Origin of the sequence: Flavihumibacter sp. ZG627 (genome assembly GCF_000814325.1) — a bacterium.
Classification (GTDB): domain Bacteria; phylum Bacteroidota; class Bacteroidia; order Chitinophagales; family Chitinophagaceae; genus Flavihumibacter.
Genome location: NZ_JPHF01000002.1, coordinates 519045 through 576715, shown reverse-complemented (window position 1 = coordinate 576715; position 57671 = coordinate 519045). Strand labels below are relative to the sequence as shown.

The 57671-nt window shown below is 43.8% G+C and carries 49 protein-coding genes (2 of these 49 cut by a window edge); 24 read left to right on the top strand and 25 right to left on the bottom strand.

Translation table 11 applies throughout. The features are described 5' to 3' along the window. From HY58_RS05990 to HY58_RS05975, 4 genes are all read right to left on the bottom strand, one after another. Positions 1 to 2204, bottom strand: partial view of an outer membrane beta-barrel family protein gene (locus tag HY58_RS05990; RefSeq protein WP_039129222.1) — the 5' portion only. Its footprint begins 256 nt before the window's first position; 2204 of the gene's 2460 nt are visible here — the first part of the coding sequence; its start codon is at positions 2202 to 2204; its stop codon lies beyond the left edge, outside the window. 223 nt (positions 2205 to 2427) lie between these two features. Next, on the bottom strand, positions 2428 to 4887 hold the full coding sequence (locus HY58_RS05985) for a TonB-dependent receptor (RefSeq protein ID WP_039129220.1): 2460 nt from the start codon (positions 4885 to 4887) through the stop codon (positions 2428 to 2430). A 261-nt stretch (positions 4888 to 5148) separates the two neighbouring features. Then, entirely contained in the window at positions 5149 to 6309 is a 1161-nt protein-coding gene (locus tag HY58_RS05980; protein WP_039129218.1) for a prolipoprotein diacylglyceryl transferase, read from the bottom strand. Between the two features lie 19 nt (positions 6310 to 6328). Further along, entirely contained in the window at positions 6329 to 6742 is a 414-nt protein-coding gene (locus HY58_RS05975) for a BrxA/BrxB family bacilliredoxin (RefSeq protein WP_039129215.1), read from the bottom strand. Positions 6743 to 6965: 223 nt separating this feature from the next. Here HY58_RS05975 and HY58_RS05970 point away from each other — a divergent pair, with 223 nt between their 5' ends. Both HY58_RS05970 and HY58_RS05965 read left to right on the top strand, forming a co-directional pair. Beyond that, positions 6966 to 7394, top strand: coding sequence for an Hsp20/alpha crystallin family protein (locus tag HY58_RS05970; protein WP_172644607.1), 429 nt, complete (start codon positions 6966 to 6968; stop codon positions 7392 to 7394). Between the two features lie 168 nt (positions 7395 to 7562). Then, positions 7563 to 8885 carry a hypothetical protein gene (locus tag HY58_RS05965; protein ID WP_052323877.1) on the top strand — a complete coding sequence of 441 codons (1323 nt, stop codon included), beginning with the start codon at positions 7563 to 7565 and terminating at the stop codon, positions 8883 to 8885. Between the two features lie 33 nt (positions 8886 to 8918). On the opposite strand, the gene HY58_RS05960 is transcribed toward HY58_RS05965, so the two are convergent. Both HY58_RS05960 and HY58_RS05955 read right to left on the bottom strand, forming a co-directional pair. Further along, positions 8919 to 9371 (bottom strand): nuclear transport factor 2 family protein, encoded by a 453-nt coding sequence (locus HY58_RS05960; protein ID WP_052323876.1) that lies wholly within the window; start codon positions 9369 to 9371, stop codon positions 8919 to 8921. 157 nt (positions 9372 to 9528) lie between these two features. Further along, a complete protein-coding gene (locus HY58_RS05955; RefSeq protein WP_039129207.1) occupies positions 9529 to 10599 on the bottom strand; it encodes a DUF4407 domain-containing protein in 1071 nt (356 codons plus the stop codon). Between the two features lie 184 nt (positions 10600 to 10783). On the opposite strand from HY58_RS05955, the gene topA reads away from it, so the two are divergent. From topA to HY58_RS05940, 3 genes are all read left to right on the top strand, one after another. After that, positions 10784 to 13369: a type I DNA topoisomerase gene (topA, locus tag HY58_RS05950; protein ID WP_039129205.1), complete on the top strand. Its 2586-nt coding sequence runs from the start codon at positions 10784 to 10786 to the stop codon at positions 13367 to 13369. Between the two features lie 201 nt (positions 13370 to 13570). Then, positions 13571 to 14446, top strand: coding sequence for a transglutaminase family protein (locus HY58_RS05945; protein ID WP_039129202.1), 876 nt, complete (start codon positions 13571 to 13573; stop codon positions 14444 to 14446). A 16-nt stretch (positions 14447 to 14462) separates the two neighbouring features. Further along, positions 14463 to 14930, top strand: a complete 468-nt coding sequence (locus tag HY58_RS05940) for a Dps family protein (protein ID WP_039129200.1) — start codon at positions 14463 to 14465, stop codon at positions 14928 to 14930. A 122-nt stretch (positions 14931 to 15052) separates the two neighbouring features. Here HY58_RS05940 and HY58_RS05935 read toward each other — a convergent pair whose 3' ends face one another. Continuing rightward, positions 15053 to 16477, bottom strand: a complete 1425-nt coding sequence (locus HY58_RS05935) for a Gfo/Idh/MocA family protein (protein ID WP_039129198.1) — start codon at positions 16475 to 16477, stop codon at positions 15053 to 15055. A gap of 107 nt (positions 16478 to 16584) precedes the next feature. On the opposite strand from HY58_RS05935, the gene HY58_RS05930 reads away from it, so the two are divergent. Then, positions 16585 to 16920: a tRNA-binding protein gene (locus tag HY58_RS05930; protein ID WP_371197893.1), complete on the top strand. Its 336-nt coding sequence runs from the start codon at positions 16585 to 16587 to the stop codon at positions 16918 to 16920. Positions 16921 to 16925: 5 nt separating this feature from the next. Beyond that, the gene (locus HY58_RS05925; protein ID WP_039129193.1) at positions 16926 to 17417 is read left to right on the top strand and encodes a methylated-DNA--[protein]-cysteine S-methyltransferase; all 492 of its coding nucleotides are present in this window, start codon (positions 16926 to 16928) and stop codon (positions 17415 to 17417) included. 1 nt (position 17418) lies between these two features. Here HY58_RS05925 and HY58_RS05920 read toward each other — a convergent pair whose 3' ends face one another. Both HY58_RS05920 and HY58_RS05915 read right to left on the bottom strand, forming a co-directional pair. Then, positions 17419 to 17907, bottom strand: coding sequence for a cytidine deaminase (locus HY58_RS05920; protein ID WP_039129190.1), 489 nt, complete (start codon positions 17905 to 17907; stop codon positions 17419 to 17421). Positions 17908 to 17940: 33 nt separating this feature from the next. Beyond that, positions 17941 to 19497, bottom strand: coding sequence for a S26 family signal peptidase (locus HY58_RS05915; protein WP_039129187.1), 1557 nt, complete (start codon positions 19495 to 19497; stop codon positions 17941 to 17943). 151 nt (positions 19498 to 19648) lie between these two features. Here HY58_RS05915 and HY58_RS05910 point away from each other — a divergent pair, with 151 nt between their 5' ends. Continuing rightward, positions 19649 to 20527: a MerR family transcriptional regulator gene (locus tag HY58_RS05910; RefSeq protein ID WP_039129185.1), complete on the top strand. Its 879-nt coding sequence runs from the start codon at positions 19649 to 19651 to the stop codon at positions 20525 to 20527. Here the strand turns inward: HY58_RS05910 and HY58_RS05905 are convergent, their stop codons facing one another. Further along, the gene (locus tag HY58_RS05905; RefSeq protein ID WP_039129182.1) at positions 20528 to 21691 is read right to left on the bottom strand and encodes a sigma-54 dependent transcriptional regulator; all 1164 of its coding nucleotides are present in this window, start codon (positions 21689 to 21691) and stop codon (positions 20528 to 20530) included. A gap of 174 nt (positions 21692 to 21865) precedes the next feature. Here HY58_RS05905 and HY58_RS19415 point away from each other — a divergent pair, with 174 nt between their 5' ends. Continuing rightward, positions 21866 to 22006, top strand: coding sequence for a hypothetical protein (locus tag HY58_RS19415; protein ID WP_156123587.1), 141 nt, complete (start codon positions 21866 to 21868; stop codon positions 22004 to 22006). A gap of 93 nt (positions 22007 to 22099) precedes the next feature. Here the strand turns inward: HY58_RS19415 and HY58_RS05900 are convergent, their stop codons facing one another. The 7 genes from HY58_RS05900 to HY58_RS05870 all read right to left on the bottom strand — a co-directional run bounded on the left by HY58_RS05900 (position 22100) and on the right by HY58_RS05870 (position 30401). Then, positions 22100 to 23089: a pyruvate dehydrogenase complex E1 component subunit beta gene (locus HY58_RS05900; RefSeq protein ID WP_039129180.1), complete on the bottom strand. Its 990-nt coding sequence runs from the start codon at positions 23087 to 23089 to the stop codon at positions 22100 to 22102. 120 nt (positions 23090 to 23209) lie between these two features. Further along, positions 23210 to 24586, bottom strand: coding sequence for a S41 family peptidase (locus HY58_RS05895; protein WP_039129174.1), 1377 nt, complete (start codon positions 24584 to 24586; stop codon positions 23210 to 23212). A gap of 93 nt (positions 24587 to 24679) precedes the next feature. After that, positions 24680 to 25201: a GNAT family N-acetyltransferase gene (locus HY58_RS05890; RefSeq protein WP_039129172.1), complete on the bottom strand. Its 522-nt coding sequence runs from the start codon at positions 25199 to 25201 to the stop codon at positions 24680 to 24682. Positions 25202 to 25205: 4 nt separating this feature from the next. Then, positions 25206 to 26387, bottom strand: coding sequence for an acetyl-CoA C-acyltransferase (locus HY58_RS05885; protein ID WP_039129170.1), 1182 nt, complete (start codon positions 26385 to 26387; stop codon positions 25206 to 25208). A 70-nt stretch (positions 26388 to 26457) separates the two neighbouring features. Next, the gene (locus HY58_RS05880; protein WP_052323875.1) at positions 26458 to 27486 is read right to left on the bottom strand and encodes an AI-2E family transporter; all 1029 of its coding nucleotides are present in this window, start codon (positions 27484 to 27486) and stop codon (positions 26458 to 26460) included. Positions 27487 to 27512: 26 nt separating this feature from the next. Continuing rightward, positions 27513 to 30113 carry a cation-translocating P-type ATPase gene (locus HY58_RS05875; RefSeq protein WP_039129167.1) on the bottom strand — a complete coding sequence of 867 codons (2601 nt, stop codon included), beginning with the start codon at positions 30111 to 30113 and terminating at the stop codon, positions 27513 to 27515. A gap of 42 nt (positions 30114 to 30155) precedes the next feature. Then, complete coding sequence (locus HY58_RS05870; protein WP_156123586.1) at positions 30156 to 30401, bottom strand: hypothetical protein; 246 nt, start codon at positions 30399 to 30401, stop codon at positions 30156 to 30158. 166 nt (positions 30402 to 30567) lie between these two features. Here HY58_RS05870 and HY58_RS05865 point away from each other — a divergent pair, with 166 nt between their 5' ends. After that, on the top strand, positions 30568 to 31131 hold the full coding sequence (locus HY58_RS05865) for a hypothetical protein (RefSeq protein WP_039129162.1): 564 nt from the start codon (positions 30568 to 30570) through the stop codon (positions 31129 to 31131). 135 nt (positions 31132 to 31266) lie between these two features. Here the strand turns inward: HY58_RS05865 and HY58_RS05860 are convergent, their stop codons facing one another. Together HY58_RS05860 and HY58_RS05855 are read right to left on the bottom strand one after the other, a co-directional pair. Beyond that, complete coding sequence (locus HY58_RS05860) at positions 31267 to 33405, bottom strand: translation factor GTPase family protein (protein WP_039129161.1); 2139 nt, start codon at positions 33403 to 33405, stop codon at positions 31267 to 31269. A 136-nt stretch (positions 33406 to 33541) separates the two neighbouring features. After that, a complete protein-coding gene (locus HY58_RS05855) occupies positions 33542 to 33919 on the bottom strand; it encodes a hypothetical protein (protein ID WP_039129160.1) in 378 nt (125 codons plus the stop codon). Between the two features lie 121 nt (positions 33920 to 34040). On the opposite strand from HY58_RS05855, the gene HY58_RS05850 reads away from it, so the two are divergent. Genes HY58_RS05850 through HY58_RS05835 form a run of 4 tightly spaced genes read left to right on the top strand, consistent with a single transcriptional unit; the run spans position 34041 to position 38651 of the window. Further along, a complete protein-coding gene (locus tag HY58_RS05850) occupies positions 34041 to 35282 on the top strand; it encodes an ABC transporter permease (protein ID WP_039129159.1) in 1242 nt (413 codons plus the stop codon). Positions 35283 to 35293: 11 nt separating this feature from the next. Further along, positions 35294 to 36295, top strand: a complete 1002-nt coding sequence (gene tsaD / locus HY58_RS05845; protein WP_082022058.1) for a tRNA (adenosine(37)-N6)-threonylcarbamoyltransferase complex transferase subunit TsaD — start codon at positions 35294 to 35296, stop codon at positions 36293 to 36295. A 12-nt stretch (positions 36296 to 36307) separates the two neighbouring features. Next, positions 36308 to 37069 carry a tRNA1(Val) (adenine(37)-N6)-methyltransferase gene (locus HY58_RS05840; RefSeq protein ID WP_039129158.1) on the top strand — a complete coding sequence of 254 codons (762 nt, stop codon included), beginning with the start codon at positions 36308 to 36310 and terminating at the stop codon, positions 37067 to 37069. Positions 37070 to 37115: 46 nt separating this feature from the next. After that, the gene (locus HY58_RS05835; RefSeq protein WP_039129156.1) at positions 37116 to 38651 is read left to right on the top strand and encodes a S10 family peptidase; all 1536 of its coding nucleotides are present in this window, start codon (positions 37116 to 37118) and stop codon (positions 38649 to 38651) included. Positions 38652 to 38865: 214 nt separating this feature from the next. Here HY58_RS05835 and smc read toward each other — a convergent pair whose 3' ends face one another. Continuing rightward, positions 38866 to 42384 (bottom strand): chromosome segregation protein SMC, encoded by a 3519-nt coding sequence (smc, locus tag HY58_RS05830; RefSeq protein WP_039129784.1) that lies wholly within the window; start codon positions 42382 to 42384, stop codon positions 38866 to 38868. 339 nt (positions 42385 to 42723) lie between these two features. Here smc and HY58_RS05825 point away from each other — a divergent pair, with 339 nt between their 5' ends. The 5 genes from HY58_RS05825 (at position 42724) to HY58_RS05805 (ending at position 47923) form a co-directional block, all read left to right on the top strand. Further along, complete coding sequence (locus tag HY58_RS05825; protein WP_039129154.1) at positions 42724 to 43740, top strand: low specificity L-threonine aldolase; 1017 nt, start codon at positions 42724 to 42726, stop codon at positions 43738 to 43740. Positions 43741 to 43775: 35 nt separating this feature from the next. Then, positions 43776 to 45434 carry a glucose-6-phosphate isomerase gene (gene pgi / locus HY58_RS05820; protein WP_039129151.1) on the top strand — a complete coding sequence of 553 codons (1659 nt, stop codon included), beginning with the start codon at positions 43776 to 43778 and terminating at the stop codon, positions 45432 to 45434. A 42-nt stretch (positions 45435 to 45476) separates the two neighbouring features. Then, complete coding sequence (gene accD, locus HY58_RS05815) at positions 45477 to 46391, top strand: acetyl-CoA carboxylase, carboxyltransferase subunit beta (RefSeq protein ID WP_082022057.1); 915 nt, start codon at positions 45477 to 45479, stop codon at positions 46389 to 46391. A gap of 48 nt (positions 46392 to 46439) precedes the next feature. Then, entirely contained in the window at positions 46440 to 46874 is a 435-nt protein-coding gene (gene smpB / locus HY58_RS05810; protein WP_039129148.1) for an SsrA-binding protein SmpB, read from the top strand. Between the two features lie 68 nt (positions 46875 to 46942). Further along, positions 46943 to 47923, top strand: a complete 981-nt coding sequence (locus HY58_RS05805; RefSeq protein WP_039129144.1) for a hypothetical protein — start codon at positions 46943 to 46945, stop codon at positions 47921 to 47923. Between the two features lie 337 nt (positions 47924 to 48260). Here the strand turns inward: HY58_RS05805 and HY58_RS05800 are convergent, their stop codons facing one another. From HY58_RS05800 to HY58_RS05785, 4 genes are read right to left on the bottom strand one after another with little or no spacing between them, the layout of a single operon-like run. Next, positions 48261 to 50777, bottom strand: coding sequence for a DNA gyrase/topoisomerase IV subunit A (locus HY58_RS05800; RefSeq protein WP_039129141.1), 2517 nt, complete (start codon positions 50775 to 50777; stop codon positions 48261 to 48263). Between the two features lie 14 nt (positions 50778 to 50791). Further along, complete coding sequence (locus tag HY58_RS05795; protein ID WP_039129140.1) at positions 50792 to 51175, bottom strand: VOC family protein; 384 nt, start codon at positions 51173 to 51175, stop codon at positions 50792 to 50794. 4 nt (positions 51176 to 51179) lie between these two features. Next, positions 51180 to 52013 (bottom strand): DUF1835 domain-containing protein, encoded by an 834-nt coding sequence (locus HY58_RS05790; protein ID WP_039129139.1) that lies wholly within the window; start codon positions 52011 to 52013, stop codon positions 51180 to 51182. Between the two features lie 31 nt (positions 52014 to 52044). Beyond that, on the bottom strand, positions 52045 to 53949 hold the full coding sequence (locus tag HY58_RS05785; RefSeq protein ID WP_039129138.1) for a DNA topoisomerase IV subunit B: 1905 nt from the start codon (positions 53947 to 53949) through the stop codon (positions 52045 to 52047). 349 nt (positions 53950 to 54298) lie between these two features. On the opposite strand from HY58_RS05785, the gene HY58_RS05780 reads away from it, so the two are divergent. Genes HY58_RS05780 through HY58_RS05765 form a run of 4 tightly spaced genes read left to right on the top strand, consistent with a single transcriptional unit; the run spans position 54299 to position 56093 of the window. After that, on the top strand, positions 54299 to 54562 hold the full coding sequence (locus tag HY58_RS05780) for a hypothetical protein (RefSeq protein ID WP_039129137.1): 264 nt from the start codon (positions 54299 to 54301) through the stop codon (positions 54560 to 54562). 25 nt (positions 54563 to 54587) lie between these two features. Continuing rightward, positions 54588 to 54878: a hypothetical protein gene (locus HY58_RS05775; RefSeq protein WP_039129135.1), complete on the top strand. Its 291-nt coding sequence runs from the start codon at positions 54588 to 54590 to the stop codon at positions 54876 to 54878. Next, the gene (locus HY58_RS18740) at positions 54871 to 55404 is read left to right on the top strand and encodes a YkgJ family cysteine cluster protein (RefSeq protein WP_052323874.1); all 534 of its coding nucleotides are present in this window, start codon (positions 54871 to 54873) and stop codon (positions 55402 to 55404) included. The genes HY58_RS05775 and HY58_RS18740 overlap by 8 nt, the downstream gene beginning before the upstream one ends. Beyond that, entirely contained in the window at positions 55401 to 56093 is a 693-nt protein-coding gene (locus HY58_RS05765; protein WP_039129131.1) for a thioredoxin domain-containing protein, read from the top strand. The genes HY58_RS18740 and HY58_RS05765 overlap by 4 nt, the downstream gene beginning before the upstream one ends. Here HY58_RS05765 and HY58_RS05760 read toward each other — a convergent pair. Beyond that, the gene (locus tag HY58_RS05760; RefSeq protein ID WP_052323873.1) at positions 56059 to 56868 is read right to left on the bottom strand and encodes a ThiF family adenylyltransferase; all 810 of its coding nucleotides are present in this window, start codon (positions 56866 to 56868) and stop codon (positions 56059 to 56061) included. The two genes, HY58_RS05765 and HY58_RS05760, sit on opposite strands and share 35 nt — an antisense overlap. A gap of 24 nt (positions 56869 to 56892) precedes the next feature. On the opposite strand from HY58_RS05760, the gene dnaG reads away from it, so the two are divergent. Further along, positions 56893 to 57671: the start of a DNA primase gene (gene dnaG / locus HY58_RS05755; RefSeq protein WP_039129128.1), read on the top strand. The gene runs 1165 nt beyond the window's last position; the window shows 779 of its 1944 coding nt (coding positions 1-779); the start codon lies at positions 56893 to 56895; the stop codon falls past the right edge of the window.

The window sequence follows — 57671 nt, the reverse complement described above, 5'->3', positions numbered from 1 at the left end:
CCAAAGTTTATTACACCCATAGGCAATGCAACTATCAATCCGCCTTCCTGCATTTTACTGCGATAGAATCCACTGATTTCACCTCCCCAGGTCTTGGCAAACTTGAACTGGTTGTTCATATTTGCCATGAATGCGGTAAAGCCTGCATCAAGGGGCATTCCATTCACAAAACCCGTAAACTGGTTGTTGAATACATTTCCATACAGGGATACAGTCCACCATTTTGTTATGGGTTGGTTGTAACTTATCGCAATGCCCACATTCCTTCTCCTGGCGATATTTTCTTTGGTCTGGAAGGTTACTTTCGTACTATCATTCTGCTTTAGAATATCATTGATTATATCTGTAGTTACTGAATAGTTAAGTGTTGTATTCAATACACCTTTATAGTTGTGTGATACTTCAATATTATGGCTGAATTGTGGCTGGAGATATGGATTACCCATGCGGAATGTATACTGGTCAAGGAAATACTGGAATGGGTTCATATCCTGGTAATTTGGCCTTTCTATTCTACGGCCATAGTTTGCACTGAGCTGGTTCTTTTCATTTAATTTATAACTAAGAAATGCTGTAGGAAATAATTGGGCATAATCTCTTTTAAAGCTTTCATTATTTGAAAGCTGCCTACCCTTCGCATTGGTATGTTCCATGCGGAGGCCGGTCTGGAACGCCCATTTTTTCAATTCCCTGCTGTAATTGATATAAGCTGCATTAATATTTTCTTCATACAGAAAATGGTTACTGCGGGTAAGATCATCAGCCCAATCTTTTGCATCAGCGTCCCAGAGATAGTAACGTGCATCATTATCTGTTTTTACCAGGCTGGTTTTCAATCCTGCTTCCAGTTTGCCCAGCTTTCCCAGCGGATGCACATAATCTACTTTCACACTGTAAATTTTAATATCTGATGGAAGATTTCCCTTCAGCAGAAAAGAATCTGCCAACTGGTTTCCGGGCTGGTAGAATGTGTAGTTGTCGGATGTCTGCACAGCATTAGATCCATACCATATATGATCAAGATCAGCGGTTATTTCCCGGCCCGTTGTGTCGAGGCGTGTCCTGAAATTGAGGTTGGCTCCAAAATTCTTCCATTTGTCGGTATTCCTGCTACTTGCCACATTGGTTGAATCAAGCAATCTTTCACCATCATATATTGCGGCAATACCTTCAGATAAAAAAGTACGAGGATTATAGGTTCCATTAACCTGAAGTCCTATCGAAGTGTTTTTATTAATAGCATATTCTGCACCGGTCCTGATACCCATATTTTTGCTTGAGAAATGGCCGTTCGACTCCTGGTCAAAAATGGCAGAAAGAGGTTCTCCACTTTTGCCCTGGAACTTACGAAGGAGTTTTAATTCATTGAAGCCTTCCCAGTAAGAATAATTCAAGGCTGTAAAGAGGGTCCATTTGTTTTTTTTATAATTCAGGTTAAGACTATTTGGTGATTTTGGATACAATGCCTGGATATAGCTTAAGTTGACAGATCCGTTGAATCCATTCTGCCGGCCCTTCTTTGTGCGGATATTTATGATTCCGCTGTTACCTGATGCATCGTATTTTGCCGAAGGCTGGGTCATGATCTCTACAGTTTCAAGTTGATTGGATGCAGTATTACGAAGCAGATTCGCCAGATCCTGTCCCCCAAGAAAAGTCTGTTTACCATCAATCAAAACAATCACTCCCTGTTTTCCTTTAAGACTGATATTGCCATCCCTGTCAACAGTGATGCCAGGAGATTTATCCAGCACATCCAAAGCGGTACCCCCGGCGTTGGAAATAAAAGATTCTACATTAACTATAGTCTTATCAGCTTTAACTTCAACCATAGGTTTCCTGGCAACCACAGTAACATTCTCCAATGATTTGGTTGCAGCTTCCAATGAGACTGAACCGATGTTTACTGGTTCAGTACCCTTAATATCAATATTTTGTTTTTCCAAGGGTTTGAATCCTACCAGTGACGCAGTAAGCTTGTAACTGCCATCTCCCAGATTGATAATTTCAAACTCCCCTTTTTTTGTGGTGGTTGAAATCTTTATCAGTTTACCACTTGCTTGCTGGTATAGTGAAATTGTAACAGCTTCCAATGGTGTACCTGTTGCATCAGTTATAATTCCTTTGACTGTTGCTGTTGATTGCGCAATTGCCATGCCGGAAGCAGCAAAAGCAATTAACAGAAGAAGTAGATATTTTTTCATTGATGAGGTTTTTGGTATTCTATGGGTAAAATTCATTAAGAAGATCTGATATCAATCGTTAATTGGTTCGGATGGTTGTTGCTGTCTTTTACAGGTCAGAAAAAATGACCAATATATGAGCGGTCCAAATCAGATAGGAATTAATTAGGGGAAACTTATCTTGGAGGGATGGAGGGATGGAGGGATCCCTCCATCTCTCCAATAGGTTTAATGGTTATGATATTTAATTATTGCCTCCCATTTTTACCCGGTTCAGTTCATCACTTGCACCGCCTGTTTTCCTTTTTGATGGGCCCTGAATCGGCTTGCCAAAACGATACACAAAGGATAAATTAACTACCCTTGAATCACGGCTGTTACGGAACCATGCTTCGGTTGACTGGAATTTGATATCACCTTGTGCCACCTGGGTATAGAACATATCGCGAACATTCAATTTTACCGTTCCTTTTGATTTGATCACCTGCTTGGAAACACCAGCTGAAGCAGCACCCATCGGGTTGATCATTATCTGGCCTTCAATTCCCTTTGTTCTGTACCATCCACTTAGTTCAGCGCTCCAACCTTTATTGAATTTGAACTGGTTATTTATATTTATCATCAGGTTGCCCGCTTCTACATTGATTGATTCGCCATAAAGCGTTCCTTCAAATTTGCTGTAGTTATAATTTGAATAAAGGATGGCTGTCCACCATTTCTGAACCGGCACCTGGGCACTAATGGAAATCCCTGCATTCTGACGTTTTCCTATATTACCCTGTCTCACAATTGTTGCATATCCATCCTGGTCAAAAGTTTCACTAAAGAGATTTTTAGTGTTGCTGTAATTCACAGTTGTTGTAAGGAAACTATTGAAAGTATGTGTGAGCTCTACATTCCTGGTAAATTGTGGCTGGAGATATGGATTTCCTGCCTCGTAAGTGAACTTATCGATAAAGAACAGGAATGGATTGAGGTTCTGGTATGCCGGACGATCAATTCTCCTGCCAAATGAAAGCGAGAACTGGTTTTTGGCATTGGCTGCATAACTGATAAAAACGGTTGGGAAAAGACTGCCATATTTCCTACTGAAGGATGAATCCTGCTTAGTTGGGTTATCGAATTGCTTTCCTTCATAATTTGTATGCTCATAGCGCAGACCCGTTTGAATTCCCCATTTTTTTATCTGCCTGTTAATATTAATGTAACCCGCCATTATATTTTCTTTATACTGGAAACGGTTGGATTTATTGAAATCTGTTTCCCAGTTTTCATCAACAAGATTGGAATAACTGGCAATGTTATCGGTTGTAACAAAGCTGGTTTTTAAGCCTGTTTCAAGTTTCATATCCTTGCTGAGTGGTTGAGCATAATCAACTTTTGCAGAATAGATATCAACATTAACAGGTAGCCCACCTTTCATGCTCTCATTGTATTTCAGATTCCAGTCAGGATCATAAGTACTGTTCAGGAAATTCTGTTTGTTATTTGATCTGTAGGTTACATAATCAAGGTCGGCAGTTAGTTCCTTTCCTGTTGAATCAAACTGATGCCTGAAATTCAGGTTTGCCGTTCCATTCTTCCAGAGATCTTTTATATGATTATCTGCATTGATGATGCTGTCCAATCCGCGTTGGCTATCCATAAGGTAACTTATGCCATTGGCAGTCCAGTCTTCAGGAGATATATTACCATTGAGAACAATACCCAAGGTTGTTTTCTTTGTTACAAAAAAATCAGCACCAATCTTAAGGTTGTAATTATCATTGTTGTTGCGCATGAAAGTACTCTGTTCAAAAATATCAGTCACTTCCTTTGAATTGGGATCCTTATATTTTCTTTTTATATCCAAAACCTGGAAACTGTTCCATTTACTGTAACCACCATTGGCAAACAGATTGAATTTCCCGTTACGATAATTGGTATTGAAACTGTTATTCGTTCTCCAGTATTTTCCTTGTGAATAATTGGCGGTTACACTACCGTTAAATCCTTTTTTCTTTTCCTTTTTCGTTTTAATATTCACGATTCCTGAATTGCCTGCTGCATCATATTTTGCTGAAGGGTTAGTCATGATCTCGATCTGCTCTATTGAACTTGCTGGCATTGACTTGAGCAGGCTGGCAAGCTGCTCGGCACTCAGGTAAGTAGGTCTTCCATCCATCATCACCATCACTCCCTGTTTTCCTTTGAGACTGATATTGCCATCTTTATCTACGCTTACCCCCGGGGCTTTTTCGAGAACCTCCAAAGCGGTGGATCCTGCATTGGTTACAGCCGCATCAACATTGATCACCATTTTATCAATCTTCTGTTCGATAAATGGCTTTCTCGCTGTTACAGTCACTGCTCCCAGTTCTTTAGAATCGGCAATCATCTTAATCGAAGGAATTGTTAGAGCCGAGGCCTCACCATTAATTTGTAACGGTGCAGAGAAACTCTTCTGATGGCCTACCGCAGAAACCATGATTAAATAATGACCAGTTCCAATGGTTTCGAAATTGAACTTTCCAGTTTTATCAGTAGACAGAATTTTAGCTACTGAAGAATCTTTCGCGTGGAGCAGGCTAACTGTCACTGCTTCCAGGGGCTGTTGTTTCTGGTCAAGTACAATTCCCTGTACGCTGGCTGATTTTGATTGGGCCTGGCTGATGGAGATTAAGGTTGTTAAGGCGAGGGTCAGCAGAGTAAGAAACTTTTTCATGATAGGTTCTTTAATTAGTTTGGTACCGTTTAAGGTCTATTACAAGTCAAAGGTAGGTACTTGGTAATGCAATGTACATTGTTTTGTGGCGAATGGCTATTAGCATTGATTTTCGGTAAATACTTTGACGAACTATTGGACGTGTAACTTTGCAGGAGGTTACAGGTTTGGCTATTTACTGGATAAATGGTGAAGGAACTGGATGGGCGGAAATAAGAAAGCCACCCTGCTGAGGATGGCTTTAGATTAAATGTGGTCAGGTTATCTGGTACTTGGAATGGGACGATTTTTATCGGCCATTTTGCCCATCCAGATCCAGAGTGCGATTCCTGTCAATACTAACAATGAAGAGATCAGTTCAGCCTGGGTTGGATGGAATCCAAAAATATCATACTGGGTATTAACCCTGATCTTCTCAATAAAAAAGCGCTCAATACCATTAAGAACGAGGTATAATGCGAAAAGTCGCCCGGGTATATCAATCTTTTTCCTGAAATACCACAATACACCGAAGAGCAGCATACAGGCTATAGTTTCAAAAAATGCAGTAGGGTAAACTGCCTCAGGTAACTGGTTGCAGTACTGTCCCTCGCAACCTGGAATGGGCACCCCGGCGCTAATAACATTATTGGGATAAGTATAAGCCCAGGCCCAATCAGGAAGAAAAGATGGTTTTGGCGATTTATTGGGAATTCCCCAGTCACCATCGCCGGAAATATGACACCCAATCCGGCCTATGGCATAAGCCAGCATTAAAGCTGGTGCCGCGGCGTCGCAGAGATGGCGGAGTGAAATCTTATGCTTGCGGGCATACCAGAAAATCGCCAGGGAGGCACAGATTAAACCGCCGTAAAAAGTGAGGCCACTAAAAGATAGCAGTGATCCTATAGGATCAGCTACAAATTCATTCCAGTTCTCCAGGTTATGAAACACCTTGGCGCCAGCAAATCCAAATACAGCAGCAAAAACTACAATATCCCCTACCCTGTCCTGGGGCCAAACCCGGATTGTCCTCTCCTCAGGTTTGGAAAGCTTTTGCTTGTTTTTTTCATACCATTTTAGTCCAGCGAAAAAAAGGCCGGTTATTATTCCAACAGGCCAGCTGCCATCAGTCGAAAATATAAAGGCCTGTGGGTCGGCCGGACCAACTACAAAAGCACCTATGATCTTATACCCTAACAAAAAACCCAACAGGAAATTTGTTATTAACTCAGTAGAACTGGCAGGCTCACCTATTTTGATTTTGGTGTCTTCATACTGAAGAAGCCCTGCCTGGCTTTTACGGCGCAGTTCCATGGTTAGCACCCAGGCTGAAAACAGGAATGCGAGCGCTACAAAAAAACCAAACGAATTCACAAACCGGAGGCCAGTGATCTCAATGCCGAAAAGGTCCCTGAAGGCATAATAGAGGTTGGGGTACATGCTGGTTATTTAGTATGGCTTAACAGTATTGCTCAAATGCTGAGATAAGGTTATGGGCGATCATCTGTGCAGACCTGCCTTCAATTTGGTGTCTTTCAATAAAATGCACTAATTGTCCATCTTTAAATAATGCAATTGACGGAGATGATGGCGGATAAGGCAAAAGATGTTCTCTAAGCTTTTTTACAGCGTCGATATCAAAACCGGCAAAACTGGTTGTGAGATAATCGGGCTTTTTTGGACTATTGGCCACTGCCATCAGTACTCCCGGACGCGCTGTTCCTGCAGAGCATCCACAAACTGAATTCAGCACTACAAGGGTAGTTCCTTCCTGCTTCATCTGGTTTTCAACGGCATCTGCATTTAAAAGTTCAACGAAACCTTCTTCCGTTAACTCTTCTTTCATGGGCATCACTATTTCTGCTGGATACATAGTATTTGATTTTAAGATTGCAAAACTACTGGAAAAAACATTCGGGCAACTGGTTTGGTTTAAATGCGCCAAAACGGCGGTATAATTTTAATGTGCACGACAATATGGCTGGCTTTTTACACCTTTTCCGTGTTAAAATATCATAATGGCATGTAAAAAGCAACTGGTATAGGCTTTGTTGAAACAATTCATATTAAAACAATAAACTCAAATCTATATGACCATGGTAAAGTTAAATCAGCCCGCACGTCCTTTCGGTCCTCTGCTTGACGAGTGGTTTCAGGAATTTCCTTCTTTCATTGGCCGGGAAGTATCACAAGCACTACCACATGCCCCGGTTAACATTGTTGAAACAAATGAAGCCTATCACCTGGAGATGATCGCTCCCGGTCGCTCAAAGGAAGACTTCAAAGTAACGCTTGAAAATGGCCTCCTGACCATCGCTTTCAATAAAAAGCCGGATGAAAAGAATCCTGATCTGAAAATGATCCGCAAAGAATTTAACCTCGCTTCTTTTAAAAGAACATTCACCGTTGACGAGAAAATTGACGGTGCTAATATTCAGGCAAAATATGAAGCAGGATTATTAAAATTACTTCTTCCCAAAAAGAATGTGGAAAAGCCACACCCCAGGGAAATTACTATTCAATAATTTTTCTCACAAGCAGTTGGTTTTGGTTATACCCCGTTGTTTCCACAACGGGGTTCTTTATATTCAAACAAATTATCATGCACATTCTAACAAATTGTTTAACAGGCGTCTGTCGAAAATATGCTAATATTGCTACACTTTTCAACCCTTGCAAATAACGAACAGAGAATGGCTAAATTTCGTTTTCGGCTTCATTGGTTATGTATATTGGTATTGTTGATTACAACATCCGTACAGGCCCAGACTGATACCATTCCTAAACGGGATACTACATTATCTCTGGATACTGTTCCTGCGGCAACGCATCCTGATTCAATTCAAATAGTTGCCCCTGACACTACACTGAGGATATTAAATCTAAATCCTTATATCACACTACATGTTGACTCGGCAATCTTATATAACCTGGACATCAACCGGGTTGACAGTGCCCGTTATTTCTGGTTTTTGAAGAATGCTCCGGTTGGATTAAAGATCAATAAGGATGAGGGGATCTTAACCTTTAAAGCTGAAAAATCATTGTTCCTGTCTGGCCGGCTTAAATATGACCAGGAATACCGGGTTCACCTCGGCGTTCAGAATCTATCTGATCCGAAAGAGCGGGTGGATACTTTCTTCACCCTGCTTTTTTATAATACTGAAATTACTCTTTCACAGATCAAACCAACTATCAGCAGCACCGTTATCATTGAAGAGGGTGATACCCTTTCTTTCAATATCCAATGCGAGAATGGCAATTTCCCCATAGAATCGATTACAACCTTAACCAATATGCCCATTAAGGGATATACAGCCATCCAGAAATGCAATGACAAGTTTGTATGGCCTATTCCTTATGACTTTGTTAGAGATACTGATTCTGCAAAAGTCAGGGTTTTTAATATCACATTGATAGGTTCCGATAAGTTCTACAATCGCGACACCTCGGTTATTCGTGTAGTGGTAAGAGATGCACTCAACTATCCATTCCGCTTACAGGAATATCAAAAACTTACTAAAGACATTTCACTCTATATTTTACAGCTGAAATTTACATTCAAGGAACTCGATAAAAAGGTACGAGGTACAAAAAAGACCCGTACCTCATTTGACCTGCTTTCGGGCACATCTGCTCTTAGCGGCACCATATTATCAACAAGTACTTCCGAAAGTTCAAAAAATGCGGGAAAGGTAATGCCAAGCGTTGGTGTTGCCCTGGTGCCGGTTAAAGAAGCTGTTTCACCAGTTAAGACCTATGAGCAGAATTCTGCAGCCCAGGTTCGAACCAGCATTAAACGCCTTGAATATTCTCTTCAGGACAATGCTCTTAGTGGTGAACTTGATCTAGAAATTCTTAACAAGATCAATAAGCTTCGTGGCGAATTGAAACAGGTTCAGGTTTCATTAATTGATGTACCCATGGTAGATACCGGCAATCTAAGTGAAGAGGATTTGAATAAATATTTCAATAATCCAAAGGTCAATAAGAAATATAAACTGTCGAAAAATTAAACCTGGACTTTTACATCCTGCAATCAACAGTTCTTATAAACAACCATCTTTTCTTCTTGTATCTATAAGGTATTGAATTTTCCATTTGCCTTCAAGTTTTACCAGCTGAAAAGAATTTACGCCGCAATGGCTGAAAGTGGTTCCTACAAAGAATTGATAAGGCGTCCACACAGCAGCCAGATTCGCATCAATTTCTATGTTGCCATAGCTAATGCGTTCATCATAAACTTCTTTGTGCGCCTTGCCAATTGAACTAATAAATGCGGATACTTCATCTGTCCTCACAACTGTACTACCATCTTTTTTCTGCATTATTGTCTGCAGGATGGCTCCGGGTGCAAATGCCCCCGCCAAAAGCGCTGTATCGGATGACCTCATGCCGGTAAAAAGCTGATCAATTACTTTTTTTATTTCTATTTCCTCAGCCAACTGAGCAGATGCAGTCCATGTGAAAAACATTAACAGAAAGCTAAAAAATAACTTCATACTTATATATGTTTAAACGGAAGACCTATCTTATGGTCTGCTAAACTAAAGCGTATCATGAAAACTACTCTCAAATTTTTATCAGCGGTAATTAAATGGTTGTCTGAACAGATCGGAAATAGTTCAGAATCTCAACCACAATTGGTTCCTGTACCTGTTAAACAGCCTCCATATTCGAATTCCTGATCCGCTCCTGTTCCAGTACCAGCTTGCGTTCTATGGCTGTCATCGGAATAAGTTCTTCTTTTGCCAGAGCCAGGTCATAAGGTCCTACCGGAAGTAATAATTTGGCAAGTATCGGAGCTGTTTCCAGTATTATGATCAGCAGGCTGATCAGCAGGTTGGCGAGCCAAACACTATCCTCTTTTTCTGATAAATCATGCAGTGCCTTGTTTCTTTCCAGGAAGCCGATATTATTTCGGGCACTCTGGGCAAACGCGGTTTTGGTAGCGTTAAGGCTGTCGTTGCCCGTGGAGAGCAGTTTTTGCTGAACGGCAAGCAGTGAGTCAATATTTCCAAATTCTGCTGCGTATTGCTGGGCCGTTTGCTGGTAAGCCCCCATTTTGAGCCTTGTAATCGTTTCAACACCCCTCTTGCCCGATCCGCCAGTGCCATCCGCTTCTTTTACATATGAAAGCTGTAGCCCCAGCAATGTATCTTCCATTGCCTTACGCCTTGTTGATAGGAGGTTACGCTCTGCGGCAGCTGATGCCATTCGCACCTGGTGAAGAGAATCCTGGGTATTATTATATTGTTTGATCTTTTCTACCAGGTTCATTTCTACCTGCTGGTTGATCTCTTTTTCAAATAATTTCAACTCAAGGGGACGGGCTATCGTGATGCCAATCATCACAGCAAGCACGATCCTGGGGAAAGCAACTCTAATTTGCCGACCCTGCGACATTCCATACTTCCTGATACTTGCTACCATGAACCTGTCAAAATTAAAAATGATCAGTCCCCAGATTATAGCAAATGCCACCGCCCAGCCAACATTTTCAAATATGGTGTAAAATGCATAGCCGGAAGAAAGTGCTGCGAGAACAAAAGTGGCGAGCAAAACGCCACCCAGTGTATTATACTTAGGATGTTCAGTGGAGAATTGTTTGAGGGTGGGTCCATGGGCACCGGCGCACCACCATAAAAATGATCCGCTTTCCCCTTTACTACCTGTAAACGAATCGTAGCCGGCAATATCATTGCCCGGGCTATCCGTGGAATTAGCCATAGTGTTGATTGTAAGGTGAAAAAATTTGTTAGGTAGAAGTTGGGATACTGCAATTAACGGTGATTCGGCGGGATTATTTCTTAAAAGAATGGTAAGGTGTGCAAAAGGACGGAATTGGTATTTTCGCCCTTATACACTAAACTTGCAGGTTCCATCTTTCATTTTATAATTGATTTTGAACTACATGGCTAAGAATTTATTGATAGTGGAGTCGCCCGCAAAGGCCAAAACCATCGAAAAGATCCTGGGTAAGGATTTTGAGGTGAAAAGCTGCTACGGGCATATCCGCGACTTGGAAAAAGACGAGATGGGCATCGATATTAAGGACCACTATAAGCCCCGTTATATAGTTCCGGATGATAAGGAGAAGGTAGTACGGGAATTGAAGCAGCTGGCAAAGAAAAGTGAGGAGGTTTGGCTTGCAACGGATGAGGACCGTGAAGGGGAAGCTATCAGCTGGCATCTTTGTGAGGTTCTGGGATTAGATCCTAAAACTACCAAGCGGATCGTGTTCCATGAAATCACCAAGCCCGCTATTCAAAAGGCTGTGCAGAACCCTCGGACAGTTAATATGGATCTGGTTAATGCCCAGCAGGCTCGGCGGGTACTTGATCGGATAGTTGGATTTGAACTAAGCCCGGTTCTCTGGCGCAAAATGAGCATGGGAAGTTCCCTTAGTGCCGGTCGGGTGCAGAGTGTGGCGGTACGCCTGATAGCAGAACGTGAGCGTGAGATCAATGCCTTTAACACCGTCAGCCATTTTAAAGTGGAGGCCTGGTTTACTGCCCAGGATTCTGGAAATAAACCTGTGGGTTTTAAAGCTGAGGGACAGCGTTATTCCAACGAAGACGGGGCCGAAAAGTTTTTACAATCCTGTATAGGGGCTAGTTATTCCGTTTCTGATATCCAGATAAGACCAGGAAAGAAATCGCCTGCTGCTCCATTTACCACTTCCACCCTGCAACAGGAAGCCAGCCGAAAACTTGGCTATTCAGTGAGTAAAACAATGCTGCTGGCACAGAAGCTCTATGAAAGCGGAAGGATCACCTATATGCGTACCGACAGTGTAAACCTCGGCGAGACGGCCATGGAAGGCATCAGCCAGCAGATTAATGCACAATATGGAAAACGATACTTCCAGGCAAGGAAGTATAAGAATAAGAATGAATCAGCACAGGAGGCGCATGAAGCAATCAGGCCAACCTATATGGACACCATTTCAGTTGATGACCCTGATACACGCAGGTTATATGAATTGATCTGGAAGCGAACCATGGCTTCCCAGATGGCGGATGCCGAACTGGAAAAGACAACCGCAAAGATCCTCATATCAACCAATAAGGAAGAACTGACTGCAAGTGGTGAAGTACTCAAGTTTGATGGCTTTCTGAAAGTTTACAGAGAAGATCGTGATGAAGAAGATATGACCGAAGAGGAAGGCAGTGAAAGCATGTTGCCACCATTATCATTAAAGCAGGTTCTCCCATTGCGCGAAATGCGTGCAACCGAAAGGTTCAATCGCCCTGCGCCTCGATATACAGAAGCATCATTGGTAAAAAAGCTGGAAGAATTGGGTATAGGTAGGCCTTCTACCTATGCTCCTACCATCACTACTATCCTTAAAAGAGGATATGTTGAAAAGCGTGATAAAGATGGAACGCGTCGTGATTTCAGAATACTAAAGCTGGATGAAAAAAATGTCATAAAGCAGATGGATCATGAGACCACCGGAGCCGAAAAGTCGAAACTGTTTCCAACTGATCTTGGATTGGTGGTTACCGATTTCCTGAATCAGAACTTTAATGATGTGATGGATTATGGTTTCACCGCTAAAATTGAAAATGAATTTGATGAAGTAGCAAATGGTAAACGCGTATGGCATAAAATGATCGATGAATTTTACAATCCCTTTAAAAAGGATGTTGATAATACTATCGAGCATGCAGAACGTATCCGCGGAGAACGTGATCTTGGTGTTGATAAGGAGAGCGGAAAAAAAGTTGTGGCCAGGATGGGCAGGTATGGCCCTATGGTGCAGATCGGCGATGTAAATGATGAAGAGAAACCACGTTTCGCCAAATTAAAATCAGGGCAAAGCATTGAAACCATATCATACGACGAAGCCATGGACCTTTTCAAGCTTCCAATGACCATTGGTGAGTATGAAGGACAAGAAGTATCCGTTAACATAGGAAGGTTTGGGCCCTATGTTAAGTGGGGGGAAGAGTTTGTTTCTATTCCTAAAGGTGAGGACCCTGTTACGCTCGATATTGACAGGGCTGTTGCACTGATCAATGAAAAGAAACATGCTGATGCTCCTATAGCCACCTACGAGGGTATTCCAGTTACCAAGGGAAAAGGCAGGTTCGGTCCTTTTATCAAGTGGAACGATCTGTATATCAATATTCCCAGAGCGTATGATTTTGACAGGTTGGGACAGAAAGAAGTAGACGAACTTGTTTCTAAGAAAATCGAAAAAGAAGCGAACCGTTATATTCATCAATGGCCTGCAGAGAAGATTTCTATTGAGAATGGCCGTTGGGGTCCCTTTATCCGCTTTGGTAAGAAAATGCTTAAACTCTCGCGTAAGGGGGATGGGGGAAAATATACAGAAGAAGATCTCGCAGGCATCACATTAGAAGAAGTTAAGAAAATGATTGAAGCCGGAATGCCTGGAGCATTTGACAAAAAAACAAAAGCAGCCCCAGCAAAAAAAACAGCCCCAGCAAAAAAAGCAGCAACAAAAAAAGCCCTGAAAGGTAAGAAGTAAGAATTAAGAGGTAAGATTTACTTTGGAGCTATACCTCTTACATCTTACCTCTTCCCTCTTACCTGAGTTTGTTCACACTCGTGGATAATTATCCTTCCAATTCTATCCTGTTCACCCGATATTTATTTGCAAATCGCTAACAATAAATTACGGCCTTCATGCGTCATAATAATGTTGCTGATCACAATCAATTTTGTGTGAATGGAAGAAACCCGTGAAATATCAGCCCTTTTTCATCTCATCGATGACCCCGATGATGAAGTATTCACTACAGTGAGCGACAGGATCATCTCCATGGGGGCCAACATTATTCCGAATCTGGAACATCTATGGGAGATAACCCCTGATGAGTCGGTCCAGGAAAGGATTGAGCTCCTTATACATCGGCTGCATTACTGTGATCTAACGGTGGAATTCCAGCGATGGAAGAATTTAAAGGAACCCGATCTCTTATCAGGAGCACTATTAATGGCTAAGTTTCAATATCCCGAATTGAATGTGAACACTGTCCTGCAGGAGATCGAAAAGATGCGGCGTAATATATGGCTGGAGTTAAATAATTATCTCACACCTCTTGAACAAACAAATGTTCTCACCACCATCCTTTATAATTATTATCTTTTAAAAGGATCGGAGCTTAATTATGGCGAACCGAATGATTTTCTGCTCAATAAAGTGATTGAAATAAAGAAAGGTAATTCTATCAGTAACGGTATTCTTTACCTGGTTATGTCTGACTTACTTGATATTCCAATCCGTGCTGTGAATATCCCTCGTCAGTTTATTTTATCCTATTATGATGTTCAACCCGGACAATGGGATCAATTACCCAACAATCCTGTTCAACGTATCCAGTTTTATATTGATCCCATGAGTGGGCAGGTTTTTACACAAAAAGATGTGGAGGCTTATTTCCGCAGGATATCTGTACCTCCCACTGCCTCCTACTTCAGGCCAATGACCAATATTAGGATTATTCAAATGTTACTGGAGGAATTTGCAAAGTGTTTTGATAACGATAAGCAATACTACAAAAAAGAAGAACTGCTGAAACTTTCAGTTATATTAGGAGAGTAAATCAAACTCTTTTAGCATGAAAGCAGATATTGGCATTACTTCTAAAAATGCTCAGGCAGTTTCCATTAAACTGAATACACTCCTTGCAGATGAACATGTGCTTTATATGAAGCTGAGAAATTATCACTGGAATTATGAAGGAGATAATTTTTCAGAAATGCATGCTTTTTATGAGGCTCAGTACGAGCAACTTGCAGGCAGTATTGATGAGATAGCTGAGAGGGTTCGTATGCTTGGAAATTTTGCCACAGGTAGATTAAAGGATATGCTGGCACTGGCCCGGCTTGAAGAGCCGGACTATACTACTGACCAGAAAGATCAACTAAAGAATTTATTGAATGACCACGAAACATTGATAAAACGGCTTCGCGCTGACATTGATGCAGTGGATGAAAAACATAAGGATGCAGGTACATCTGACCTATTGACCGGCCTCATGCGTGAACATGAAAAAATGGCCTGGATGGTCCGCAGCTACCTATGACAGGTTAGATGTAAGATTTAAGAGGTAAGACTTGGCATTTAAGATGTAAGAAGTAAGATTTACATTGGAGTACTTTCTCCCAAATCTTACCTCTTACCTCTTACCTCTTTCTTCTTACTTCCTTACAGGTCCCATCCCTTTCTCCTCTCTCTTTTTACAAACTGGTTTGCGTCTTCGAAATTGGTGATGCGCATATTCTTTGCATCCCAGAGAAGGGTTTTTCTTCCGAGATATTTATCACCCCATCCTTTCAGGTTCGGATTCTTCAGCATCCAGCTGCGAATGGCCAGGTTTCCTATTAATATGCTTTCTGTAAACGGACCTGCAAACTCAAATGGAGAGCTGGTTTCAGCCTTCCCGTGACCTGCAATACAGGCATTCACCCACTGAATATAATGGCCTTCCGGTACACGCTTCAATGTTGGTGCCGGCAGGTTGCTTTCCTTCATTTTCGCTGTTGGTAAAAGTCTCGGATTTTCTCCATAACAATCCATCAATAATTTACCCTTGTCACCAATAAACAATGCGCCACCATCCCAGTTGCCGAATGCTTCTTCCGGTAATAATTCATCAGGGCGGGCGGGTAATAATCCTCCATCATGCCAGGAGACTTTAATTTTTCCTTTGCCGTCTTTCCTTGGATAGCTCAGGTGTATGATTGATGATGGTGGACAGCCATCAACATAATTTCCTTCAACCCACATATCCTTCCAGATATTGGCAACACTGCATTCAACCGATTCAGGATAATCAATAGGAAGTATGCGATAAACTGGATCCATAATATGGCATGCCATATCACCCAAAGCTCCTGTACCGAAAGCCCACCAGCCCCTCCAGTTGAATGGAATATAGGCAGGGTTGTAATCTATATGCTGGGCGGGACCAAGCCATAGATCCCAATCAAGTTCTTTCGGGATATCATGTTTGCCAGAAGGTGTTGGAATACCCTGTGGCCACACGGGCCGGTTGGTCCAGCAATGAACTGTATGTACTTCACCAATAAGTCCTGCATCTACCAGTTCTTTAGATCGGCGAACTCCTTCACCGCTTCCTCCCTGGTTACCCATCTGCGTAACCACTTTGTAGCGTTTAGCCGCCTCCGTTAGCAGTCGTGCCTCATAGATATCATGTGTAAGTGGTTTCTGAGTATATACATGCTTACCCAGCTGCATAGCCGCTAGGGTTGCATTGGCATGCGTATGATCAGGGGTGGAAATAGATACAGCATCTATATTTTTATTTTCTTTAGAGAGCATCTCCCGGAAGTCGCGGTAATAGGGTGCTTTGGGAAACGCTTTACGGGAAGCTGCTGCTGCCCTGTCATCTACGTCACAAAGCCCTACTATATTTACCTTCTTTGATTTGAAGAATTCAGCCAGGTCACTTTGACCCTTTCCTCCTACTCCAATTCCTGCTACATTGAGCGTATCACTTGGAGCAATATGTCCTTTCCCAAGAACATGCCGGGGAACAATAAAAAAACCTGCAGCTGCCAGGGATGAGTTTCGAATGAATTTTCTGCGTGATGCTGATTTGCTGGGCATAATTACAATCGGTTTGCTTGTTAAATGGAAATCCAATTTACACTGTAGATGGTTAAAATCAAAAGTATTATTTGATTCAAATTCACAGAACTCATTGTACTTTGGAAATAAAAATGATCGAATGGTCTGATTTTGAGAAAATCGATATGCGCGTGGGTACTATAATTGCTGCCAGTTCCTTTCCGGAAGCCCGTAAACCAGCCTACCAGCTAATCATTGATTTCGGTTCAATGGGAATAAAAAAAACATCTGCCCAGATCACTGTACTATATTCAACAGAATCTTTGGTGGGTATGCAGGTCATTGCTGTAGTGAACTTCCCACCCAAACGGATTGCGGGATTCACCAGTGATTGCCTCGTTCTTGGAATATATAATGAAAACAATGATGTAGTTTTATTGAAACCTGAACGACCCGTTTCAAACGGTCATAAAATAGGTTGATAACTATGCCTCAAACGTGGTACCACTCTCCCATTGGCATTATTCGCATAACTGTTACTGAAAGTTATGTGGAAGAAGTTCATTTTTGTGAGAAAGAGGAATTAAGTGATATGTCGCAGGAGATTAGCTGGAATGCTCTTTTACAGAATTGTACCGACCAGCTTATTGAATATTTTTCTGGTCATCGAAGGCAGTTCGACCTGCCCGTGAGCCAGACCGGAACCGGATTTCAGCAGCAGGTATGGGGTGAACTTACTGCCATCTCCTTTGGACGTACAATATCATATATGGACCTAGCAAGAAAACTGGGTGATCCAAAAGTTATACGCGCTGCTGCTTCTGCAAATGGCAAAAATAATATCGCCATAATCGTTCCCTGCCACCGGGTAATAGGAACTAACCGCGAAATGGTAGGTTATGCAGGGGGTATCGGTAGAAAGAAATGGTTACTGGATCATGAAAGAAAGATCGCCCATGGTGTTCAAACTCTTTTCTGATTCAGGTGCCCATATCACCCCCCGAAAAGGATAGTGGCAACAACATGCTCGCGCTGGAGATAATGTATACAGGCCCTTCCATTCCACCAAGGATCAGCCGTATAGGATGCTTAACCCGGTCTTCATATTCCTGCAGCGATTGCCTGCAAATTCCGCATGGTGTGATGGGATGATTACTTTCCACCTGGCTGCTCCGGTAACTTAATGCAATAGTGTCTATCGGGATCTTGGGGAAAAGAGAAGAAACGGAAGCCAGTAAAACCCTTTCTGCGCATAACCCTACAGGAAAGGATGCATTTTCCTGGTTGGAACCAGCAAGGATCTCCCCATTGGCAAGTTTTGCTACCGCCCCCACAAAGAAATTTGAATAGGGGGCATATGCATGGGTTGTAACTTCCCTTGCTTCGGCCAGAAGCCAGGCATCCTCTTCTGTCAGTTCATCGAGGGATTGGTATACATCATAATCAAAATGGAATGCTTTTCTGGTCATGGTTATGATAAGTTATATCCCTAAGAAGGTACGCTATTTTATGCTCCTGAACAACCTGTTCCAGCGGATACCATTATTCATGCTCATCCAGATGATCCAGGCTTCTCCTACTACATGATCTTCAGGCACAAAACCCCAGAAACGACTATCCTGTGAGTAATGTCGGTTATCTCCCATCATCCAGTAATAATTCATTTTAAAAGTGTACTGGTTGGTCTCCTTGCCATTGAGTATGAATTTTCCGTTCTGCTGCTCAAAACTATTTCCCTCATATACACGAATGGCCCTTTCATAAATGGAATAATTTTCAGGAGTGATGGTAAGAGTTGCACCTTTGGCAGGTATCCAAACCGGACCAAAATAGTCAACGGTCCATTTGTGTAATGTATCATTTGGAAAAGTAAGCTTTCCCCATAATCTGGGGTCTACCTGGTCTTTACTGGTAAGCTGTGCTGTCAGTGTTTTGGCAAAGCCGGATGACTTCATTTTTTCTGCTGCTTCATGCGTAAGTAAAACCATGAACTTATTATTTCCCATAGATCCAAACTCTTCCGGATTCTCAATATCAATATTGAAATTTTCCAGCATGGATGCCTGGTCGAGTGGCTGGCCATTTGTTTCCAGTTCATAGGGCAATTGTGAATGGGGGGGATTGAAGCCGGGCTGGCTATTGATATACACCTGTCCCCCGCGAACCTCAAGGGTATCACCCGCTATGGCCACACAACGCTTAATATAATTTTCACGCTTATCAACCGGGCGTATCACCAATGGATATGTGTCGGGATCATTTAAAATGTATTGGCGACCTATATTCATATCACCATTTCCAATGCGCCTGGCCTCCTGGTAAAAGGGAACAAGTGATTGGTAAGCGGGTGTATTGATAACAGTATCACCTTCAGGAAAATTAAAAACGACCACATCATTGCGTTTTACCGGGCTTGCAAACCAACGACTATAGGGAAGCTTGATCATTTCAGTATAAGACCGGGAAGAGGTGCCGGGAATAGTATGATGCATGAACGGGATGGCTAGCGGGGTATTAGGGATACGCGGACCATAGCTGAGCTTGCTTACGAACAGAAAATCATTCACCAGCAAAGTCTTCTCCATCGAACCGGTTGGAATCGTATATGCCTCAAAAATAAATGTGCGGATCAGGGTTGCGGCCACTACCGCGAAAATACCTGCATCAACCCACTCACGTACTGTTGATTTCTGGTAGTGTTTTACTCCCGCCGGGCCGATGAACCTGGTATTCTTATCCATCCCCACATAGGGAAAATACATAAAGGGTACCAGGCAGGTAAGGGCATGCTCCCAAAAGCTGAATTTGGCAAAGCATTTGACCCATTCTATAAAAATTCCCATAGTCACAAACCATCCTGCAACCGGAATGAACTGCCAGAAGAACCAATGTTTGGGTCTTTGTGCAACATCCAACATAACCCAGGTGTTATAGAAGGGAATCCAAGCTTTCCAGGAAGGAACGCCTGCTTTATCGAACATCTTGGAAAGTCCGAAAGCCGGGAGAAATACCAACAGTAATGAGATAAGGGTTATGATCAGGATTTGATTCAGTGACATTCAGTGAATTTTAGATTCCGGCAAAAATACCATTCTGGAGGCAAAATGGTGTTTATTCAATCTATTTGTGTCGGATTTATTATAATTGTGACAAACAGCGATTAAAAAGATTTGTTAAGGAGGGCTAAGTTAGCATCATTAGTAGCAAAAAATGAATCATTTTACCATCAGCGATATTGAAAACCTTACCGGTATAAAGGCGCATACTCTTCGTATTTGGGAGCATCGTTATGGTGTTTGTAATGGAAAACGAAAAGATAGTGGCCACCGCTATTATGATGACGAGGACCTTAAGAAAATGCTTCGCCTTTCAATTCTTTATAAAAATGGATTTAAGATCTCCAAACTGGCCAGCCTAAGTGATCTGGAACTTCGTAAACTAGCCTCAGTTTACGATAAAGGCTGTTTTCATGAGAATTATATCGAACAGTTAATGCTTGCTGCACAGGCTTTCGACTTTGCACATTTTGAAAAGCTATTAAGAATATATATTGAACAACTGGGCTTCGAAAAATCTGTTATCGAAGTTTTTTATCCTTTCCTCGAAAAGATGGGAATGTATTGGTTAACCGATAAAGCCATACCAGCCCAGGAACATTTCAGTAGTAACCTTATTCAGAAATCCATGATGGTTGCTATAGATGAACTGCGTGTTCCGGTAATTCGTGCCGATAAAAAAATTCTCCTGTTTACACCTAAGGGGGAAGCTCATGAGATTCCCTTATTGTTCATGCAATACCTATTCAAGCAACAAGGGAAGGCAACGGTTTATATGGGTGCCGAAGTTGAACTAAGCAGCATTGAATTTTATTGCCGTCATAAGAAAGTAACTCATCTATATTTTCACCTGATCACCCATCTGAACAATATTGATATGAAGACATATCTGGCAGAGTTATCGGATAAAGCACCGGGTGCAAAAGTTATAGCATCCGGACCGGCATTAAAAGATGTAGCCGACCAGTTACCCCATGGTATCAGATACCTGCGCTCGCTGCAGGATCTGTTAACATTTGCCAAAGCGAATTAATCAGCGCTTGGGAGATACATTGTTGATCACATCCTCTTTGAGAATTGACTTGCCTGACAGAATAACCAATCTTTCAACAACATTTTTCAACTCGCGTATATTACCCGTCCACTCATATTCTTTGAGTGCTTCCATGGCAGGTTTTTCTATTTCTTTTTTGGCGATTCCATATTCCGCACAAATGTTCTCGAGGAATTTATCTACCAACTGCGGAATATCATCTCTCCTCTCATTCAGTGATGGTACATGAATGAGGATCACACTAAGGCGGTGGTATAAGTCGAGCCTGAAATTCTTTTCTTCCACTTCTTTAAGAAGATCTTTATTTGTAGCTGCCACCACCCTAACATCAACAGAAATTTCTTTATCTCCTCCTACCCTTGTGATCTTTCCTTCCTGCAGTGCGCGCAATACCTTAGCCTGAGCACTGAGACTCATATCTCCGATCTCATCCAGGAATAAGGTTCCACCATTTGCCTGTTCAAATTTTCCAATGCGTTGTTTGATAGCTGAAGTGAATGATCCCTTTTCATGACCGAACAATTCACTCTCGATCAATTCCCCCGGAATAGCCGCACAGTTAACTTCAACCAGTGGTCCGCTGGCCCTGTTGCTTTTCTCATGCAGCCATCTTGCCACCAGTTCTTTACCTACGCCATTTTCTCCTGTTATCATTACCCTCGCCTCAGTAGGTGCTACTTTCTCTATGGTATCCTTGATTCTTTGGATGGCGGGTGAATTACCAATCATGTCCTGCACCCTGCTCACTTTTCTCTTAAGCACTTTTGCTTCTGATACCAGCGATGTTTTATCCATTGCATTTCGCAATGTAATAAGAAGCCTGTTGAGATCCGGTGGTTTGGAGATATAATCAAATGCGCCTTTTTTTACCGCCTCTACTGCAGTTTCTATGGTTCCGTGACCAGAAATCATAATGATGGGAACGTCAGGGTTTGCTTCCCTAGCTTTGTCGAGGAATTCAATGCCATCAAGTTTAGGCATCTTGATATCACAGAGCACCACATCAAATGTGGATTCCCTGAATTTTTTCAATCCCTCTTCTCCATCAGAAGCCTCTTCAATTTTATAGCCTTCGTATGATAAAATTTCTCCTAATGTTTTCCGTATTGCTCTTTCATCGTCTATGATGAGGATATTTGACATATGCTTTTATTGATGCGTTCAAATGTAGTATAAATGATTTTCAAAAAGCAACCTTAGTATTCATGATGTATACTATCGTAATTCTACGAAAAAAATCGGGTAAAAGCGGCCTTGACAAGGCATAGAAGGCGTTGTATTTTTGTTATATCCTATTGAAAGCAAAAATATCCTACTATGACTACCCTGAAACATCCTTTAAAAACAACCAAAGAAGTAAGCGTATGGCAAATGACTGCAAAACTGGTGGTACTTGCCGGCATCCTGATGGCTTATAGTTATTGCTTCCTTCTTACCGTTGGAAGTGTACTTCGTTAAGCGTTCTTTTCTCAGAATTTTATAATGGTTAATGCAAAGAGGTGTCTGAATTTCAGACACCTCTTTGTTTATAAGTAATGCAATGAATCGAAGTTATTTTTTCATGTACATCACTTCCTTCACAAGTTTCACTGTACGCTCTACATCAGGCAGGGCAAGTGCCACAAGGTTGGGCGCATAATGCAGAGGAGCATCAGCTGCGGTGATACGGCGAATGGGTGCATCCAGGTAATCAAATCCTTCCTTCTGTATGCGGTAAGCGATCTCGGAAGAGATAGAAGCGAAAGGCCACTGCTCTTCCACTATTACCAGCCTGTTTGTTTTCTTCACGCTTTCCAGGATAGTCATCCAGTCGAGCGGACGTATTGAACGCAGGTCAATAACTTCTGCATTCACTCCTTCCTTCTCCAATTCTGAAGCAGCACCCAGTGCCACTTTCATCATTTTATTGAAAGAAACGATTGTTACATCACTACCTGCTTTTTTAACATCAGCTTTTCCAATAGGGATATAATATTCTTCTTCCGGTACCTCAGATTTTTCACCATACATCACTTCACTTTCCATGAAAATGATAGGGTCTTCTTCATAACGGATAGCTTGTTTCAAAAGTCCTTTCGCATCATATCCGTTACTTGGAGATACAACTTTCAAACCTGGTATATTGGCATAATAACTTTCGAATGCGGTAGAGTGCTGAGCACCAAGCTGACCGGCAGAACCATTGGGGCCGCGGAAAACAATGGGGCATGACAACTGACCACCACTCATAGCAAGCATTTTGGATGCCGTGTTGAGGATCTGGTCGAGGGCCAGAACGGCAAAATTCCAGGTCATGAATTCAACGATCGGACGGAGGCCGTTCTGTGCAGCACCAACGGCTACTGCTGCAAAACCCAGCTCAGAGATCGGTGTATCAATAACACGCTTGTCGCCAAACTCATCCAGCATACCCTGGCTCACTTTATAGGCGCCATTGTATTCTGCTACTTCTTCACCCATCAGGAAAACACGGTCATCGCGACGGAACTCTTCATTCATCGCTTCGCGGAGCGCTTCTCTAAATGCGATTGATCTTGCCATGCTATTGCTTTATTTTGGAGTGGCAAATTTATTGGTTCAACCTCAAATGCGCAAAAATTAGAGTCCTTAAGCGCAAAAAGTCCCGATAATCGGGACTTTTGCTAAACATTTGCCTTTATATCAGTTCAAAATTGCCTTTCTTATTTCAGAATAAGTGCGCGAATCATCCACCAATACCTTACGCTTGTTCATCGGCAGCTTCTCATAGTTGCGAAGATCCTCCATATTCATAGACTCTCCTCCTGCTGCACGAAGTGTTCCTGTAACAATATAATTGACTGCTGCCGCCAGCATAGATTCCTGAAGATCACCCCATGGCTTATCCAGTCCATCAGCTACAATTTTATCAGGGGTGAAACCATTGAAATAGCTTCCTTCGTTGGCGCTGTTAACAAGCCTTGAAGAAACAGGGAATACATACCAGTTGCCAACCGGAATCGGGAAATATCCGACCGGCTTACCATTGGTAGTATTTGGTCCAACTGTTTTCACTTCCATATGTGGTTTCATGAGGTTGATAAGCGCTTCACTGGCCGATGCTGTATTCCTTGAAATAAGCATTACCATTTTTGGAACATTCACTGTTCCTTTTTTGGAAAAGGTTACAGTACGATTAAACTCCTGAAGTATATCATTATATACTTGCTTGTACATTACCTTTCCATTAGATGCATTTGGAACGATATAATTGGCAAGCTCTTCCTGTAACGCAACATATCCACCTCCGTTATAGCGAACATCAACCACGAGGTCGGTAATACCTGCTGCTGCAAACTCACTGAAAGTTTGCTGGAACCTGTTCTTCATTGTGGTCTGGTCGCCCAGGAATGAATTCAGAACCATATAACCTATTTTCTTTCCACCTGTATTATAAACTGTGTCAAGTACAAGAGGTTGCTCCTGGTAAGAGGTTGCTGCTATAGTAAGATCAACTGTGCTTCCATCGGGCTTCTGAAAATTGATATCTGCAGAAGTACTGTAGTAGATCGCATTAACAACAAAATCAATAGTGGGCTGGTCAGCAACTGTTATATTGCGGCCATTGATCTTCATGATACGCCATGCACGCTGAATCCCAGCTTTGCCTGCAGAAGATGCAGGTTCCACATAAGTTACACGAAGATCATTTTCTGTACGGAAGAAAATACCAATACCAAAATCACCACTGATACCACTGCTGATATCATCCCACTCAGATTGCAGGATTCCGAAGCTCCACCTGTCAACCGGATTGGTAAACCCTGGTTCCTTGCTATATGGACGGATACCTGTCATTACCCCATCAGGATCGGCAAACTGCCTGGGATTAAAATTGGCAGGGATCTGCTTGTACCATAGGTAGGCCTCACGGGCTATCATGAGCGAAGTATCTTTCACTTTGTCGGCAGCAGAGACTGGCGGAGGAGGAGGTGGTGTTGTGTCATCTGTTCCCTTATCCTTTTTACAGGAGCTTACGAACAGGCCAAGTAAGAGCGATAGTGTCAGTATGCGTTTCATTAGGTAATTTTTGCTTTTCAATATACGCGTTTGTTTTTTTTATAGATGTTTTGTTGGTCCGAATGGTGGCAATACTGGCAAAATATTAACCAATTAAGGTAATTCCCTTGTCATCAGCCAATCAGTTTGAAGGTCGCGCCCCAACATAAAAGGATGACTGCCAACTTTTTCAAATCCCCATTTCTGGTAAAAACCGATTGCTCGCTGGTTATGTTCCCATACACCCAGCCATATCCTTTCAAATCCCAGGCCAGAAGCATATTCCAGCAAATGCCCCATCATAGCCTTTCCAACCCCTTTACCTATAGAATCAGCGATGGCATAAAAACGCGCCAGTTCAATACTATTTCCTGCAGGGATATTTTCAGGATGCCCTTCAGGTCTTTCCCTTAAACGAAGGTATCCAACAGGGCGTTGCCCATCCCATGCAATAAAAAAATGATTACCGGGGAGGAAGATTTCTTTTTCCAGTGCTTCCGGCAGCAGGTGCTCGGCAATGTATATCTGCATGTCCTCGGCCGTGTTATCGGCAGCAAAAGAATCATAGAATGTATCCCTTGTTAAAGTTGCAATAAGAGATGCATCTTCCGGTAAGGCCTTGCGAACTTCAAGCATAATATTAATTGATATTTTCGATGACCATTGCCGATGCTCCTCCTCCTCCATTACAAATTCCGGCAGCACCGTACTTTGCATTATTAGCTTTTAAAACATTTAGTAGCGTTACAATTATGCGGGCACCTGAACATCCAAGGGGATGGCCCAATGATACTGCACCACCATGAACATTTACTTTAGCCGGATCAAGCTGCATACGGCGACTATTCTCAATGCCCACAACTGCAAATGCTTCATTGAGTTCCCAGTACTCAACATCCTGCATTTTCAGTCCCGCTTTTTCAACCGCTTTAGGAACTGCAAGAGATGGCGTGGTGGTGAACCACTCAGGTGCCTGCTCTGCATCGGCCCAGGAAAGGATTCTTGCAATTGGTTTCAACCCCAGTTCATCTGCTTTCTCTTTGCTCATCAACACCAGTGCTGCTGCGCCATCATTCATGGTGGAGGCATTTGCTGCTGTTACAGTTCCATCTTTCTGGAAGGCTGGTTTCAATTGAGGGATCTTATCAAACTTAACATTGAATGGTTCTTCATCTTTTGCAAACATGATGGGGTCGCCTTTTCTCTGTGGAATGGGAACCGGGATCACCTCATTATCAAACTTGCCAGTCTCCCATGCTGCCTGGCTTCGGCGATAACTCTCCTTCGCGAAATTGTCCTGCTCCTCCCTGCTGATACCACAATCTTTTGCACAAAGCTCTGCTGCATTGCCCATGGCCTTTCCATCATATACATCGGTTAAACCATCTTTGGCAAGTCCATCAATCAATGTACTATTACCATATTTGTTTCCCCATCGCATATTCTCAACATAGAAAGGAACATTACTCATACTCTCCATGCCTCCTGCAACAACTATATCAGCATCTCCCAAACGGATGCTTTGTGCTGCCAGTGCTAGTGATTTCATTCCACTGGCGCAGACTTTATTGATGGTGGTACAATTTACCGAATCCGGTAGTCCGGCAAATTTGGCTGCCTGCCTTGCAGGCGCCTGACCAAGATTAGCCTGAATTACAGAGCCCATCAAAACATCATTTACTTTATGCGGATCAATTCCAGCCTTTTCCAATGCTGCCTTTATTACGATTGCCCCAAGCTGGGTGGCAGAAATATCTTTCAGGCTGCCTCCAAAACTTCCCATCGGTGTGCGAACTGCGGAAATAATATAAACTTCTTTCATATGCAAGTTTTCGAATTTGAATTATTAGCAAATGTAAGGAGGAAGCCCATAAAACTAACAGTTGATAGTTTCATGGTTTATCATCTCCAAGCAGTTCCGCGGTCGCCTCTCCTCCTTCCATTCTTTCGGCCACCAGTTTCAGGATAGCCGCAAATGGTACAAACAGGATCATGCCAGCAGCACCCCAAAGGATACCACCAATAATAATTGTTACGATGGTCATCAGCGTGTTCAGGTTGAGCCTCCTGCTTACTGCCCATGGAAATATTACATTGGCTTCCAGGTATTGCACGAAGGCAAAAATGCCTATCACGCCAATGGGATACCAGATCGAATTGTAAGTGACCCATGAAAGTGTAATCGGAAAGAGCGATGCTACCAATATTCCCACATAAGGAATAAAAGTTAGCAGTGCTGCAATGCATCCGAAGAGTATTGCATGCGGTACACCCAGTAATAAAAGGCCAACACTATTAAGAACTCCAACGATAAGGTATACCACGATCATTCCTTTAATGAATTCATAGTAGGAATGAATGGCAAGCTGGATGATTTCGATTATACCTGTACGATAGTGTGCCGGCAAAAATAATATGAGTGCTTTTACGAGCCTGTGTCGATAATACAAAATAAGAAAACTGTAAATGGGAATGAGGAATAATAAAACAGCCGACACGGCAGATGCGCTGATAGTTTGCTGTACCAGGCCAAATATATGCGAGGTGGAATTCTTGCCGAATTCTTCCAGCCATTCTTTCTGGGTTGCTTCACTAACATTCCATTCCTCCACCAGGTAAGCAGAGAACTGGATGGAAGACTGGTTCAGCTTATCTCTGAGTAGAGGCCATTCATTTCCAAAATTCTGTAACTGCTGAATTAGCAGAAATATAATTCCCGTTAATAATAGCGTTACCATTACGAGATTCAGGATTATGGCTGTTGATTTTCCCATCCCCTTTTTTTCCATCCATTTACAAATGGGATACAGGATAAAACTGATCAGCAAGGCAAAGCTGAGTGGTATAAAAAGCGAGCGCCCGGTATAGAGTATTACACCCGCCAGCACTATAGCCAGCAATAATTGCAAGTACCTGGGCATTTAAACTTAGTTTGTTGTGAATTTACTTAAACTGTTCTGCTTTTGCGACGTTTAAACCATTTTTCAATTTCCACTGCAAAAAATACAGCTGATGAAATTGCCATAGCAATACCCAGATCAGTAAGCGAAAGTGGTGCTGTTTTAAATATTGGATTCATCACCGGTGTATAGATGATCATGAGTTGTAAAAGAAAGGTGAGAGCCACTGAAAATATCAACCTTTTATTGGAAAATATTCTCTGTGTAAAGAAGGAATCCTGATCCGACCTTATGGCAAGCACATGCCCCATCTGGCTGAAACAAAGTACTGTGAATACGATCGTTTGCCAGTCGTGGTTACCCGACTGTATCTCGAAAGCCTGTGTAATCAGGGTGATAGCACCCATAAGCAATCCTACCCAGATGGCATGGAGTCCAAGCCCCTTGGAAAAGATGCTTTCATTGGGATGGCGGGGTGGCCGTTTCATAATTCCTTTTTCTGCCGGCTCATAGGCAAGTGCGAGTCCGGGTAATCCATCCGTAACTAGATTAATCCATAATATATGAATGGGCAATAAAGGCACGGGAAGTCCAAAGAATGGCGCAAGAAATATTGTCCAGATTTCACCCGAGTTGCCCGTTAGCACATACTTGATAAACTTCCGGATATTGTCATAGATCCTTCTGCCGCTTTTTACAGATTTTACAATGGTGGCAAAATTATCATCCAGCAAAATCATATGACCGGCTTCTTTGGAAACATCCGTTCCGGTTATGCCCATTGCTATACCAATGTTTGCTTTCTTCAGTGACGGCGCATCATTTACACCATCGCCGGTCATTGCAACGAATTGTCCTTTTTCCTGCAGGGCCTGCACGATCTTTAATTTCTGGACAGGTGAAACCCTGGCGTATACCCGAATATGTTCCACTTTATCAGTGAACTCCTGGTCGGTCAATGCATCCAACTGCGGACCGGTAATTACCTCATCATTATTCTCTTCCAGGATACCGATACGTTTTGCGATGGTTTTTGCTGTAAGGGGATGGTCGCCTGTTATCATAACCGTTTTTATTCCGGCAGTTTTACATTCTGTGACTGCCTGAATAGCTTCTTCGCGTGGTGGGTCCATCATCCCCACAGCGCCAAGTATCTCCAGGTTGCTCTCAATGGTCTTTACTTCTTCAACGGAAGGTTCATGATCCCATTTACGCATGGCGAAACCCAATACCCGCAGGCCATCCATGGCCATTGTATCAGATGCCTCTTTTAATTTTTCACTGTCCTCTCCTTTTAATCCCGCGGCTTTTGTTACCAATACATCCAGCGCTCCTTTGGTGAAAGAAAAATAAGCATTATCATGACGATGAATGGTTGTCATCATTTTACGATCACCGTCAAAAGGAATTTCATTTACGCGTGGAAACAATTCTTCCAGTTCAAACTTGCTGATATTATTTTGTTCCGCAAGTTCATATAAGGCGATTTCCGTGGGATCGCCCATGGCGGTTTTATTTGCATCTGCAACCACATCATTATTCAGGGTGAGTGCATGGAGCAGCCATTTTTCATTTTCGCTGATTCCATCCAGGTGCATATCTGCCGGGGCAATGAAGTTTGCTTCTACATACACTTTTTCAACCGTCATCTTATTTTTGGTAAGTGTACCGGTTTTGTCGGAACAGATATAGGTGACCGAACCAAGTGTTTCAACGGCGGGGAGTTTGCGGATGAGTGCCTGTTGTCTGACCATTCTCTTGGCACCTATTGCGAGTGCGATGGTAACTACTGCTGGTAATGCTTCGGGTATTGCTGCCACGGCAAGTGAGATTGCTGTAAGCAGTATGGGCAGTGGTTCTTCACCCCTGATAATGCCAATGATGAACACAAGCGCACATATTGCCAGTACAGCCCAGGATAGTTTTTTACCAAAGGCAGCCAGCCGGTGTTGTAAGGGTGTTTTTGATTCTTCTCCCTGCAACATGCCTGCGATCTTGCCCAATTCTGTATGCATCGCTGTATTCACCACTACTGCTGTTGCACGGCCATAGGCAATATGTGTGCTTTTGAATGCCATATTGAGCCGGTCTCCCAGGGGCACATCCTCACTATCAAGTGTGTCCGGATTTTTTTCTACTGCTTCAGACTCTCCTGTGAGGCTGGCCTCGGTTACTTTTAACTGGCTTGTTTCAATCAACCGGAGATCTGCAGGAACAATATTACCTGCTTCCAGCTTAACGATATCTCCCGGCACCAATTCTTCAGCTGGAATAGTTACCGGCTTGCCATCACGGATAACAACAGCCGAAGAGGCGGCCATTTTTTTCAGGCTTTCAATAGCTTTCTCTGCATTATACTCCTGGACAAAACCAACTATCGCATTGATGATAACAATAAGGAGGATGGCAGTGGCATCAATGAGGTCGCCGAATACGCCCGCAAGCACTGCAGCAGCCATTAAAACGATTATCATGAAATCCTTGAACTGTGCAAGGAAAAGTGTAATGGGGGATTTTTTCTTTTGTGCAGTGATAACGTTTAGGCCATATTCTTCTACCCGGCGTGGGATCTCATCACTGCTTAGGCCTTTGGTACTGGTATTGAGTTTGGATAAATTGTCTTCAATGTTGGTATTGTGCCATGCCATGCCATAAAGATAAAAAAGGACCGCTAAAGCGGCCCTTTTTTATCAGTTGTTTACCGGGAAGAAGTAATACCCTACTTCGCAGAGTATAAATTCATTTGGCACAACGTTGAATAAGGTTTGTTGCATGTGCTTCTGATAGCGTTGACTTGTTTCGGGCAAATGCTCTACCAGTTTCCAGTTGCGGATCTTCAGCACCGCCATTTTGCTTGAATCGCTCAGGTGGTCCTGGATCATTTGAAACTTTTCGGCAATATGTGCCTGGTCGTTGAAATACAACTGTTCATTCATGGGTTTCTTAGTTTTCGAAAGGGTATTGAAATACGGATTAAAAACGAATCCATTAAAAAACGGGTAATCAAATTCAAAATTGTGTCCATTCATCGAAAAGCATCATAACCATTTCATTACCAGCGGTTATCCTAAATTTCTTATCATTGCGGATCAATCTAAACCAATGAAAAAGACCCTAACTACCGTCCTGATGATGGTATTCTATGTGCTTTCCTTTTCCCAGCCGGCCATTCGTCCCCTGTCCCGTCATAACCCGCCGGGTTTTGATGAGGCGATACAGGCTGTCATCTTTGATTTCTCCACCAATTTCAGGAACATCCAGGGCCCTCTGGTAAATGATGAAGCTGAATATGAAAAGTATGCTTCGCTGGTAGAGCTACCCGGTGCCGAGCAATCTGTTATCACACGGTTTCATTCAGTAGAGGATACCACCGCCAGCTGGCAGGCAGTGATGCTTACAACAGAAGAGTATGACGAAGCTGCAGCCCTTTACAAGAAGATATGCCAGCGAATGAAAGCCACAAAACTCTCCCTGCCCGATGGCAGTCAGGTCCAATTCCGTTCAGACTATCAGCCACCCTCAACCGAAAACAAATTCACCAGTTCATTTTACTACCTGCCTCACGCAGAGGGAGAGTATATGGATTTGCGTGTTCAAGTTGAGCTGATCGTTTTGTTAGGGGAATATAAAGTGCTGGTTAACGTACACCCAACAAGTAAGGTTTAAGAGGTAAGATTTAAGAGGTAAAAAGTAAGAGGTAAGATGTAAGAATTAGTTTTGGATGCTGCACTCACATTCTCCCAAAAACCGCAGTACATCCCCCACGTAAATCTTACCTCTTACCTCTTCCCTCTTACCTGTCTAGGCTTCTTCCATCACCGCATGCTTATTATAATCCTCGGTCAGTTTTTTCTGCAGTTCATATGGAACAACAACATAACTGTCGAACTCCATTTTGAACTTGGCCCTGCCCTGTGTAATAGAGCGTAACGATGAGGAATACTCGAACATTTCTGCTATCGGAACCTTAGCTGTGATTTTAGAAAACTGTCCCTCAGTTTCCATGCCTTCCACCAGCGCCCTTCTGGTCTGCAGGTCACCCATAACCGCACCGGTAAGGTCTTCGGGACACATAACTTCCAGTTTATAGATAGGTTCCAGCAGTTGTGGATCTGCCTCGCGGAAAGCCTGCCGGAAAGCCTGTAATCCCGCCAGTTTGAAGGAAATATCGTTGGAATCAACGGGGTGCATTTTACCATCGAATACACTTACCCTGATATCACGAACATAACTGCCGGTAAGCGGACCTTCCTGCATTTTTTCCATCACCCCTTTCATAATGGAAGGAAGGAAACGCACATCAATAGCACCGCCTACAATACAATTATAGTATACCAGTTTTCCGCCCCATGGCAGATCGTGGGTCTCCCTGCCGCGAACGTTCAATCCCGTTGGCTCTGGCATGCCCTCTGTAAAAGGTTCTATCCGCATATGCACTTCCCCAAACTGTCCTGCCCCACCCGATTGTTTTTTATGCCTGTACTGTGCATCTGCACTCTTACGGATGGTTTCGCGGTAGGCGATTTTTGGTCGGATAAAACGAACCTCAATCTTTGCAAGATGCTCTATCTTCCATTTGATCACTGCAAGATGCATATCACCCTGGCAATGGATGATGGTTTGCTTTAGTTCGGGAGAGATCTCCACTTTAATGGTTGGATCTTCATCCACCAACTGGTGCAATGCCTGCGAAAGTTTATCCTCTTCTCCTTTATTCACCGGCTCAATGGCCATGCTCATATTAGGAGGTGGAAAGGATATGGGGACCAGTTCAATATCTTTCCCTTTTTCATGGAGAGTATTGTTAACATGCGTGTTGCGAAGCTTTAAAGTAGCCCCTATATCACCGGCACTTAGCTCGTTCACATTGGTACGCTTGTTTCCTTCCACAATAAATAACTGGTTGATCTTTTCAGAAACATTGGTGTTTTCATTTACCAGCTCCATACCCGATTTCACTACCCCGGAATACACTTTGAAAAAGGACATCTCCCCTACATGCGGTTCTGTAACTGTTTTATATACAAAGATGCAGGTGGGACCAGACGCATCACATTTCAATGTGCTCCCCTTCAGCGTTTTTTGGGGAGGCATTTCGTTGGCGGAGGGACAAACATTATCGATGAAGCCCATCAGCCGGCCGCTACCCATATTGCGTTCGGCAGAGAGGCAGAACAAAGGAAAGAGATCGTGATTGATCATGGCTTTTTTCATGCCTTCCTTCATTTCATCTTCATCCAGTTCGCCTTTGTCAAAATAATGTTCCATCAGCGTCTCATCATTGCTGGCAACGGCTTCCACAAGTTCTTTGTGCAGGCGTTCTGCTTTTTCTTTTTCAGCATCAGGAATAGGAAGCTTCTCGGGCTTCCCCCCACTATCATGGAATTTATAAAGGGTCATGCGGAGTACGTCAATGATCTCATGGAAACCTGCGCCCTGTTGCACAGGATACTGCACCACCACGATCTTAGATCCGAAATGCTCTTTGGCCTGCTGTAATGTTTTATCATAATCAGCCTGCTCATGATCGAGCTGGTTAACCGCAAATATCATTGGCGTCTTGAACTGTTCGGTGTATTGCCAGATAATATCAGTGCCTACTTCAACACCCATGGAAGCATTAAGTAACATTACACCGGTATCGGCTACACGAAGTGCAGAGATCACCTCACCAGCAAAATCATCATATCCCGGGGTGTCCAGGATATTGATCTTATAGCCGCGCCATTTGCTGTGCATAAGTTTGGAGAAAATACTATTTCCACGAGCCTGTTCAAGCTCATGGTAATCGCCCGTAGTAGTGCCCGCGGCAACTGAGCCGCGGCGTGGAATGAGTCCTGCTTCAAAAAGCATGCTCTCCGCTAATGAGGTCTTACCTGAACCGGCATGGCCAAGCAAGACGATATTTTTTACATGATTGGTATCAAATTCGGCCGACATAAAAAATAATTGAAGATTGATGATTGCTGATCTCTGATTGTATGATGGATCGGTCTGCGGTACTTCACTGTAGCCGCCAATAGATTACTGTTGTCGTTCAGCAACCAGCAATCATCAACCAGCAATTAAAATTTGTTTATTGCATCTTGCCGACAAACTGTTTAAACTCTCCCTGTACCTGCTGTAAGGTACCCTGTAGCTGTTCGAACTGCGAGTGCAGATCTTCATGCGCCGACCAGGTGGCATCCGTCACCTGCCCCTTCTGGGAGATCTCCCATTCCGCGATCCGTTCATGCTCTTTGATGGCATGCTTCAAATCGTGAATGTTGATTTGCTGAATGTAAAACTGGTTTTGAAGATGTTCCAGGTCGGTGAGCTGGTTTCGGTCCTGGAGGTTGGTAGAGAGTTGCTGGAGCTTTTCATTGAGGGAAGAGAAGTTGCTTCTCTGATCGCGGAGGGTGTTTCTCCAGGTTGAACACTCTCCGGCCAATTGGGAAATGTCTGTAGTAACCATTGGAATTATATTTAAGTGAAGAAATAATTTCCGAATGATAGTTTGAGGGCTGGTTAAAATCAGTTCTAATTTAAGACAGTTTTCGCGAAAAAAATGAATAACAATACAGTATTTTTGACGAATGCGCAGATCTCTTGAAATCCTGGGAACCGGTCTGAAAATGGCACTGGATGAGTTCCGCTCCAACAAATTACGGACATTTTTGTCCCTTTTCGGCATCACTATCGGAATATTCTGTATTATAGGCGTGCTGGCCACTGTTAACAGCCTGGAGGCGAATGTTCAGAAGGACATAAAAGCGCTGGGAAGTAATACCATTTTTATCGACAAATGGGATTATAGCGGCCAGGTGCCTTATTGGAAACTGGTAAACCGCCCAACCCCGAAATATGAGGAACTTTCCTTGTTGAAGGATGCCGTCCCCGAAGCCTCAAATGTAGCTTTTGCCCTTCAACGCATGGATAAGATCGAATTTGAAGATCAGAAGCTTGAGAATGTGCGCATATATGGAATAACAGAAGATTTTTCCAATATCCAGTCCATCAGCGTTATTGATGGCCGTTATCTGCAACAGTCAGATTTTGATTTCGCGAGTAATCATGGTGTGATAGGGGATAAAGTTGCTGAGGAATTATTTGGAAGACCTGAACTTGCGGTTGGCAGGATCATCCAGCTTTATGACAGGCAGGTATTGGTGATTGGCCTCATAAAGAAGCAGGGATCCAGTATAATCGGGGGTTGGGAATTTGATAACAGCCTGATCATTCCTTATTCATTTATGAAAACCCTTGTGCGTGAAGAATCAAGTCAGCCCGTGCTGATGTTGCAGGGTAAGGAGAATATCCCTATGGCAGCACTAAGAGATGAAACGATGGGTGCCATGCGCTCCATTCGTAAACTCAAGCCACAGCAGCTTGAAAATTTCTCCTTAAATGACGTGGATGCTTTCGGCGAATTTGCTTCCGGTATTTTTGCAGGTATCAATATGGGTGGATTTTTCATTGCCGTATTATCACTGGTAGTTGGGATGTTTGGCGTGGCCAATATCATGTTCGTAACCGTGAGGGAAAGAACCAGCCAGATCGGTCTAAAGAAGGCAATTGGTGCCAAAAAAGGAACCATCCTGCTGGAGTTCCTGATGGAATCAGCCTTTCTCTGTATCATGGGTGGAATGATCGGATTATTGCTGGTATTCATACTTACCCAGGTGTTCTCAAAATTGCTGGGCTTTCCCATATTCATATCGCTTGATATAATGGTGATAGCTGTATCTATATGTATAGTGGTAGGAATTTTAGCTGGAATTATCCCTGCATCCATCGCCGCTAAAATGGATCCCGTTGTTGCCATCAGGAGTAAATAGTTTTTCAAAAAATGATTACAATCCTCGCTATAGAATCTTCCTGTGATGAAACAGCCGCATCGGTGTGTCGTGATGGAAGGATCCTTTCTAATATTATAGCCTCTCAGAAAGTGCATGAGTCCTATGGCGGAGTTGTTCCTGAACTCGCGAGCCGGGCGCATATGCAGCATATTGTTCCCGTGGTTGACCAGGCCATGAAGACGGCCGGCGTTGAAATGGATTCACTTGATAGCATTGCTTTTACCCAGGCACCGGGATTAATCGGAGCGTTGCTGGTAGGCGCACAGTTTGCCCGCTCCATGGCCCTGGCATTGAATAAGCCGCTGATACCTGTTCATCATATGCAGGCACATGTTATCGCCAATCTCATTGATGAGCCATCCCCTTCTTTCCCCTTTCTTTGTTTAACCGTTAGTGGCGGACATACGCAGATCGTGCTCTGCGAATCACCTACCATTATGAAAGTCATCGGTGAAACAATTGATGATGCAGCCGGCGAAGCTTTTGATAAATCAGCGAAAATACTTGGACTACCTTACCCCGGCGGCCCATTGATAGACAACTATGCAAAGCAGGGAAATCCCAAAGCATTCATATTTCCTGAGCCACAGATACCCGGATTGAATTTCAGCTTCAGCGGATTGAAGACCTCAATCCTTTATTTTTTGCAGGAACACCAGCGCCAGAATCCCAATTTCATAGAAGAGCGATTGCCCGATATATGTGCCTCCATCCAGCGCAGGATCGTTACGATCCTGTTGAACAAACTAAAAAAAGCGGCCATCGAAACGGGTATCAAAGAGATATGCCTCGCAGGAGGTGTTTCTTCCAATAGTGAACTCCGCAGCGCCTTAAAAGAAGCCGGTAATAAATATGGATGGAATACCTATTATCCGTCTCCCCAGTATTGTACAGATAATGCAGCTATGATTGCTGCGACAGCCTATTATAAATTCCTGGATGGCGACTTCGCCGATCTCTCTGCTGTACCAAGCGCAAGAGCAACCTGGTAAAATAGCAAGGGCATGGCAAATACTTATTTCCAATTCAAGCAGTTCACCGTTCACCAGGAGCGAACAGCCATGAAGGTATGCACCGATGCCTGTGTTTTCGGAGCATGGGTTGCAGCTAAAATGGATCTCCACATTCCTAAATCAATGGCGCAGAATAATAACGGTGAACTGCTTACTGAAAGCACAATGGTACTGGATATTGGTACCGGTACCGGACTGCTAAGCCTGATGCTGGCGCAACAACTATCTCTTAGAGTTGATGCTGTTGAAATGGATAAGGATGCCTATGAGCAGTCGGCCGGCAATTTTAAGGACAGTCTATGGGCAGCAAGGCTTTCGGCGGTGCATGGAGATATTAGACTGTTCAGTTCAACTGCCGTTAAATATGATATCATTATATCCAATCCTCCCTTCTTTGAGAATGACCTGAAAGCTAGCGGGCGCGGCAGGAACCTTGCCCGTCATGAATCATTGCTCGATCTTCGTGAATTGTTCCGGATTGCCGCCTCGCTGCTGGCTCCTGAAGGTTATTTTGCACTGCTGCTTCCGGCGCATAGAAAAGTACAGGCAGAGCAACTCGCGGCTGAATCAGGTATGCATCCCTGTTATATTGCTGATATTCACCAGTCCATGAAGCATTCGGCTTTCAGGGTGATGTTCATTTTTAGTGATCGTGCTTCTACTGCTTTTGTGGAAAAAATCAATATCAGGAATGGAGACCACTATTCACCTGAATTTGTGCAACTTCTCCAACCCTATTATCTCCACCTTTAGCTTAGTGGAAATATTATTACATTCGGTTATAAGCCAAAACAGATTTATGAAGAAAATATTTTGCCTGCTGGCCATCAGCGCATTACTGTTCCAAACCATCCATGCACAGCCGAGAAATACACCTGCACCAGCTGCCGCCCAAAAAGAGGAAAAACCTCATGGTTCAAGTCTGGTATTTAATCCCGATGATGCAGTAACCACCACCAGTGTTGTTACCGTAAAGGGGAAGGCAATTCCCTACAAAGCTACTGCAGGTACAATGCCGGTTTGGGATGAGGATGGTAAAACGGTAGCGGGATTATTTTACACCTATTACGAGCGGACTGATCTTAAAGACCGTAGTGCAAGGCCGCTGGTGATCTCTTTCAATGGCGGTCCGGGTTCCGCCTCGGTATGGATGCATCTTGCCTATACCGGTCCACGTATATTGAAGATAGATGACGAAGGTTACCCCGTTCAGCCCTATGGTTTCAAGGATAATCCCTACAGCATACTGGATGTGGCAGATATCGTTTTCATCGATCCGGTGAATACAGGCTTCTCCCGGATCGTTAATAAAGAAACACCGAGAGCGAACTTTTTCGGGGTGAATGCAGATATAAAATACCTGGCAGAATGGATAAATGGATTTTTATCGAGGTATAATCGCTGGGCTTCTCCTAAATACCTTATCGGTGAGAGTTATGGAACCACCAGGGTATCGGGATTGGCACTCGCCATGCAGGAATCACAGTGGACCTATCTCAATGGTGTGATACTCGTTTCACCAACTGAGTTGGGAATTGAGAGAGGTACTGCTACAGATGCAGCCTTGCGCCTCCCCTATTTTGCCGCTACAGCCTGGTACCATAAAAAATTGCCGGCCGATCTACAGGCAAAAGACCTGACTGCCATGTTGCCGGAAGTGGAGCAATTCACCATGAATGAACTACTAACGGCCATCAATAAGGGCAGTATGCTACCGGCGGCAGAAAAGAAGAATATTGCCACTAAGATGGCAAGGTATTCGGGATTGTCGGAATCAGTTATTCTGCAGCATAACCTTGATGTGCCGCTGAATTATTTCTGGAAAGAATTATTGAGGGAGAAAGGACAAACGATCGGGCGGCTCGACTCCCGTTATATCGGGCTCGACAAGCAGGACGCGGGCGACAGGCCTGATTTTAATGTAGAGCTGAATTCCTGGTTACACTCTTTTACACCAGCCATAAATATGTACCTGCGGGAAGAACTTAAGTACAAAACTGATTTCAAGTATAATATGTTTGGACCCGTGCATCCATGGGACAGGACAAATGATAAGACCGGAGAAAATCTTCGTAAGGCCATGGCAGAGAATCCTTATCTGCATGTATTGGTACAGTCGGGCTATTATGATGGCGCCTGTGATTATTTCAATGCGAAGTATAATATGTGGCAAATGGATCCCGGGGGTAAACTCAGTTCAAGGATGAGCTGGGAAGGTTATCGCAGTGGTCATATGATGTACCTCCGTAAGGAGGATCTTCAAAAGAGCAATGAAGATATCCGGCAGTTTATTTTGAAGTCGACGCCCAAACAGGGTGATCCTGCCCGGTACTAAAAGAAAACCGATCGCCCAGACGACCGGTTTCTACTTGTTGATACAAGATTTGCAACCTCTGCGGCTAAAGTAATATGCCATGCTGGCTTATGCAATCGTAAATCTACTTTTCTGAAATGAAAAAGCACCACCTTACGGCAGTGCTTATAAAAAATGGACGGTTACTAATAATGTAGCGGGTATGCAATATATGTTTTTTTCATATTGCCTGAAATTAATTCAGGCTTCTGAAATCAACCGGTACCAGTTTACTTACTCCTGGTTCCTGCATGGTAACACCATAAATGGCATCTACAGAACCCATGGTCATTTTGTTGTGCGTCACAATGATGAACTGGCTTTCTTCACTAAAGCGTCTGATCATATTCGTGAATTTTCCAACGTTGGCATCATCCAGCGGCGCGTCTACTTCATCAAGTATACAGAACGGAGCTGGTTTGATCAGGTAGATGGCAAAGAGCAGCGCAGTGGCTGTAAGCGTTTTTTCTCCTCCGCTCAATTGCGTGATAGATGAGGGGCGCTTTCCTTTGGGTTTGGCAATAATATCGATTCCTGTTTCTGCCAGGTTTTCGGGATTCTCCAGTATAAGGTCGCATTGATCTTCTTCCGTAAACAAGGCTTTGAAAACGCGAATGAAATTCTCTTTGACCTGGTTAAAGGTTTCAAGAAATTTCTGGTTTGCGGTACTCTCCACTTCAGCAATTGTTTGCAGCAGACTTTCCTTGGCGGTTACCAGGTCATTCTTTTGCTCGAGGATGAACTCGTAACGTTTTTTCATTTCCGTGAAGGCCTCAATGGCCGTAGGATTCACTTCACCCAGGTTCTCGAGCCGCTTCTTCATTTTTTCAGACCTCTCCTGCAATTCCTCCACCGGCGTTTCGGTAGATCTTGGCTGGTCTATGATATCATCGAGGTTGATCCTGAACTCTACCTGCAGGCGTTCTTTCATTCCGGCCAGTTGCAGTTTAAGTTCATTGAGGCGATCCTTGATACCACCCAGCAATTGCTCCAGCTGCTCTTTCTCTTTAACCTTATGCCTTAGGTCGCTCTCTTTCTCACTGAGCTTGTTACGCATATTATAATATGCCTGGTCCGCTTCGTTGAGAACCTTTTCATCATCTTCTTTTTTCTTCAGCAGTTCAAACAATCCACTCTCTGCATGAGAAAGTAGGTCGGCGCTTTCACTTATACTTTCAACCGTCTGCTTTAACTGGCTCTTATTTGTTTCAACCTGAAGGTTCAGGTCATTGAGCTGGTTGTTCTTAAATACCAGTTCCTGGCGAAGGGAATTGATCCGGCTCTGCTGACGGGTAAAGTTCAGGTTGAATTCATTGTATACAGCGTTGGCACTGCTGTAATCCTGTTCAGCGGTTTTATAGCCGGCTTCTACATCAAGCAGTTTTATCCCGGTTTCTTCAATAAGCTGTAATAAGGTGGCCAGGTCATTTCGCGTGCCTGAAATGCTTGACTGGGTTGCTTCCAATTGCTGTTGCAGATCTTCCAGCCTGTTGCGGCTGCTGCCCTGCTGTGCATGCAGGTTCTCGATCTTATTCTGCAAGGCAAATACCTGGTTGGTGAAATTATTGATCTCCTGCTGTGTTTGCTTAATGGCCTGCTCTTTCAGCTGCTCATTGAAACCAATAACTTCATTATGCTTTAGCTGGATCTCTGCCTTCAGGTCATTTACTACTTTTTCCTGAACCACGATCTGCTCATGTAATTTCTCCAGGTTCTTGGCACGGCCTATCTTCTTACCCTCAAATAATCCCACACTACCACCGGTAAGAGAATATTTCCCCTTTACATATTTACCTGTTTTTTCAAGCACCACGGCTCCATTGCTGTTGTCCATTGCCGATTCATCTTCCGCAATAAATACATTGCCAAGTAAATGTTCAGCAAGCTGGCGGAATTGTCCATCCACTTCTATAACCGTCATGGCGGGAATTGTTCCCGAAGGCTGGTGACTATCTGCAACCGGCTCATTGAATTTATCGAGCAGGAAGAAATTCGCCTTGCCCTTTTTATTATCATCAAGCAGGTGTACTGCCTGCAGACCTTCCTGCAGGTTGTTCACCACATAATAGTTCAGGTAGGGTTCCAGCACATTTTCCACCGCGGCGCGGAACTCTTCCTTTACATAAATGATATCGGAAAGAATGGGTGCCGTATGGTTCCAGTTAGGATTATTGTGCAGGAATTTTACACTCTCGGGATAACCTTCCATGGAGTCGATAAGACTCTTGAGGAGATCATGTTCGTTCTTACGTGAATCAAATTTCCGGCTCTCTTCTGCAAGTTGCTGTCGCAGGATTTCAAGCTCACCCTGTGTATGAAGGATCTGCTCCTTGGTACGCTCATGATGCTCTTGCAGTTGCTGGAGGTCTTTTTGTTTTGATTCCAGTTCCTGGTCCTTGAAGCTCCGCTCCTCTTCCAGTTGACGTAACTGGCTACCCCTCGCCTCACGCTCTTCTTCCAACTGGTGGATGGTACGCTGTAAGTTTTGGATAGAAGTATCTGCAACGGCAACTTTTTTCTCTGCCTCAAACTGGTTGCGCTGGATCTGCAGGTTCTCTGATCTGATTGCGTCTACTGCTGCCCGTTGTTGGTCAAAGATGGATCGCTTTTCTTCAACGGCAGTTTTGTATTCGTCGAGCTGGTTTTCAAATGTTTCCAGCTTGCCTTCTTCTTCTTTAACCTGCTGACCGGTAAAAGCAATGCTCTCTTCCAGTCCCTTTAGTTGTCCCTCGCTTTTCAGCAGGAATTCCTGTAGGCTGCTTTCTTTCTCCTGTAAAAAATTGAGTCGCTGTGAGGCAAGGTTTTTGTCATTCTCTTTACTGCGTAATACCTGCAGAAGGTCATTGAATTCATGTTGCATGCTTTGGAGAGCACGTTCCTTTTCAATGAATCCAACTTTTTCCTGTTCAATGGCAGCTTCTTCCTGTGCTATGACTGCTTCCAACTGAAACCTCCTGTCGGTTTCAGCGGCCGTCTGCTCATTGAGCTCTCTGTAGGTCACATTAAAACCTTCCAGCGCTGCTTTCGCCAGTTCGATGGAAAGCTCGCGGTAATCTTTTTTGATCTCGTAGTATTTCTCTGCCTTCTTAGCTTGGTTCTCGAGGGTCTTGAGCTGGTTGTTGATCTCAAACAAAAGGTCTTCGATCCTGGCGAGGTCTTGTTCAGTAGCATCAAGCTTCTGGCGGGCTTCTTTTTTACGGGTTTTATAGATGGAGATACCTGCAGCCTGTTCAAGCATGCGGCGGCGACTATTCTCCTTGTCCTTGATAAGGTCATCCACCATTCCCAATTCAATGATGCTGTAGGAGTCGGTACTCACGCCAGTATCCATGAATAAATTCTGGATATCCTTGAGGCGGCAGCTAACATCATTGAGCCGGTATTCACTTTCACCGCTTTTATAAAATTTACGGGTGATGGTAACGGTATTGAATTCAGTAGGCAGTAGATTTTTTGTATTCTCAAAGGTGAGACTCACTTCTGCGAGACCTGAGGCGGAACGTGTTCTTGAGCCATTAAAAACCAGGCTCTCGAGATTCTCCGAACGAAGCTGGCTGATCTTCTGCTCACCGATAACCCAGCGGATACTGTCAATGATATTGCTCTTGCCGCAACCGTTTGGTCCAACAATACCAGTGATATTCTGGTCAAAGTGGACCACCGTTTTATCGGCAAAACTTTTAAAACCTTTTATTTCTAAACTCTTTAAGCGCACTTTTTCCAATTTTAGAGGGAAGCAAATATATGGATTGGCTTCAACAAGATAGGCTGTACCATCAAATGCCCGGGGATTATTGCCCACGATTTATACACAGGGATATACCCTATCCCTTATTATATGCCATTAATAGGGCAAATATTACTGCAAAGCTTTCAAAAACAATCACTTGATATTTTTTCTATTTATTTCATCGGGTATTCCTACAGCAGATTCTACCTTCTACCACGTAACTCTAAAAACACTATCCTACGTTTATCTTACGTCTTTTAATGCACTAAGACCATACTTTCTCTTATATATCTGGGCAATCTTCCTTACTCCTATATTTGCGCCATGAGAATCGAATTACGTTCAGACACCTTCACCCGCCCTACGCCGGCGATGCTCAATGCTATCATGCAGGCAGAAGTGGGCGATGATGTTTTTCAGGAAGACCCCTCGGTGAATCGGCTGGAAGCTATGGCCGCCCGGCTGTTCGGAAAAGAAGCTGCGCTTTATTGTCCCTCAGGAACCATGAGCAACCAGATCGCCATTAAGGTGCATACCCAGCCCGGCGATGAAGTGATCTGTGAACAGCAGGCCCATGTATATATATATGAGGGCGGCGGAATCGCCTTCAACTCAGGCGCCCAGGTAAAGGCCATCGCAGGAGTAAACGGGCGTATAAAAGCGGAGCAGGTGGTTACGGCCATCAATCCTGATGATGTTCATAAGGCCCGCACCTCCCTTGTTTGCCTGGAGAATACCAGCAACCGAGGTGGCGGATCCTGTTATGATTGGAATGATATAGTGGCCATTTCGCAGGTATGCACTATAAACCGGTTGAAGTATCACCTTGATGGAGCCAGGCTTTTCAATGCCCTTGTTGCAACAGGTCAGAAGCCTTCAGACTATGGGGAAGTTTTTGATAGTATTTCAATTTGTCTCAATAAGGGACTTGGATGCCCGATGGGCAGTATTCTGGTGGGATCAGCTGCCTTTATCAAACAGGCACGAAGGGTGCGAAAAGTATTTGGCGGCGGCATGAGGCAGGCGGGCTTTATGGCTGCTTCGGGTATATATGCCCTCGAAAATAATATTGAGCGGTTAAAAGAGGATCATGATCATGCGAAACAGATAGCAGCAAAACTTGCCGGGAAAGACTTTGTTGGAGAGATCATGCCGGTAGAAACGAACATCCTGATATTTGGGGTGAAGGGAAGATTTACTGCTGCCAGTCTTGCTGATACCCTCAAACATTTTGATATACACTGCATGGCAATATCACCTACACAGATCCGCATGGTAACCCATCTTGATGTAAATGATGAAATGGTGGATAAGCTGCTTTCCGTTATCGATGGTCTATAATCCCTAAATTTACGCCCGCAAGCAAACCAATAAGAATGTTACCTACTGTTAACCCAACAACCACCAAGGCCTGGCAGGCGCTGCAACAGCATTATGACACGGAGATGAAACAGGTGCATATGCGCCAGCTCTTTAAGGATGACCCGGAAAGATTCAGCAAGTTTTCCTATTGCATGGACAACCTGCTGGTTGACCTCTCGAAAAATATTATCACCGAAAAAACAAGGCAGCTCCTGCTGCAGCTTGCCGATGAGTGCCGGTTAAAAGATGGCATCGAGGCGATGTTTGGTGGTGAACTAATTAATCATACCGAAGGTCGGGCTGTATTACATACCGCCTTGCGAAACCTCACCGACCAACCTGTTAGCACCGAAGGAAAAGATGTGATGCCTGAAGTGAGGGAAGTGCTTTCCAAAATGAAGGCTTTCTGTGCAAAGGTGCATAGTGGTGAGTGGAAAGGATTTACGGGTAAACCTATCCGTTATATTGTAAATATCGGTATCGGAGGAAGTGACCTTGGACCACTGATGGTAACCGAGGCGCTGAAGCATTATTCGGTGGACGGTATCCAGCCCTTCTTTGTTTCCAATGTTGACGGAACACATATAGTAGAGACGCTGAAAAAAGTTGATCCGGAGCAAACATTATTCCTGGTTGCATCCAAGACCTTTACCACGCAGGAGACCATGACTAATGCGCTTACTGCAAGGGAATGGTTCCTCAAAACGGCGGGTGATGAAGCGCATGTGGCCAAACATTTTGCCGCCTTATCAACCAACGAAAAAGCGGTTGTGGCATTTGGGATAGAGAAAGAGAATATGTTCGGGTTCTGGGACTGGGTAGGCGGAAGATATTCACTCTGGAGTGCCATCGGACTATCAATAGCATTAACGGTAGGATATGATCATTTTAATTCGCTTTTAAAGGGCGCTAATCAAATGGATCAGCATTTCCGCAACACTCCCTTTGAGCAGAATATTCCTGTGCTGCTGGCATTGACGGGCATCTGGTATACCAATTTCTTCGGTACCCAAACGGAGGCCATCCTCCCCTATGATCAGTATATGCACCGCTTTGCGGCCTATTTCCAGCAGGGCAATATGGAGAGTAATGGCAAATCGGTTGACCGCAACGGGCAGCGCGTTAATTATAGCACCGGTCCGGTTATCTGGGGCGAGCCCGGCACCAACGGTCAGCATGCTTTTTATCAACTGATTCACCAGGGCACACCCATTATACCCTGCGACTTTATAGCCCCGGCTATCAGCCAGAACCCTGTGGGCGACCATCACCAGAAACTGATGTCAAATTTCTTCGCGCAAACGGAGGCACTGATGAATGGCAAAACAAGTGAAGAGGCGAAGGCTGAATTAGTTAAAGCTGGAATGGATAGCACCAAGGTGGATGAACTGGTTCCTTTTAAAGCCTTTGCGGGAAACAGGCCTACCAATTCAATTTTAGTGAAGGAGATCGATCCCTTTGCACTGGGACAACTCATTGCTATGTACGAACACAAGATATTCGTGCAGGGCGTCATATGGAACATATTTAGTTTTGACCAGTGGGGCGTGGAATTGGGCAAGCAACTCGCCAATAAAATATTACCTGAATTAGGTGGAGATGAGAATGTGCAGGGGCATGATAGCTCAACGAACGGGCTGATCAATGCTTTCAAGCATATGCGATCGCACTAATCATTCAGGTTTCTTATCTTAGCCGCCAAAATCAAACGGAGCATGGCACAACACGAAGAAGATTTTGATGCAAACCTGGCCGGAGAAGAGGGACAAACAGAGGAGACCAAGAGCAGCTGGTTCAAGCGCATCAAGAAAGGAATTCTTACCAGTACCGCCGACAAAAAAGAGACCCCGGAGGGGCTGTGGACCAAATGTCCGGAGTGTAATTATATCTGCACCATGAATGAATTGCGGGAACATCTCTTTGTATGTCCCAAGTGCAATTACCACCATCGCATAGGAAGTGATGAATATTTTGATATACTATTTGACGATGGCGCTTTTGAGGTGATGTTCGAGAATATAAGATCAAAGGACTTCCTGCATTTTACCGATCTTAAATCGTATGAGAAAAGACTCAATGAGATCTGGAGTAAAACAGATATAACAGATTCAATAAGGGTAGCCGCGGGAAACATCAATGGAAGCGGCATGGTGGTTGCGTGTATGGACTTTGAATTCATCGGTGGATCATTGGGCAGCGTGATGGGAGAAAGGATTTCAAGGGCGGTGGATTATTGTCTGGAACATAAACTGCCGTTGATGATCATCTGTAAATCAGGTGGAGCGCGGATGATGGAGAGTGCATTTTCGCTGATGCAACTGGCAAAGGTATCGGGGAAATTATCGCAATTAACAGATGCTAAAATACCTTATATCTCCTTTTTAACTGACCCATCCTTTGGTGGTATCTCTGCCTCTTTCGGGATGTTGGGAGATCTGAATATTGCGGAGCCGGGCGCGTTGATTGGATTTGCCGGTCCACGAGTGATCAAGGAAACCATCAAGCGCGACCTTCCTGTAGGATTCCAGCGAAGTGAGTTTCTGTTGGAGCATGGATTTCTGGATTTCATCATCGACCGAAAAAATCTGAAAGAAAGACTGGGAACATTACTGGTGCTATTTAAAAATTAACAAGGATCAAAAAACTGGGGAGGACAAGCGCCTCCCTGATCATATAAAGTGGAACTAAAGAACAGATCAGCATTTCACGAGTACTATTTTGAAGACACTTATATTGCCGGCATAGTACTGGTGGGAACCGAGGTGAAAGCAATCCGGAACGGAAAGGTCAGCTTTAATGATGCCTATTGCGTTTTTGATAAGGGAGAGTTATATGTAAAAAGCATGCATATTTCGGAATATGCATTTGGCACTACGCAGCGGCATGAGCCCACCCAGGAAAGAAAGTTATTGCTGCATAAAAAAGAGCTGCGAAAACTGGAATCCAAGATCAAAGAAAAAGGTTATACCATTGTGCCTTTAAAAATATTTTTCACAGAGAAAAATATAGCTAAAATGGAGATCGGATTAGGCAAGGGGAAAAAAATCTACGATAAGAGAGAAAGCATCAAAAAGCGTGATGTAGAGCGGGATATAAAACGATTTATAAAATAAATCATTGCCTGAATACTAAGACACGTAAAAATCCGTATTAGCTATAGTTAAAATCCTTAATTTTCAAGATGCAGCGTTTAATTCTGATATCCTTGTTGTTCTTCTCGCTCTGCGCCGGTGCCCAAACGAGCACAACAACGACGACGGGTAGCTGGTATGGAAAAGCCGATGTGGTGCTGGATGGCACATTCAACAACTATCTCACTCAACTTATAGTAAAGCAGAACGGTACCAAAGTAGAAGGAATTTTTGGATACTATTTCCGCAATGGATACCAGAGTTTTTTTGTGAAAGGAACTTACGATCCCAAGACCAGGCAGATCAGTATACCCGAGATGCCGGTAACTTTTTATAAATCAAATTCTATTGACGGTGTAACCTGCAATATGAGTTTTGAGGGAACGCTAAGGGTTTCCAAGGTTGGGAGTTTTATCAGGGGAGCATTTGTTTCGGATCCCAGATACAGGTATACGTGTCCGGAGTTGAGGGTGCTATTCTCTTTGGATTCACTGGTTGAGCAGAATGAAGAGATCAGTTCTGCGGTGGTTAAGCAATTATGGCAGCCATCAGTTGATGATAAAATTGTTATTGACGGAGCAGATGGTCCGGAGATAAGATCAGCTGAACCTGTAGCCGGCAAAACAGAAACAAAGGGACCGGAAGTAAATTACAATTCACTGGTTACCCGATTCAAGCAAAGGCAATCTGTTGTTGCAACAGAAATGGCGGTGAAGTCGGATTCCATTCGTGTAAGCTTTTATGATAATGGAGATATAGATGGAGATACCATCTCAGTATTCCTGAATGGCAATCCTGTTATTGAGAAGCAGATGATTTCAGCGAAGGCAACAACCATTTATATCAAGTTGGATCCAACAAAAGAATATAATGACCTGTCCATGTTTGCCGAAAACCTTGGCCGCATACCACCCAATACCGCGTTGATGGTAGTATATGATGGAGATAATCCCCAGGAAATTTTCCTAACAAGTAACCTGCAGCAGAATGGTACAGTGAGGATCAGGAAGAAGCCTGCGTTGGTAAAATAAAAAAAAAGTAAAACCGCTCACTGAGCGGTTTTACTTTTTAGTGGTTTTTCTACACGTTTTGGCATTATAATCCGTTCGACCTCCAGGACCTTTCATGGAATAGCACCAACCAAAGCTTCGTGCTGCAAAATGTGGCGTTGGTGTATATCAATTGCCCGTTTGTCCAGTTAGATTTGGAAACACCTGCCTTCATGATGTATAGTTGTCCTATGAAAACGCCATTACTATGCAAATCCAAAGCCCATCAATAGCCGCTCCGAAACTCCTTCGAAGGATGCTCGAAGGACCCTCGAAGGATTGTCGAACCAATATGCACGAAAGGGCATTACGCCTTTCATCAGAACAAACTCGTCTGCCCCTTATCATCCTTCTCCGTCTGCTCCCATTCCATTTCTGTTGACTTGGAAAAATCTGCCAGCTTATTACCGACTGCTTTCCATCCCATCACTTCCACAAAACCGGCAATCTTTATCTTCTGCGTGCGGGCCTGCGTTCCCCTTCCCGTATGTAATAGCAATACAGGCTTATCGTCAGTAGTAACCACCTCCAGCCTGTTGCCCGCTCCTTCTTTTATGAAAAGGAATCTGCTCTGTAGCGTAGTGGTCTCTATCCTGAACCTCTTTACATTATACTGCAGCTTGTCATTATCGAGGTAAACAGCGGTGATCACTTTCTCCGGATTGAACTTCTCTACCAGCAATATCTTCTCCGGATCAAAGCGTTGGGTGAGTTCCAGATCAGTAAGCTCATAATTTCCATCAGTATATACCACCAGCAGTTTTTCTGTTCCATCAAAATTACCCAGATAGGTTCCCTTCTGTTCTGTATTGAGCCTGCCAAATTTATCATCAAACCAAAGCTTGATAGCACTCAGTGTAGAGCGTCCGGCTTCCTTTAATTTTACATTCTTGATGGGATACTTCGTAACCTGGTTACCCTGTGCACTTCTTCCCTTGATCTCCAACTCTTCAAAATAGAAGTCAAACTGTTTGTTGCGGGCTGAGCAATTCGGACTCAGTACAATGGTTACACTCTCGGCTTCTCCATTTGCATTGGCAGTGAAATAGTGGATCTTGCTTTTATCATTGCCGCGCGACAGATCATATTCTTTATCGCGCGTGATTCCGGTCACATTGAATCGCTTGGCATAGCTGGTGCCCGTGCCACCATCCACATAAATCATATTATAGGTGGTGCGTTCATCATTCTTCTGGAACACGGCCACATGGATGATATCTTTTCCGATATAAACCTTCTCTCCCACCCGCACCACTTTCATTATGCCCCGGCGGGTGAAAGCAATGATATCATCGAGGTCAGAACATTCAAAAGCCAGTTCATCTTTTTTGAGCGAAGTACCGATAAATCCATCTGCCCAGTTTACATATAGCTTGGTATTGGCAATGGCTACATGCTTTGCCTGGATGGCTTCAAATGGCCGGATCTCTGTTTTGCGTTCTCTTCCCTTGCCGAATTTTTTCAGCAGGTTCTCATAGTATGCTATCGCAAATTCAACAAGGTTTGCCAGGTCGTGATTTACCTGCTTAATATCTGCTTCCAGGCCTTTGATCTGTGCGTTCAGGTCATCAATATCCAGTTTATAGATTCTGCGTACAGGCTTCTCCGTTAATTTAACGATATCCTCCCTTGTAATGGGCCGCTTGAGTTGTTTCTTGAATGGTGTAAAGGCTTTATCAATGGCTTCCAGCACCTTCTCCCATGTTTCATGTTTCTTCTCGAGCTCCTTGTAAATCTTCTCTTCGAAGAATATTTTTTCCAGCGATGTATAATGCCATTTCTCCTGCAGCTCCGCCAGCCTGATCTCCAGTTCTTTTTTCAGCAGCTCTCGGGTATTGTCGGTTGCCGTTGCCAGCAATTCATGTACGCCAAGGAATCTTGGTTTCTGGTCTACGATCACACAGGCGTTGGGTGAAATGCTTACTTCACAATCAGTGAAAGCATAGAGTGCATCAATGGTGATATCGGGTGAGATGCCCGGTGCCAGGTCTACCTGGATCTCCACTTCCGCTGCGGTATTATCGGTAACCTTTCGGATCTTGATCTTACCCTGGTCATTGGCCTTTATAATGGAATCAATGAGTCCGCCCGTCGTTACACCATAGGGTACATTTTTAATGAGCAGGGTTTTCTTGTCGAACTCCTCTATCAGCGCACGTACCCTAACCTTTCCCCCTCTTTTACCTTCATTGTAATTGGTGATATCAACCATGCCCCCGGTTTGAAAGTCGGGGTAGATCTCATATTTCTTTCCTTTCAGGTATTTGATGGAAGCCTCAATAAGCTCACAGAAATTATGCGGGAGAATTTTTGTTGATAGTCCCACAGCAATACCCTCCACGCCCTGTGCTAGCAGTAAGGGAAACTTCATGGGAAGGGTAACCGGTTCATTCTTACGGCCATCATAGCTGAGTTGCCAGTCGGTTGTTTTATTATTGAAGGCCACTTCAAGTGCGAACTTGCTGAGCCTGGCTTCAATATAACGGGGAGCAGCAGCCGCATCACCGGTTCTCACATCACCCCAGTTTCCCTGGGTTTCGATGAGCAGGTCTTTCTGGCCGAGGTTTACCAGGGCATCGCCAATACTGGCATCTCCATGCGGATGGTACTGCATGCTTTGTCCAATGATATTGGCTACCTTATTGAAACGGCCATCATCCATCTCTTTCATCGCATGAAGGATGCGTCGCTGAACGGGCTTACACCCATCCTCAATGGCTGGGACGGCTCGTTCCAGGATAACATAGGATGCATAATCAAGGAACCATGTTTTGTACTGTCCATGTACCCCCGTATCGTTATTATAGACTTGTTCGTTTGACTTCCCTTTCAACATTATCCACGCTTAATTTATAGTTCGTATAATTCTAATGGCAATCCATCCGGATCACTAAAAAAAGTAAATCTCTTCCCGGTATAAGGATCTGTCCGGATGGCTTCACAGCTAACACCTTTACTGGTTAAGGACGCAACTTCCTGATCAAGGTCTGTCACAGAAAAAGCCAGGTGTCTCAGCCCGATGGCTTCCGGCCTCGAAGGCCGTGCCGGTGCGCCGGGAAATGAAAACAGCTCGATGATGTACTGTCCGTTGAGTGCAAGGTCCAGTTTCCAGGAATCCCTTTCCTCGCGGTAAACTTCTGCTATTATGTGAAGCCCAAGTATTTCGGTGTAAAACTTTTTACTCCGCTCATAATCCCCTGCAATAATTGCAATATGATGCACGCTGTTTAACATCTGCTTACCCTTCTGTTTCCACCGTTTGGTTACTATTTTGCTTTACTTCGAAATCTTTCATATTCTTCAATTCTCCCTGTACATCATAATTGCCACCGGCTATCAGCAACTTCAAGCGCCATAGCATGTATGCATCGCCGGTAGTATGTTTGTTTTTGGAGATAAACTGGTTAATGATCCTGTTCGCCTTCTGCCAGTCAGTCGTGATGAACTTCTGCAGGTCTGCATCATAGAAATCATAATCGGCCTGCACAAGTTTCTTGCCTCCTTCCAGTATCCGCACACCTTTATTTTCATTGGATAGCCTGGTCCATTCATCCGGATCCACTTCAAATTCAGATAAGGTGATAGGGCGACTTAGTTTTTTTGCTTTCAGGAATTCCTTTGGTGGAATGGTATGCAGCCAGGTGGGGTAAAACAACTGCCCCTTTTCATTCAGGAAAGGAAGGTTATTCAGGTAGAGAATATAGACCCTTCCCTGGAACTCTTTCATGAAATGAAGCAACCAATAATATCCACTCACATCATGTTTATTCTGTGCAGCCCAGATCCAGATTACTTCATCGGCGTCACGGCGCATTTTGCCCACTATTTCCGCGGCTGTTTTCAGGTCATCCACTTCACCCGAATCGGCCTTGCCATCATAATCGCCTCCGGCCAGCACCTCGCGCCACCAGGCATTACGGGCATCCCTTCCTTCGCCGAGGTAAATATTTTCCAAAGGCCCCACGGCATAATCATCTTTGATCTGAACCACCTCACCCTGCAGACTTTCATCTAAAGCGATGGCCTGCTTCAACACTTCAATATCTGCTTCGTTGAAAACGATATGAATCATGTACTCGACTATTTCTTGTTTTAGATCTTTATTACTTCTTTATGCTCTCTTCTGTTTCTTCCACCAGGTCAATCTCCACCTTCAGGTTATCAATGATAAAGTCCTGCCGCTGCGGAGTGTTCTTCCCCATATAATATTCCAGCAATTGCTGTACATGGGTTTCGGGAAGAACCAGTACAGGTTGCTTCTTCATATCAACGCCAATAAAACGGGCAAACTCATCGGGCGAGATCTCTCCCAGTCCCTTGAAGCGGGTGATCTCTGGTTTGCCGCCCAGCTTCTTTATAGCTGCCTGCTTTTCGGTTTCATCATAACAATAGATGGTCTCCTGTTTGTTTCTTACCCTGAACAATGGTGTTTCCAGAATATAAACATGGCCGTTCTTAACCAGGTCGGGGAAAAACTGAAGGAAGAAGGTCATCAGCAATAACCTGATATGCATACCGTCAACGTCAGCATCGGTGGCGAAAACGATATTGTTGTAGCGAAGGTTTTCGATCCCATCTTCTACATTAAGTGCATGCTGCAGGAGGTTGAATTCTTCGTTTTCATATACCACTTTCTTGGTGAGACCAAAACAGTTCAGTGGCTTTCCCCTCAAACTGAATACAGCCTGTGTTTCTACATTTCTTGCCTTGGTGATACTTCCGCTGGCCGAGTCACCTTCGGTAATGAAGATGGTGCTCTCCTGCTGTTTCTGAACCAGGGCCTCTTTGCCTTTGCCGGTAGGTTCCTCATTATAATGATAGCGACAATCGCGGAGCTTCTTATTATGCAGGTTTGCTTTCTTGGCTCTTTCATTCGCCAGTTTTTTAATGCCTGCCAGTTCCTTTCTCTCGCGCTCACTTTGCTCGATACGCTTCTTAAGCGCTTCGGCCGTAGAGGGGTTTTTATGGAGATAGTTATCCAGCTCCTTTGAAAGGAATTCATAGATAAACACCTTCATACTTTGTCCGCCTTCTTCAACGTATTGTGATCCCAGCTTGGTTTTTGTCTGCGATTCAAATACCGGCTCTACCACGCGAACTGAAATGGCAGCGGTTATACTTGCCCGTATGTCGGAGGCTTCATAATCTTTCTTATAGAAATCGCGGATCACTTTCACGAAGCCTTCCCTGAATGCCTGGTGGTGGGTACCGCCCTGGGTGGTGAACTGCCCGTTTACAAAACTGAAGATCTCCTCGCCATAATCATTGTTATGCGTGATGGCTGCTTCAATATCATTGCCCTTGAGATGGATGATGGGGTAACGGAGTTCATCTTCATTGGTCTTGCGCTGCAGGAGATCGAGTAGTCCATTCTTACTCACAAACTTCTTACCATTGAACAGGATGATAAGTCCGGCGTTGAGGTAACAGTAATTCCAGAGCAGGTTCTCGATATATTCTTCCTGGAAATGGAAATTCCGGAATACGGTATCATCCGGAATAAAGTTCACCAGGGTACCATTGTTTTCTTTGGAGGCTGCTTCCTTGAATTCCTTTACCAGCACTCCCCTTTCAAATTCAGCCGTTTTTTCTTTACCCTCACGGAAGGCGGTGACTTTGAAATAGGCACTCAGGGCATTTACCGCTTTGGTACCCACGCCGTTCAGTCCCACACTTTTCTGGAAGGCCTTGCTGTCATATTTCGCTCCGGTATTGATCTTGCTAACCACATCAACCACTTTACCGAGCGGAATGCCGCGGCCATAGTCGCGGATGGTTACCATTTTATCTTTTATATTCAACTCAATTTGCCTGCCATAACCCATGGTATGTTCATCAATACAGTTGTCGAGCACTTCTTTGAGTAAAACATAGATGCCATCATCGGCACTGCTACCATCGCCCAGTTTACCGATATACATACCCGGGCGGAGGCGGATATGCTCCCGCCAGTCGAGGCTACGGATGGAGTCCTCAGTATATTCAACCTGCTTAATTAAATCTGCCATAATTGTCTTTTTTCAACTCCTTGCCTATCTCAAGCTGGCAAATATAAAGAAAGGACTGCCAGGTTTAAGTCAACTGTTTTTGCACTGTTGTGGATAATCGGCGTACATATGTATAATATTGATAATCAATCAGCTTTGGTTAAGAGTATTTTAAATTTGGGTACTTTAACCCATCTTGTTTTGCAGCTCGGGGAATAATCTTATTTTTGATGTCCGCCTCGGTTTTTTAAGGAGGGCAACGAACAGATACTAACCCGCAAATGTTGTCCGCTTATGCCGAAGCTACTAACCCATTAAGTGCTGATTTACAACCCGTTATTAGTTTTTAATTGTTGAAAAATTGTAGAGTATGTATAGCTATTCCTTGTTGGAAACGAGTTGTTATTATCTGATCCAGGAGAATGTGGACGGACCGGTGTCATTGATCAAAGTGAACATGCATACAGATTATTGCATGTTTATCACGCGATTTGGTGAAACCGAGGTCACGGAATGGAAGAAGAAGCAGGACCCCATCCATGAGATTCTCGAGCTGTTATCAGATGATAAGGTAAAAGAATTTCAGACCACTTATTATAGTGAGGATGCCTTTTACGAGGATGGAGAAGAGTAACAAATGATTTTCTAAAAATTCATATATGACAACCTATTCCGAACTACAGCCGGGTAATTTTTACCTGGTTAAAGGAGATGCTGATACAGATATCGAAATGATCTCTGTACTGGCACTTACTGATAAATGTATTTTATTAAGAAGTTTCGGGCAGGTTGAAGAAGACTTCTGGAAGCTCCGCACCGATACCATCTTCGAGGTGATCGAGGAGCTGGATTATGACAGTGCCGCTGCTATCCTTTCCCTCTATGAAGAAGAGGAGGAAGAGGAAGTTGAGGAAGGGGTTGAGGAAGACTGGGAGGAAGAGGATGACTGATCCCCTGCTTTTGGTGAAAGATCTTGCTGTCATTTCTCTTGCTGCCGACCACCGGCTTCAGGAGAATGAAGCCTTCCGTGATTTTATCCGAAGCTATCCCGGCGATGTGGATGGTATGGTGCAGGAGATCAATAAATCTGTTGAGCCCTTCATCGATTGCACTTCTTGTGGCAATTGCTGCCGTAGCCTGATGATCAATGTAAGCGAGGAAGAGATATTGCCCCTTGCGCAGCACCTGCAACGGAATCCTGACGAAGTTAAAGCAGCTTACCTCGAAGAAAGCCAGGGAGGACAATTCGTTATCAATACCATTCCCTGTCATTTTCTGGAGGATAATAAATGTTCTGTATATGAATATCGCTTTGAAGGCTGCAGGGCATTCCCTCATTTAGATGAGCCTGGTTTCAGCAAAAGGATGTTTGGGCTGCTGATGCATTATGGCCGTTGCCCGATAATATTTAATGTGATGGAAGAACTGAAACATCGCACTAAATTTGTAAAAGAAATCAATCAGCTACCACTATGACAAGGCTAATACTTTTGCTTTCCATTGCATTATTGACATGGAGTTGCCAAACCTCCGCTCAAACTGAATACCGCCTCAGCCCTGCTGCCTTTGAAGAAAAGCTGCAGGATAAAACAGTACAGATATTAGATGTGAGGACTGCAGGTGAATTTAAGTCGGGTTATATTGACCAGGCCATGCAGGCCAACTGGCTTGATAAAAAAGAATTTGAAGAGCGCACCCGACATCTTGATAAAAGCAGGCCTGTGATGATCTATTGTGCTTCCGGTGTAAGAAGTGCAGAAGCGGCTGAGCTACTGCGTTCTAACGGATACAAGGTTTATGAACTTACGGGTGGACTGAATAAATGGAAGCGGGATGGGAAAAAAGTAACGGGTGATAAATCTACCAGCCAGATGAGTACCTCGGAATACCAGCAGCTCATCAATCAACCCGGACTTGTACTTGTTGATTTCGGTGCCTCCTGGTGCCCTCCCTGCAGAAAAATGGAACCAGTGCTGGCACAATTACAAACAGAGCTGGAAGGAAAATTCAGCCTGCAGAAAATTGATGGCGGTATTAATACGGATGTGATGAAATACATGAAGGTGGAAGGTCTCCCTCATTTTTTTGTATATAAGGATGGCAAGCAGTTATGGCAGAAGCAGGGACTTGTTAGTCTTGATGAATTGAAGCAGGTTCTTCAGTAACCGGGCTGCCATAGAGTTCCCTGATCACTACACTGGCGCACATGCAACCAAAGATGGCGGGCATATAACTGATGGTGCCGATCAGTGATTTTTTGGGGTAAGCTTTTTCTGTTTCAATGATCCTGCTCTGGTCAACAATTTCGGGGGAGAATACAACCTTGATACCGCTACGGATACCGAGTTTGTTCAGTCTCTTTCTAACATACCTGGCAAGGTTGCATTGATGGGTATTTTCAATTTCCGTTATGGTTACCTTCAGCGGATCAACCTTTCCCCCGGCACCCAGTGAACTCACCACGGGAAGAGCCAGTTCAACACAGCATTGCAGAAATGCTACTTTGGGTGAGAGGGTGTCAATACAATCTACTACAAAATCATAGTCGCCTGCTGTGAGGATCTCGCGAATTCTTTCCCCTTCAATATGTTCACGAATTACGGTGAGATTGATATCCGGATTGATATCCTTCAATCTTTCTGCCATGATATCCGCTTTGGGCTTGCCGGCAGTTGAATGAAGTGCCGGGATCTGCCGGTTACAATTGCTGAGATCCACCTTGTCGCCATCAACTATTGTCATCCGCCCTACTCCTGCCCTGGCAATCATTTCGCTGCATATGCCTCCAACGCCACCGAGTCCAACCACCAGCACATGCTTGCTCATAAGACTCTTTACCGGTTCATCACCCAGCAATAATTCTGTTCTTGAAAGCCAGTAAGGAATCATGGTTTGTAGTTTGAGGTGCAAATTTAAGGTTACATTTCCTGATCTCTTCATCTCTACGTAATTTGCCCTTCCTTCATGATCACACAGGCCACTATACAACAGATCCTCAGTCGCATTGATATTATTGATGTGGTGGGCAGTTTTGTTAAGCTAAAAAAGAGGGGAACCAATTACCTGGGCCTCTGTCCCTTTCACAATGAGAAGACACCAAGTTTCACTGTTTCACCCAATAAGGAGATCTATAAGTGTTTCGGCTGTGGTAAAAGCGGCAATACTATCAGCTTCGTAATGGAGCATGAAAAGTATAGTTATGTGGAGGCATTGAAATGGCTGGCGGGGCGCTACAATGTGGAGGTGGAAGAAACTGAGGTTAGTGCAGAGGTAAAGGCACAACAACAGGTTGCTGATAGTCTCTATATCCTGAATGGATTTGCCCAGAAGTATTTTTCAGAAGTTCTTTTGAATGATGAGGAAGGACAGGATATCGCCTTCAGTTATCTTAAAGAGCGGGGTTTCAATGAAGCCATTATTGAGAAATTTCATTTGGGTTATTGTAAGGAATCGCGCAATGCATTTGTAACGGAGGCGCTATCCAAACAGTATAATCGGGAGCTGCTGGTTAAATCGGGACTGGTGGCTTTACGCAATGAAGAGTTGGTAGACAATTACCGGGGAAGGATCATTTTTCCTATTCATAATACCACAGGTAAGGTCATAGGATTTGGCGCGCGGATCATTAAGAAGAATGACCGGGCACCAAAATATATCAACACACCGGAGAACGAGATCTATATCAAGAGCCGCATTCTTTACGGGATGTTTTTTGCGCGGCAGGTGATCGATAAGTTTGAAGA

Excerpts from the sequence above, each read along its gene's own strand:
- HY58_RS05860 (WP_039129161.1), bottom strand. The coding sequence starts at position 33,405 with ATGTCGGCCGAATTTGATACCAATCATGTAAAAAATATCGTCTTGCTT.
- HY58_RS05790 (WP_039129139.1), bottom strand. The coding sequence starts at position 52,013 with ATGATTCATATCGTTTTCAACGAAGCAGATATTGAAGTGTTGAAGCAG.
- HY58_RS05920 (WP_039129190.1), bottom strand. The coding sequence starts at position 17,907 with ATGACCAGAAAAGCATTCCATTTTGATTATGATGTATACCAATCCCTC.
- HY58_RS05970 (WP_172644607.1), top strand. The coding sequence starts at position 6,966 with ATGGTAAAGTTAAATCAGCCCGCACGTCCTTTCGGTCCTCTGCTTGAC.
- HY58_RS05760 (WP_052323873.1), bottom strand. The coding sequence starts at position 56,868 with ATGAAGAGATCAGGAAATGTAACCTTAAATTTGCACCTCAAACTACAA.
- HY58_RS05935 (WP_039129198.1), bottom strand. The coding sequence starts at position 16,477 with ATGCCCAGCAAATCAGCATCACGCAGAAAATTCATTCGAAACTCATCC.
- HY58_RS05875 (WP_039129167.1), bottom strand. The coding sequence starts at position 30,113 with ATGGCATGGCACAATACCAACATTGAAGACAATTTATCCAAACTCAAT.
- HY58_RS05985 (WP_039129220.1), bottom strand. The coding sequence starts at position 4,887 with ATGAAAAAGTTTCTTACTCTGCTGACCCTCGCCTTAACAACCTTAATC.
- HY58_RS05855 (WP_039129160.1), bottom strand. The coding sequence starts at position 33,919 with ATGGTTACTACAGACATTTCCCAATTGGCCGGAGAGTGTTCAACCTGG.
- HY58_RS18740 (WP_052323874.1), top strand. The coding sequence starts at position 54,871 with ATGACTGATCCCCTGCTTTTGGTGAAAGATCTTGCTGTCATTTCTCTT.
- HY58_RS05870 (WP_156123586.1), bottom strand. The coding sequence starts at position 30,401 with ATGAATGAACAGTTGTATTTCAACGACCAGGCACATATTGCCGAAAAG.
- HY58_RS05900 (WP_039129180.1), bottom strand. The coding sequence starts at position 23,089 with ATGGCAAGATCAATCGCATTTAGAGAAGCGCTCCGCGAAGCGATGAAT.
- HY58_RS05800 (WP_039129141.1), bottom strand. The coding sequence starts at position 50,777 with ATGTTGAAAGGGAAGTCAAACGAACAAGTCTATAATAACGATACGGGG.
- HY58_RS05880 (WP_052323875.1), bottom strand. The coding sequence starts at position 27,486 with ATGCCCAGGTACTTGCAATTATTGCTGGCTATAGTGCTGGCGGGTGTA.
- HY58_RS05895 (WP_039129174.1), bottom strand. The coding sequence starts at position 24,586 with ATGAAACGCATACTGACACTATCGCTCTTACTTGGCCTGTTCGTAAGC.
- HY58_RS05805 (WP_039129144.1), top strand. The coding sequence starts at position 46,943 with ATGCAGCGTTTAATTCTGATATCCTTGTTGTTCTTCTCGCTCTGCGCC.
- HY58_RS05795 (WP_039129140.1), bottom strand. The coding sequence starts at position 51,175 with ATGTTAAACAGCGTGCATCATATTGCAATTATTGCAGGGGATTATGAG.
- topA (WP_039129205.1), top strand. The coding sequence starts at position 10,784 with ATGGCTAAGAATTTATTGATAGTGGAGTCGCCCGCAAAGGCCAAAACC.
- HY58_RS05925 (WP_039129193.1), top strand. The coding sequence starts at position 16,926 with ATGCCTCAAACGTGGTACCACTCTCCCATTGGCATTATTCGCATAACT.
- HY58_RS19415 (WP_156123587.1), top strand. The coding sequence starts at position 21,866 with ATGACTACCCTGAAACATCCTTTAAAAACAACCAAAGAAGTAAGCGTA.
- HY58_RS05980 (WP_039129218.1), bottom strand. The coding sequence starts at position 6,309 with ATGTACCCCAACCTCTATTATGCCTTCAGGGACCTTTTCGGCATTGAG.
- pgi (WP_039129151.1), top strand. The coding sequence starts at position 43,776 with ATGTTACCTACTGTTAACCCAACAACCACCAAGGCCTGGCAGGCGCTG.
- HY58_RS05775 (WP_039129135.1), top strand. The coding sequence starts at position 54,588 with ATGACAACCTATTCCGAACTACAGCCGGGTAATTTTTACCTGGTTAAA.
- HY58_RS05825 (WP_039129154.1), top strand. The coding sequence starts at position 42,724 with ATGAGAATCGAATTACGTTCAGACACCTTCACCCGCCCTACGCCGGCG.
- HY58_RS05865 (WP_039129162.1), top strand. The coding sequence starts at position 30,568 with ATGAAAAAGACCCTAACTACCGTCCTGATGATGGTATTCTATGTGCTT.
- HY58_RS05940 (WP_039129200.1), top strand. The coding sequence starts at position 14,463 with ATGAAAGCAGATATTGGCATTACTTCTAAAAATGCTCAGGCAGTTTCC.
- HY58_RS05850 (WP_039129159.1), top strand. The coding sequence starts at position 34,041 with ATGCGCAGATCTCTTGAAATCCTGGGAACCGGTCTGAAAATGGCACTG.
- HY58_RS05945 (WP_039129202.1), top strand. The coding sequence starts at position 13,571 with ATGGAAGAAACCCGTGAAATATCAGCCCTTTTTCATCTCATCGATGAC.
- HY58_RS05965 (WP_052323877.1), top strand. The coding sequence starts at position 7,563 with ATGGCTAAATTTCGTTTTCGGCTTCATTGGTTATGTATATTGGTATTG.
- HY58_RS05785 (WP_039129138.1), bottom strand. The coding sequence starts at position 53,949 with ATGGCAGATTTAATTAAGCAGGTTGAATATACTGAGGACTCCATCCGT.
- HY58_RS05840 (WP_039129158.1), top strand. The coding sequence starts at position 36,308 with ATGGCAAATACTTATTTCCAATTCAAGCAGTTCACCGTTCACCAGGAG.
- HY58_RS05780 (WP_039129137.1), top strand. The coding sequence starts at position 54,299 with ATGTATAGCTATTCCTTGTTGGAAACGAGTTGTTATTATCTGATCCAG.
- HY58_RS05955 (WP_039129207.1), bottom strand. The coding sequence starts at position 10,599 with ATGGCTAATTCCACGGATAGCCCGGGCAATGATATTGCCGGCTACGAT.
- HY58_RS05765 (WP_039129131.1), top strand. The coding sequence starts at position 55,401 with ATGACAAGGCTAATACTTTTGCTTTCCATTGCATTATTGACATGGAGT.
- HY58_RS05915 (WP_039129187.1), bottom strand. The coding sequence starts at position 19,497 with ATGTCACTGAATCAAATCCTGATCATAACCCTTATCTCATTACTGTTG.
- tsaD (WP_082022058.1), top strand. The coding sequence starts at position 35,294 with ATGATTACAATCCTCGCTATAGAATCTTCCTGTGATGAAACAGCCGCA.
- HY58_RS05975 (WP_039129215.1), bottom strand. The coding sequence starts at position 6,742 with ATGTATCCAGCAGAAATAGTGATGCCCATGAAAGAAGAGTTAACGGAA.
- HY58_RS05905 (WP_039129182.1), bottom strand. The coding sequence starts at position 21,691 with ATGTCAAATATCCTCATCATAGACGATGAAAGAGCAATACGGAAAACA.
- HY58_RS05890 (WP_039129172.1), bottom strand. The coding sequence starts at position 25,201 with ATGCTTGAAGTTCGCAAGGCCTTACCGGAAGATGCATCTCTTATTGCA.
- HY58_RS05835 (WP_039129156.1), top strand. The coding sequence starts at position 37,116 with ATGAAGAAAATATTTTGCCTGCTGGCCATCAGCGCATTACTGTTCCAA.
- HY58_RS05910 (WP_039129185.1), top strand. The coding sequence starts at position 19,649 with ATGAATCATTTTACCATCAGCGATATTGAAAACCTTACCGGTATAAAG.
- HY58_RS05885 (WP_039129170.1), bottom strand. The coding sequence starts at position 26,387 with ATGAAAGAAGTTTATATTATTTCCGCAGTTCGCACACCGATGGGAAGT.
- HY58_RS05960 (WP_052323876.1), bottom strand. The coding sequence starts at position 9,371 with ATGAAGTTATTTTTTAGCTTTCTGTTAATGTTTTTCACATGGACTGCA.
- accD (WP_082022057.1), top strand. The coding sequence starts at position 45,477 with ATGGCACAACACGAAGAAGATTTTGATGCAAACCTGGCCGGAGAAGAG.